The sequence below is a fragment of the Massilia sp. TWR1-2-2 genome (assembly GCF_049897565.1).
Lineage (GTDB): Bacteria > Pseudomonadota > Gammaproteobacteria > Burkholderiales > Burkholderiaceae_D > JAFCUW01.
Map to the genome: position 1 here is coordinate 1 of NZ_JAFCWM010000012.1, position 56,988 is coordinate 56,988.

The 56,988-nt window shown below is 65.1% G+C and carries 49 protein-coding genes (1 of these 49 only partly in view); 28 read left to right on the forward strand and 21 right to left on the reverse strand.

Going from position 1 to position 56,988, the window contains the following annotated elements:
- Nucleotides 1–110 precede the first annotated feature (110 nt).
- On the reverse strand, nt 111–677 hold the full coding sequence (locus ACP7DD_RS12890) for a LysE family translocator (protein ID WP_426175219.1): 567 nt from the start codon (nt 675–677) through the stop codon (nt 111–113).
- 89 nt (nt 678–766) lie between these two features.
- Between ACP7DD_RS12890 and ACP7DD_RS12895 the strand changes: the two genes are divergently transcribed.
- The 5 genes from ACP7DD_RS12895 (at nt 767) to ACP7DD_RS12915 (ending at nt 5,762) form a co-directional block, all read left to right on the forward strand.
- Nucleotides 767–1,720: a helix-turn-helix transcriptional regulator gene (locus tag ACP7DD_RS12895; RefSeq protein WP_426175220.1), complete on the forward strand. Its 954-nt coding sequence runs from the start codon at nt 767–769 to the stop codon at nt 1,718–1,720.
- 18 nt (nt 1,721–1,738) lie between these two features.
- Complete coding sequence (locus ACP7DD_RS12900) at nt 1,739–2,422, forward strand: response regulator transcription factor (RefSeq protein WP_426175221.1); 684 nt, start codon at nt 1,739–1,741, stop codon at nt 2,420–2,422.
- A complete protein-coding gene (locus ACP7DD_RS12905) occupies nt 2,415–3,605 on the forward strand; it encodes a sensor histidine kinase (protein ID WP_426175222.1) in 1,191 nt (396 codons plus the stop codon). Before ACP7DD_RS12900 ends, ACP7DD_RS12905 begins: the two co-directional genes overlap by 8 nt.
- Nucleotides 3,606–3,801: 196 nt before the next feature.
- Entirely contained in the window at nt 3,802–4,641 is an 840-nt protein-coding gene (locus tag ACP7DD_RS12910) for an alpha/beta hydrolase family esterase (RefSeq protein WP_426175223.1), read from the forward strand.
- Between the two features lie 23 nt (nt 4,642–4,664).
- A complete protein-coding gene (locus ACP7DD_RS12915; RefSeq protein WP_426175224.1) occupies nt 4,665–5,762 on the forward strand; it encodes an acyl-CoA dehydrogenase in 1,098 nt (365 codons plus the stop codon).
- Nucleotides 5,763–5,785: 23 nt separating this feature from the next.
- On the opposite strand, the gene ACP7DD_RS12920 is transcribed toward ACP7DD_RS12915, so the two are convergent.
- Nucleotides 5,786–7,600 (reverse strand): PHA/PHB synthase family protein, encoded by a 1,815-nt coding sequence (locus tag ACP7DD_RS12920; protein ID WP_426175225.1) that lies wholly within the window; start codon nt 7,598–7,600, stop codon nt 5,786–5,788.
- Nucleotides 7,601–7,804: 204 nt separating this feature from the next.
- On the opposite strand from ACP7DD_RS12920, the gene ACP7DD_RS12925 reads away from it, so the two are divergent.
- Complete coding sequence (locus tag ACP7DD_RS12925) at nt 7,805–8,692, forward strand: hypothetical protein (RefSeq protein WP_426175226.1); 888 nt, start codon at nt 7,805–7,807, stop codon at nt 8,690–8,692.
- Nucleotides 8,693–8,738: 46 nt separating this feature from the next.
- On the opposite strand, the gene ACP7DD_RS12930 is transcribed toward ACP7DD_RS12925, so the two are convergent.
- Complete coding sequence (locus ACP7DD_RS12930) at nt 8,739–9,731, reverse strand: diguanylate cyclase (protein ID WP_426175227.1); 993 nt, start codon at nt 9,729–9,731, stop codon at nt 8,739–8,741.
- A 111-nt stretch (nt 9,732–9,842) separates the two neighbouring features.
- Nucleotides 9,843–10,778: a sensor histidine kinase gene (locus ACP7DD_RS12935; RefSeq protein ID WP_426175228.1), complete on the reverse strand. Its 936-nt coding sequence runs from the start codon at nt 10,776–10,778 to the stop codon at nt 9,843–9,845.
- Between the two features lie 162 nt (nt 10,779–10,940).
- Between ACP7DD_RS12935 and queE the strand changes: the two genes are divergently transcribed.
- From queE to nadC, 9 genes are all read left to right on the forward strand, one after another.
- Nucleotides 10,941–11,576, forward strand: coding sequence for a 7-carboxy-7-deazaguanine synthase (gene queE, locus ACP7DD_RS12940; RefSeq protein WP_426175229.1), 636 nt, complete (start codon nt 10,941–10,943; stop codon nt 11,574–11,576).
- Between the two features lie 15 nt (nt 11,577–11,591).
- On the forward strand, nt 11,592–12,038 hold the full coding sequence (gene queD, locus ACP7DD_RS12945; protein ID WP_426175230.1) for a 6-carboxytetrahydropterin synthase QueD: 447 nt from the start codon (nt 11,592–11,594) through the stop codon (nt 12,036–12,038).
- On the forward strand, nt 12,031–12,516 hold the full coding sequence (gene tadA / locus ACP7DD_RS12950) for a tRNA adenosine(34) deaminase TadA (protein ID WP_426175231.1): 486 nt from the start codon (nt 12,031–12,033) through the stop codon (nt 12,514–12,516). The genes queD and tadA overlap by 8 nt, the downstream gene beginning before the upstream one ends.
- An 85-nt stretch (nt 12,517–12,601) precedes the next feature.
- Entirely contained in the window at nt 12,602–13,528 is a 927-nt protein-coding gene (locus ACP7DD_RS12955) for an alpha/beta fold hydrolase (protein ID WP_426175232.1), read from the forward strand.
- Complete coding sequence (locus ACP7DD_RS12960; RefSeq protein ID WP_426175233.1) at nt 13,528–14,442, forward strand: LD-carboxypeptidase; 915 nt, start codon at nt 13,528–13,530, stop codon at nt 14,440–14,442. The genes ACP7DD_RS12955 and ACP7DD_RS12960 overlap by 1 nt, the downstream gene beginning before the upstream one ends.
- Entirely contained in the window at nt 14,435–15,712 is a 1,278-nt protein-coding gene (locus tag ACP7DD_RS12965) for an NAD(P)/FAD-dependent oxidoreductase (RefSeq protein ID WP_426175234.1), read from the forward strand. Before ACP7DD_RS12960 ends, ACP7DD_RS12965 begins: the two co-directional genes overlap by 8 nt.
- Before the next feature lie 148 nt (nt 15,713–15,860).
- Nucleotides 15,861–17,459 carry an ABC-F family ATPase gene (locus ACP7DD_RS12970; RefSeq protein WP_426175235.1) on the forward strand — a complete coding sequence of 533 codons (1,599 nt, stop codon included), beginning with the start codon at nt 15,861–15,863 and terminating at the stop codon, nt 17,457–17,459.
- Nucleotides 17,460–17,479: 20 nt separating this feature from the next.
- Nucleotides 17,480–18,628: a quinolinate synthase NadA gene (nadA, locus tag ACP7DD_RS12975; protein WP_426175236.1), complete on the forward strand. Its 1,149-nt coding sequence runs from the start codon at nt 17,480–17,482 to the stop codon at nt 18,626–18,628.
- Complete coding sequence (gene nadC, locus ACP7DD_RS12980; protein ID WP_426175382.1) at nt 18,628–19,494, forward strand: carboxylating nicotinate-nucleotide diphosphorylase; 867 nt, start codon at nt 18,628–18,630, stop codon at nt 19,492–19,494. The genes nadA and nadC overlap by 1 nt, the downstream gene beginning before the upstream one ends.
- Here nadC and ACP7DD_RS12985 read toward each other — a convergent pair.
- Genes ACP7DD_RS12985 through nadB form a run of 3 tightly spaced genes read right to left on the reverse strand, consistent with a single transcriptional unit; the run spans nt 19,491 to nt 22,903 of the window.
- On the reverse strand, nt 19,491–20,324 hold the full coding sequence (locus tag ACP7DD_RS12985) for an NAD-dependent protein deacetylase (RefSeq protein ID WP_426175237.1): 834 nt from the start codon (nt 20,322–20,324) through the stop codon (nt 19,491–19,493). The genes nadC and ACP7DD_RS12985 overlap by 4 nt on opposite strands.
- Nucleotides 20,325–20,335: 11 nt before the next feature.
- Nucleotides 20,336–21,232 (reverse strand): DMT family transporter, encoded by an 897-nt coding sequence (locus ACP7DD_RS12990; protein WP_426175238.1) that lies wholly within the window; start codon nt 21,230–21,232, stop codon nt 20,336–20,338.
- Between the two features lie 54 nt (nt 21,233–21,286).
- Nucleotides 21,287–22,903: an L-aspartate oxidase gene (nadB, locus tag ACP7DD_RS12995; RefSeq protein ID WP_426175239.1), complete on the reverse strand. Its 1,617-nt coding sequence runs from the start codon at nt 22,901–22,903 to the stop codon at nt 21,287–21,289.
- A 140-nt stretch (nt 22,904–23,043) separates the two neighbouring features.
- Here nadB and ACP7DD_RS13000 point away from each other — a divergent pair, with 140 nt between their 5' ends.
- On the forward strand, nt 23,044–23,850 hold the full coding sequence (locus ACP7DD_RS13000) for a hypothetical protein (protein WP_426175240.1): 807 nt from the start codon (nt 23,044–23,046) through the stop codon (nt 23,848–23,850).
- On the opposite strand, the gene ACP7DD_RS13005 is transcribed toward ACP7DD_RS13000, so the two are convergent.
- The 3 genes from ACP7DD_RS13005 to ACP7DD_RS13015 all read right to left on the reverse strand — a co-directional run bounded on the left by ACP7DD_RS13005 (nt 23,847) and on the right by ACP7DD_RS13015 (nt 26,608).
- On the reverse strand, nt 23,847–24,689 hold the full coding sequence (locus ACP7DD_RS13005) for a hypothetical protein (protein ID WP_426175241.1): 843 nt from the start codon (nt 24,687–24,689) through the stop codon (nt 23,847–23,849). The two genes, ACP7DD_RS13000 and ACP7DD_RS13005, sit on opposite strands and share 4 nt — an antisense overlap.
- Before the next feature lie 225 nt (nt 24,690–24,914).
- Nucleotides 24,915–25,985: a tRNA 2-selenouridine(34) synthase MnmH gene (gene mnmH, locus ACP7DD_RS13010; RefSeq protein ID WP_426175242.1), complete on the reverse strand. Its 1,071-nt coding sequence runs from the start codon at nt 25,983–25,985 to the stop codon at nt 24,915–24,917.
- The gene (locus tag ACP7DD_RS13015; protein WP_426175243.1) at nt 25,982–26,608 is read right to left on the reverse strand and encodes an arylesterase; all 627 of its coding nucleotides are present in this window, start codon (nt 26,606–26,608) and stop codon (nt 25,982–25,984) included. Before ACP7DD_RS13015 ends, mnmH begins: the two co-directional genes overlap by 4 nt.
- Between ACP7DD_RS13015 and ACP7DD_RS13020 the strand changes: the two genes are divergently transcribed.
- Nucleotides 26,607–27,323, forward strand: coding sequence for an ABC transporter ATP-binding protein (locus tag ACP7DD_RS13020; protein ID WP_099788569.1), 717 nt, complete (start codon nt 26,607–26,609; stop codon nt 27,321–27,323). The two genes, ACP7DD_RS13015 and ACP7DD_RS13020, sit on opposite strands and share 2 nt — an antisense overlap.
- Here ACP7DD_RS13020 and ACP7DD_RS13025 read toward each other — a convergent pair.
- A complete protein-coding gene (locus ACP7DD_RS13025; protein WP_426175244.1) occupies nt 27,295–28,815 on the reverse strand; it encodes an NAD(P)H-hydrate dehydratase in 1,521 nt (506 codons plus the stop codon). The genes ACP7DD_RS13020 and ACP7DD_RS13025 overlap by 29 nt on opposite strands.
- 117 nt (nt 28,816–28,932) lie before the next feature.
- Between ACP7DD_RS13025 and ACP7DD_RS13030 the strand changes: the two genes are divergently transcribed.
- Nucleotides 28,933–32,529 (forward strand): hydantoinase B/oxoprolinase family protein, encoded by a 3,597-nt coding sequence (locus tag ACP7DD_RS13030; protein WP_426175245.1) that lies wholly within the window; start codon nt 28,933–28,935, stop codon nt 32,527–32,529.
- Between the two features lie 34 nt (nt 32,530–32,563).
- Here ACP7DD_RS13030 and ACP7DD_RS13035 read toward each other — a convergent pair whose 3' ends face one another.
- Nucleotides 32,564–34,192, reverse strand: a complete 1,629-nt coding sequence (locus ACP7DD_RS13035) for a response regulator (RefSeq protein ID WP_426175246.1) — start codon at nt 34,190–34,192, stop codon at nt 32,564–32,566.
- A 276-nt stretch (nt 34,193–34,468) separates the two neighbouring features.
- Here ACP7DD_RS13035 and purL point away from each other — a divergent pair, with 276 nt between their 5' ends.
- The gene (purL, locus tag ACP7DD_RS13040) at nt 34,469–38,494 is read left to right on the forward strand and encodes a phosphoribosylformylglycinamidine synthase (RefSeq protein WP_426175247.1); all 4,026 of its coding nucleotides are present in this window, start codon (nt 34,469–34,471) and stop codon (nt 38,492–38,494) included.
- Nucleotides 38,495–38,670: 176 nt separating this feature from the next.
- Here purL and ACP7DD_RS13045 read toward each other — a convergent pair whose 3' ends face one another.
- From ACP7DD_RS13045 to ACP7DD_RS13070, 6 genes are all read right to left on the reverse strand, one after another.
- Entirely contained in the window at nt 38,671–39,438 is a 768-nt protein-coding gene (locus tag ACP7DD_RS13045) for a peptidylprolyl isomerase (RefSeq protein WP_426175248.1), read from the reverse strand.
- A 69-nt stretch (nt 39,439–39,507) separates the two neighbouring features.
- Nucleotides 39,508–40,287 (reverse strand): peptidylprolyl isomerase, encoded by a 780-nt coding sequence (locus ACP7DD_RS13050; protein ID WP_426175249.1) that lies wholly within the window; start codon nt 40,285–40,287, stop codon nt 39,508–39,510.
- Between the two features lie 108 nt (nt 40,288–40,395).
- A complete protein-coding gene (locus tag ACP7DD_RS13055) occupies nt 40,396–40,671 on the reverse strand; it encodes a BolA family protein (protein WP_426175250.1) in 276 nt (91 codons plus the stop codon).
- Nucleotides 40,668–41,300, reverse strand: coding sequence for a septation protein A (locus ACP7DD_RS13060; RefSeq protein ID WP_426175251.1), 633 nt, complete (start codon nt 41,298–41,300; stop codon nt 40,668–40,670). The genes ACP7DD_RS13055 and ACP7DD_RS13060 overlap by 4 nt, the downstream gene beginning before the upstream one ends.
- Before the next feature lie 9 nt (nt 41,301–41,309).
- Nucleotides 41,310–41,705, reverse strand: coding sequence for a peptide-methionine (R)-S-oxide reductase MsrB (gene msrB, locus ACP7DD_RS13065; protein ID WP_426175252.1), 396 nt, complete (start codon nt 41,703–41,705; stop codon nt 41,310–41,312).
- A 19-nt stretch (nt 41,706–41,724) separates the two neighbouring features.
- Nucleotides 41,725–43,233 (reverse strand): protein adenylyltransferase SelO, encoded by a 1,509-nt coding sequence (locus ACP7DD_RS13070; RefSeq protein ID WP_426175253.1) that lies wholly within the window; start codon nt 43,231–43,233, stop codon nt 41,725–41,727.
- A 181-nt stretch (nt 43,234–43,414) separates the two neighbouring features.
- On the opposite strand from ACP7DD_RS13070, the gene ACP7DD_RS13075 reads away from it, so the two are divergent.
- The 7 genes from ACP7DD_RS13075 to ACP7DD_RS13105 all read left to right on the forward strand — a co-directional run bounded on the left by ACP7DD_RS13075 (nt 43,415) and on the right by ACP7DD_RS13105 (nt 52,342).
- Complete coding sequence (locus ACP7DD_RS13075; RefSeq protein WP_426175254.1) at nt 43,415–45,067, forward strand: 3-(methylthio)propionyl-CoA ligase; 1,653 nt, start codon at nt 43,415–43,417, stop codon at nt 45,065–45,067.
- 59 nt (nt 45,068–45,126) lie between these two features.
- A complete protein-coding gene (locus tag ACP7DD_RS13080) occupies nt 45,127–46,371 on the forward strand; it encodes a branched-chain amino acid ABC transporter substrate-binding protein (protein ID WP_426175255.1) in 1,245 nt (414 codons plus the stop codon).
- Between the two features lie 132 nt (nt 46,372–46,503).
- Nucleotides 46,504–47,448, forward strand: a complete 945-nt coding sequence (locus tag ACP7DD_RS13085; RefSeq protein WP_426175256.1) for a branched-chain amino acid ABC transporter permease — start codon at nt 46,504–46,506, stop codon at nt 47,446–47,448.
- Nucleotides 47,445–48,716, forward strand: a complete 1,272-nt coding sequence (locus ACP7DD_RS13090) for a branched-chain amino acid ABC transporter permease (RefSeq protein ID WP_426175257.1) — start codon at nt 47,445–47,447, stop codon at nt 48,714–48,716. Before ACP7DD_RS13085 ends, ACP7DD_RS13090 begins: the two co-directional genes overlap by 4 nt.
- A complete protein-coding gene (locus ACP7DD_RS13095; protein ID WP_426175258.1) occupies nt 48,713–49,453 on the forward strand; it encodes an ABC transporter ATP-binding protein in 741 nt (246 codons plus the stop codon). Before ACP7DD_RS13090 ends, ACP7DD_RS13095 begins: the two co-directional genes overlap by 4 nt.
- Complete coding sequence (locus ACP7DD_RS13100) at nt 49,450–50,154, forward strand: ABC transporter ATP-binding protein (protein WP_426175259.1); 705 nt, start codon at nt 49,450–49,452, stop codon at nt 50,152–50,154. The genes ACP7DD_RS13095 and ACP7DD_RS13100 overlap by 4 nt, the downstream gene beginning before the upstream one ends.
- A 100-nt stretch (nt 50,155–50,254) precedes the next feature.
- On the forward strand, nt 50,255–52,342 hold the full coding sequence (locus ACP7DD_RS13105) for a 3-hydroxyacyl-CoA dehydrogenase NAD-binding domain-containing protein (RefSeq protein WP_426175260.1): 2,088 nt from the start codon (nt 50,255–50,257) through the stop codon (nt 52,340–52,342).
- A 68-nt stretch (nt 52,343–52,410) separates the two neighbouring features.
- Here ACP7DD_RS13105 and ACP7DD_RS13110 read toward each other — a convergent pair whose 3' ends face one another.
- Nucleotides 52,411–54,051 carry a DUF4394 domain-containing protein gene (locus tag ACP7DD_RS13110; protein WP_426175261.1) on the reverse strand — a complete coding sequence of 547 codons (1,641 nt, stop codon included), beginning with the start codon at nt 54,049–54,051 and terminating at the stop codon, nt 52,411–52,413.
- Between ACP7DD_RS13110 and ACP7DD_RS13115 the strand changes: the two genes are divergently transcribed.
- Nucleotides 54,050–54,211, forward strand: coding sequence for a hypothetical protein (locus tag ACP7DD_RS13115; protein ID WP_426175262.1), 162 nt, complete (start codon nt 54,050–54,052; stop codon nt 54,209–54,211). The genes ACP7DD_RS13110 and ACP7DD_RS13115 overlap by 2 nt on opposite strands.
- A gap of 40 nt (nt 54,212–54,251) precedes the next feature.
- On the opposite strand, the gene ACP7DD_RS13120 is transcribed toward ACP7DD_RS13115, so the two are convergent.
- Nucleotides 54,252–54,596, reverse strand: coding sequence for a four-helix bundle copper-binding protein (locus ACP7DD_RS13120; protein WP_426175263.1), 345 nt, complete (start codon nt 54,594–54,596; stop codon nt 54,252–54,254).
- A 179-nt stretch (nt 54,597–54,775) separates the two neighbouring features.
- Nucleotides 54,776–56,479, reverse strand: a complete 1,704-nt coding sequence (locus ACP7DD_RS13125; protein WP_426175264.1) for an MFS transporter — start codon at nt 56,477–56,479, stop codon at nt 54,776–54,778.
- 255 nt (nt 56,480–56,734) lie between these two features.
- Between ACP7DD_RS13125 and ACP7DD_RS13130 the strand changes: the two genes are divergently transcribed.
- Nucleotides 56,735–56,988 carry the start of an acetyl-CoA C-acyltransferase gene (locus ACP7DD_RS13130; protein ID WP_426175265.1) on the forward strand. The gene runs 925 nt beyond the window's last position, so only the first 254 of its 1,179 coding nucleotides appear in the window; it begins with the start codon at nt 56,735–56,737; its stop codon lies beyond the right edge, outside the window.

A 56,988-nucleotide genomic window follows, 5' to 3' on the forward strand; every position in this document is an offset into this window, starting at 1 on the left:
TGATGTCCCGTTCAATTGGGTAGGGGCGACATCGCCCGCGACATTCCGATTACAGCCAAACAAGTCCAGTGTCGGCAACCCGGAGGCCGCTGTGGCAGTTTGTGAAACATTCAGGCTAGCAGGCTGGCGCCGGGGTGGCCGGCAAGCCAGCGGCTCGACGCGGCCGCGGCCAGCGCCAGGGCGCCATACACGCCGGCCTGGGTCAGCGACGTGATCGCGCCGAGCATGCCGGCCTGGATCCACAGCGGGCCGAGCGAGGGCTGCAAGAATTGCGGGAAGATGGCGAACATGAAAATGTAGGCTTTCGGGTTGAGCAGGCTCGTCACCATAGCGCGGCGAAATGCCTGGCGCGGCGACGACAGCGCGCCGGCGTGGCAGGGCAGGGCGATGCCGCTGCTGCGCAGGAACGCCGCGCCCATCCACGTGATGTAGGCGGCGCCGCCGATCAGCATCATCTGGAACAGCGCCGGCGACCCGCGCAGGATCGCAACGATTCCGAGCCCGGCCATCGCAAGGTGGCACAGCCCGCCGGCGACGATGCCGGCCACCGCGGCCATGCCGGCGCGCCGCCCTCCCAGCAGCGCGGTGGCCATGACGAAGGCCATGTCCATGCCGGGCAGCGCGATGATGCCCAAGACGACGATGACGTAGAGCGACAAGTGTGCGGTGCTGAGCATGATTCGGTTCCTGGGTTGGTGAGGATGCCAGCGCAGCATAAATTGCAATCAGGACAGAATTGGCCCTATTAATCTGTTTTCTTTCGCCCATGTACCATCCGACCACCCGCGTGCTGGCAGTGCTCGAACTGCTGCAGACCCGTGCGCAGCTAAGCGGCGCCGACATCGCGGCGCGGCTCGGCATCGACACGCGCACGGTGCGCCGCTACATCGTCACGTTAGAGGAGATCGGCATCCCGATCACCAGCCAGCGCGGGCGCGACGGCGGCGACGCGCTGATGGCCGGTTTCAAGCTGCCGCCGATGATGTTTACCGACGACGAGGCGCTGGCCCTGTCGGTCGGGCTGCTGGCCGCGCGCGTGGCGCTGGCTGAAGCTGCACCGGCGGCGGCAAGCGCGCAGGCCAAGCTGGAGCGGATCATGCCGGCCGAGCTCAAGCGCAGGGTGCGGGCGGTCAGCCAGACGGTTCGCCTCGATTTTTCGGGGCCGTCGACGGCGCCGTCGGGCAACAAGACGCTGGTCGCGCTCAGTTCGGCGGCACTGGCGCAGCAGCGGGTATTGCTGCATTACCGGGGCCAGGATGGCGCACGCAGCGAACGCGAAGTCGATCCGTACGGCCTGGCGTTGCGCGGCGGCTGCTGGTACCTGGTCGGCCTGTGCCGGCTGCGTGGCGGCATGCGCTCGTTCAGGCTCGGCCGCATCGCCAGCGTCGCGCCGCGGCCGCTGACATTTGCCCGCCCGGCCAGTTTCGATGCGCTCGCTTATCTGCGCGAATCGATCGCCGGCATCGCGCGCGCGCACGCGATCGAAGTGATGCTGAAAACCGACCTGCAATCGGCCAGCGCGCACTTCTTCAATGAAACCGGCTTTTTCGAACCGACCGCCGATGGCGTGCGCCTGCGCGGCCAGGCCGACGACCTCGACTGGTTTGCGCGACAGCTGTGCGCCGCGTCGTTCGACGCCCGCATCGTCGGGCCCGACGCATTGCGCGCCAGTGTTGCCGCGCTGGCCGGCCGGCTGGCGGCGATGGCGCAGCTCGGCTGATCGGCTAGAATCGCGTCCATGAACCGAACTTTGCTAAGCATCTTGCTGGTCGAAGACCATCCGGCCATTGCCCGCCAGGCGGCCGAGTTCCTGGACGGACTGGGCTGGCAGGTCGATCATGCCGGCAACGGCGCGCTGGCGATCGAGCTGGCCACCCGCGAAGCGTACGACGTCGTGCTGCTGGACTTGAACTTGCCCGATATCGACGGCTTGCAGGTGTGCCGCGACATCAAGGCGAAGGCGCCGAGCAACGTGCCGGTGCTGATGCTGACGGCGCGCGACGCGTTCGAGGACAAGGCGCGCGGTTTCCGCGAAGGCGCCGACGACTACCTGACCAAGCCGTTCGACCTGCGCGCACTGGCCCTGCGCTGTGAAGCGCTGGCGCGGCGTCGCCATCTGCATGTGCATCAGCAAATGGTGCTCGGACCGCTGACGCTGTTGCCGAGGGAAATGCGGGTGTTGTACCAGGACGCCCCGGTGGCGCTGACGCAGATCGGCGTCAAGATATTGTTGCTGCTGTGCCAGCAGCACCCGCAAGCGGTGTCGCGCACGCAACTGATCCAGCATGTGTGGGGCGCCAGGGCGCCCGACAGCGACGCGCTGAAGTCGCACGTCTACTCGCTGCGCCGGCAACTTGAACAGGCGAGCGGGCGCAACATGCTGGCGACGATACAACAACTGGGCTACCGCCTCGATGTTTAAGACGATCCGGCAGGGCCTGTTCGCCGCGCTGGCCGGATTCACGGTGCTGATCTGCGTCTGCTACACCGCGCTTGCGGTCGTGATCGCCTATGTTACCGAAGACACGGTGGTCGACCGCCTGCTCGAGCGCGAGGCGGTGGCGGCGGCGACGTATTTCCGCCAGCACGGCAAGGTCGGGCCGGTGGCTAACGACCTGATCCGCGTGTACCGCAGCTTCGGCGAGCTGCCGGCTGTGGTGCGACAGTCGGCCACGCCGGCAGACCGGCGGGCCGAGGTGTTTACGCAGACAGGACAGCATTTCCACCTGAGAGCGCTGGACGTTGCCGGCGGCGTGCGCTTGTACCTGCTGGCCGATGCGGCGCCGCTGCTGGTGGTGTCGCAACTGGTCGCCGACGTCGGTGGCGTGCTGATTGCGGTCGCGCTCGCGCTGCTCGGCCTGGCGTTGCTGCTGGCCTACCTGCTGGCGCGTCGCCTGGTGTTGCCGCTGCAAGTGCTGGCGCAGGAAGCGCGCGCCGTGAAGCTCGACAGCGCGATCGACTTCAGCGCGCGCCACCGGCCAGATGAGATCGGTTTTCTCGCGCAGCGGCTGGCCGGCAGTTTCGGGCAGCTGCAGGATGCGTTGCGGCGCGAACATGCGTTCACACGCGATGTCAGCCATGAACTGCGCACGCCGCTGACGGTGATGAATAACACGCTCGCGCTGGCCGGCTCCCGGCCGCTCGATGTGGCTCAACTGCAAGCCGGGCTGGATGAGGTGCGTGACACCATCGAAGTGTTGTTCGCGCTGGCACGCGCCGAGCACATTCCTGCGGAGACGCTGGACCTGCGCATTTGCATCGCGCAAAGCATGTTGAAGCTGCTGCAGGATGGCCGGTGGGATGACCGGGAACTGGCGATCGAATTGCCCGACCGATTGGCTGTGCGTGGCAATCCGCAACTGGCGGCGCTGCTGATCAACAACTGCCTGAGCAACGCGTTGTTTCATGGCGGGGCTGGGTCGCATCTGCGCCTGGTGTTCGCTGACGGGTGTCTCAGCATTTCCAATACCGTGATGGCGGCGGCGCGCATGCAGGGTTTTGCGCACGGGCAGAATCTGCGGGTTCGGGTTGCCGGCGCAATGGGATGGCAGGTGAGCTTTCATCCGGGCGAAGGTGTGTACCGGGTAGATATTGTGCCGTGCTAACGCATGCATGGCAGGGGTTTTCGCCCGCGTCGGAAGTCCGGTTCGCCAGTGGCCAAGACGACGTGTACAAGACTGTGACAACAATCCGCAGGCATTTCACCGCGATTTCACCGGCGCTTCATTAATCTGCGTTCTCCATCCCCTTCAACGAGAACGCACCATCAAATTCCTGATCCAGCTGCTGCTCCTACTGACAGTGTCCACTGCCGCCGTCGCCCAGGTAAAGACCCAGGTCCACAAAGAAGAAAAGCGCAAGTACATCGTCTACACGCCAGCGTCGTACGCCGCCAATCCCGAGCAGCGCTATCCCGTGGTGTTCAACTTCCACGGCGGCGGCATGACGATGGCCGAACAGATGTTGTACACGCAGATGAACAAGGCGGCCGAGCGCCACCAGTTTATCGTCGTCTACCCGTCGGGCATCAAGCAGGACTGGAATGTCGGCTTCGGCCAGTCGTATCTCGAGGGCACCGACGACATCGGATTCACCGAAGCGCTGCTGGCCAAATTGAAGCAGGACTTCCGGATCGACAGCCAGCGGGTGTATGCCACCGGCCTGTCGCGCGGCGGCTTTTTTGCGCTGCGCGCCGCTGCCGAGTTGCCGCACCTGTTCGCGGCCGTCGCCGCGGTCGGCGCGCCGATGCCCGAACCGGTGGTGCAGCACCACACAAAACCAGGCAAGGTCGGCATGATGCTGATCCAGGGAACGGCGGACAAGGTCGTCGCTTACGGTGGCAAGAGCTCCGGCTACCTGTCGGCCGAAGCGACCTACAGCTACAGGCTCAAGCAAAACGGCATCGCCGCCGCGGCGGTGGCACCACGGCTGATCAACCCGGACGGTGGCGACGGCACCGACGTGTCGCACCAGGAACTAAGCAACGGCGCCCAAAGCGTCGCGTTGATAACGATCCGGAAAGGCGGCCACACGTGGCCCGGCGCCGATTCGTTCAACGTGGGCCTGCCGATCGGCCTGACCAGCCGCGACATCGATGGCAACGAAGTGATCTGGCAATTTCTCGCCAAGCACCGCAAATAGAGATCCCGTGGGAAAATGCTTGAATGTCAAACCAATTCAAGCACTCCCTCATCGAACGCGATCTCAGCCGAATCCTTCGTTACGCGCCGGCCGCCGATGCCGCTCGCTTCCTGCATCCGGTGCAGCAGGCCTTGATTCACCGTCGCGGCTGGCTGCGCATGCTGGCGCCGAAGTCCGCCGGCGGAATCGAGCTGCCGCTGCCGGCAGTCGTCAGGCTCGAGGAAGAAATTGCCGGCGTCGATGGCAGCTTGGGCTGGATCGTCACGCTGTGCGCCGGCGCCGGCTGGTTTGCCGGATTCCTGCCGCCGGCGCTGGCGCGCGCCATTGTCGGCGCCAAGCGCGTGTGCGTCGCCGGCAGCGGCGCGCCGACCGGTTTCGCCGATGTCGATGGCGACGGCTTTCGCATCAGCGGCCGCTGGGACTTTGCCAGCGGCGCGCCGATGGCCACGCACTTCACGCTCAATGCGGTGCTGCGCGAGGACGGCGTGCCGTTACTCGATGATGCCGGCGCCCAGCGCATCCGCGCATTCCTCATGCCGGCGCAAGATGTCGAGCTGTTGCCGACCTGGCGCAGCATCGGCATGCGCGCGACCGCGTCGCACGCCTATCGCATCGACAACCGATGGGTCCATGCGGATCACGGCTTCGTCATCGATCCCGCGCATGCGACCGCGGCTGGCCCACTGTACCGTTTTCCGTTTCTCAGCCTGGCATTCGTGACGCTGGCGGCCAACGTGGCCGGCATGGCGGCGCATTTCGTGCGCCTGGCGAGCGAGGCCATTGCCGGGCGCCGGCATCCGCTGGCGGCGATGGCGCTGGCCGAGTCGCCCGAGGTGGCGCGCCGGCTGGCCGACGCGACCGAAAGCATGGCTGCCGCCCGCGGCCGCTTCTACCAGTTGCTCGACCGCGCCTGGCGGCAGGTCGTCGACGGCGCCACGCTGCCGGAACAGGACTGCGCCGAGCTGCATGCCGCCTCGCTGGCACTGGTCGAGGCGGGGCGCCGGGCGGTCGATGAGCTGTACCCGTGTTGCGGCTTGCGCGCGGCGCATGAAGATAGCGAGATCAATCGCGTCTGGCGCGACTTGCATACGGCCAGCCAGCACGCGTTGCTGCTGCCGTAGACCCGGACATAGGCTTATCTAACCTAACGCTCCAGCGCGTATTGGCCTGGCGCGGCGCCGACGCCGCCGTCGACCGCTCGCGCGTTCACCATGCCGGCGGCCGACATCTGGTCGAGCCACGTCAGCCAGGCCGGCCACCACGAACCGTCGCGCTGTTCGGCCGCGGCCAACCAGGAATCCGGGTCGAGATAATGCGTTCCCTGCGGGCGGTTGGCGATGTAGTAGCTGCGGCCCTTGTGGCCGGGCTCGCTGACGATGCCGGCGTTGTGGCCACCGCTGGTGAGCACGAAGGTGATGTCGCAGTTGGGCACCAGGTGGATCTTGTGCACCGAGCGCCAGGGCGACACATGGTCGCGCATCGTCGCCACGGCGAACAGCGGCTTGCCGATGTCCGACAGCGCAACCGGGTTGCCGTCGAACCGGTAGCGGCCGGAGAACAGGTCGTTGTCGAGGAACAGCTGGCGCAGGTAGTCGCTGTGCATGCGACGCGGCATGCGGGTGGCGTCGGCGTTCCACGCCATCAGGTCCGTCATCGGCGCGCGCCGTCCGAGCAGGTACTGGTTGACCGCGACCGACCATACCAGGTCGTTCGAGCGCAGCAGCTTGAACGCTCCCGCCATCTGCCGGTTGTCGAGGTAGCCCTGTTGCCACATCAGGTCTTCCAGCCAGTCGATCTGGCCCTCGTCGATGAACAGCATCAGTTCGCCAGCTTCGGAGAAGTCGGTCTGGGCCGCCAACAGCGTGAGCGAATTGAGCTGCTCGCGTCCGCTGTCGGCCAGCACAGCTACCGTAATCGCCAGCAGGGTGCCGCCGAGGCAATAGCCAACGGCGTTGATGCGCTGGCCCTGCACGCGCTCGGAGACGGCGTCGATCGCCGCCATCACGCCGTCGCGCACGTAGTCGTCCATGCCAAGTTCGCTGTCGGCAACAGTGGGGTTATGCCACGAAATCATGAACACGGAATGCTCGCGCCCGACCAGGTGGCGCACCAGCGAATTATGCGGCGACAAGTCGAGAATGTAGTACTTCATGATCCAGGCCGGCACGATCAGGATCGGCTCGGCGTGGACGGTGGGAGTGGCGGGGTCGTACTGGATCACTTCGATGAGGTGGTTGCGGAAGATCACCCTGCCAGGCGTGGCAGCGACCTCGTGGCCGGGCCGGAACTGCTCGGCGCCGGCGGGCGGCTGCCCGGTGGCGGCGCGCTGCAGGTCTTCGGCAAAGTTCAGCGCGCCGCGAAGGAAATTGGCGCCGCCTTCGCGCCATGTCGCGGCGCTGACGTCCGGATTGGTGGCGACGAAGTTCAGCGGCGACGCCATGTCGAGCAGCTGGCGGGCGGCGAACGAGACCACTTGTTCGTGGTGGCGGGTGACCCCGTCGACGCCGGTGGTGACGTTGTGCCACCATTGCTGGTTCAGCAGGAAGGCTTGCTGCATCAGGTTGTACGGCCAGACCTGCCACGCCGGGCTGCTGAAGCGCCGGTCTTGCGCCAACGGCTCGATGCAGGCCTGGCATGGCGCGCCGAAGCCGGCCTGGCTGGCATAGCCGAGCCAGCGCAAGTTCTTTCGGTATGCCTTTTGCACCAGCTGCTGCCACTTGGCCGGCGACATCGCCAGGTGCATCAGCCAGTCGGTTGCCGCCAGCGCCAGGCTAGTTGGCGCCACGCCACCGGTGGCATTGGCCATCATGGCGTGGAGCAGGCGGTCGGCCGGTTCCGGCGGCTCGCTCTCGTCGCCGCTCGGCGCGTTCGGATTTTCCCGCTGGTACACGAACGGCGATACTGGCTCGGGCGGGACCAGATACGACATCGCATACGGTGATAGAGATTGCGCTGGCATGGCGTTTCCCTGCGCCTGTCGGCGCGTTTTTCTCAGCTTCGGCCCGGGGCGAAAATCGAGCTTGAGCGCCGTCAATGGTGCGCAGGTCGGCGGCGCTTTGGAGTACTCTGAATCGTCGGTGCGGCTGTGTTTTCCCAAGCGCCGGCAGCCATTGGCGCTAATGCTTGTAACGAGTGGCTCGGAACAATTTTCAAGGAACCCATCATGCAACGCACACTTATTGCAGTCTTCGCTAACCGCAGGGAGGCGCAGGCCGCCATCGATGCGTTGGCGGCAGCCGGCTTTTCGCAGCAGCAGATGAGCCTGAGCGCGGCCGACCCGACCGGCGCGCCGGCACAGGCAAGCTCAACGCACAGCGAAGGCATCGGCGACAGCATCAGCAATTTCCTGGGCAGTATGTTCGGTACCGACGACAGCGACTACGTGCAAAAGTATTCCGACGCAGTCACGCGCGGGCACCACGTCCTGAGCTTGAGCGCGCCCAACGAGGCTGACGTCGAGCGCGCGGCCGATATCGTCGAACGTTTCGGCCCGGCCGACATCGACGAGCAAGCGGCGGCATGGAGTGGCGGCGCGGCGGCCGGCGAAGCGATGCGGATGGGCACGGACGGGCAGCAGCAGTGCGCATCCATGTCGCAGCAAAGCGTGGTCGGCGGGCCGGCTTCGGCGCAAGGCGCATTGGGGTCGGTGCAGGGGCTGCGGGAATCCTTGCACGGCGCTACCGAGCAGCGATCGCAGCAATTTTTCGAAGGCGCCGCCGGCGTCTCGCCTGTGCCCGTGCAGCGCCGCGGCGTGCGCGTGTTCGACCGCATGGCCGATCGATCGGAAGGCGCCGAAGCCCAAACGGCCGAGGAAATTGAAGCCTACTACCGCAGTCACCACGACGCCAGTGCCGCCGGCGCCGACTTCGATGATTACGAGCCGGCCTACCGCTACGGCTCCGAGATGGCGGCCGGCGAAACCTATCGCGGCCGGCCGTGGCGCGACGCCGAGCCGGCGCTGCGCAGCGATTGGGAAAGCCGTCACCCCCACTCGGCCTGGGACGAGATGAAGGCAGCGGTACGCCACGGCTGGGAGAAAATAGCGTCCTGATCAGCGACGCGACAGCGGCTGCCGGCGGCTGGCGCCGGCAGCCCAGTCAGCTCGCTTCGGCGAAGGGCAGGCTGATGCGGTTGCGCCCCATGTGCTTGGCGCGGTACAGGGCGGCGTCGGCGATGCCGACCAGCTGGCTGGGCGTGGCATCGTGCGACGCGATCGCGGTGGCCGCGCCGATGCTGACGGTGACGTGGCCGTCAGCGCCGCCGGCGTTGGCCACTCTGAGCCGCTCGACGCGGCAGCGGATCCGTTCGGCGACGATGGCGGCGCCTTTCAGCGATTCGTTCGGCAGGATCACGGCGAATTCCTCGCCGCCGTAGCGGGCCACCAGGTCGTTGGCGCGCATTTCGCTGGCCACCGCGGTGGCGATGCGCTTCAGGCATTCGTCGCCGCCGAGGTGGCCGTTGGTGTCGTTGTAGGCCTTGAAGTTGTCGACGTCGACCATCAGCAGCGACAGCGGCTGCTTCTGGCGCAGTGCGCGCGCCCATTCGGCGTGCAGCGTTTCGTCGAAGCAGCGGCGGTTGGCCAGGCCGGTCAGGCCGTCGCGTGTGGCCAGTTGCTCCAGCTTGATCTGCGCCATCTTCTCGTCCGTCAGGTCGCGCAGCGTCTGCACCACCGCCACCAGCGCGCCGCCGTCATCGAGGATCGGGCTGGCGTCGGCGGCCAGGTAGCGCCGTTCGCCCACGCGCGGCATCTCGCACCAGCTTTCGGCGCACAGCGCGGTGGCATCGTGCGGCCTGGCCTGGCGCGGATAGATCAGGCGGATTTCATCGGTGCGCTGCTGCATCACCAGGTCGGCGAGGCTGGGCCGGGGCTGGTCGTGGAAACTGCGCCAGTGTTCGGACGTGCCGAGCACTTCGCCGCTGGGTACCCCCGTGAGGCGCTCGCAGGCGCGGTTCCAGAGCATGACTTTGCAGCTGGTGTCGAGCACGAACGCTGGTACGGCCAGCATTTCGAGCAGCTTGTTGCCGAAGCCACGGTCCTGGCTGGGGGCGGCAATGTCGAACGGCTGCGCTCTTGTTGTTGTCATGTGCATCGAAGGTCCTGTAGAAAAACTATCCTGTGGGCAAAAGATTGACTGCCGACAAGGTCCGATTTTGCTACGGCGCGATTGCCAATGCTTGATTTGCAGCAAAAGTTGGTGCGATCAGCCTGATTGAACTGCCGTCGGGCGCAACAGCGGTATCGACAGTGTCAGCGCCGTGCCGGCGCCAGGTTTGCTGTCGATGACGAACTTGCCGCCGGCGGCGGTCACGCGGTCGGCGATGCCGGCCAGGCCGCAGCCGTGGGTGGCGGGGTGGCCGGCCATGCCGATGCCGTTGTCGCGCACGTCCAGGGTCAGCAGGTCGCCGCGGCGCGTCAGCGCAACCTTCACTTCGGTCGCCTCGGCGTGGCGCACCACGTTGGCCAGCGACTCCTGCAAGATGCGAAACAGCATCGCGTCGATGGCGTGGTCGGCGTTGCCTTTCCATGCTTCCGGGTCGGCATCGAGCTCGTGGCGAATCCCATTGACGCGCGAAAATTCGGACAGGTGCCGCTCGATTGCCGCGCGCAGGCCGTTTTCCAGCTCCAGCGGGCGCAGGTCGTTGATGATGCGGCGCAGCGACTGGATCGTCAGGCCGAGCTGGTCGATCAGCGCGCCGATCTTGCGGTGGATCGGCGGATGGATGCCCTGGCTGCTGCCCTGCATCAACGACAGTTCGATCTTCAGCGCCATCAAATGCTGGCCGAGGTCGTCGTGAATATCGCGTGCGATGCGGTTGCGCTCGCTTTCACGCACCTGGTCCTGCTGCTGGATCTTGCGGCACAGCGCAGTGTGGTTTTCTTCCAGCGTTTGCTCGGCGAGGGCGCGGGCGCGGCGTTCGAGTTCGAGTTGAGATTGCACAAACGCGAGCTGATCGTGAAATTGCAGGTGGCGCCGCAGCGCGGCGTGGAAAACCCATCCCAGCAACGCCAGCCACAGCGCGGCGAGCGGCACCAGCGGCTGCGTCGGCGGCCACTTGCCGACCGCCGCGGCGGCGGCCAGGGCGAGGGCGGCCAGCGCGATGGCGCTGCCGGTGAGGTGGCGGGTTGCAATCTTCATCACATCCTTCACGCTTTGGTCGAGTCGTATGGGTAAAGTTACATTGCTGTAGGAACTTGGGCCTTGTCCAAACTCAACAGTATTGGCAAGCTGCCGAATGCCGCTTGCGCGACTGCCATGCGGCGGCGCGTTATAATGGACGGTTGACGATCGAGGCTTACAGTGACATACAGCATCAAAGAAATTTTCTACACGCTGCAGGGCGAGGGCGCCCACGCCGGCCGTCCTGCCGTGTTCTGCCGCTTCTCCGGCTGTAATTTGTGGACCGGCCGCGAGAGTGATCGCGCCAGCGCCGTCTGCACGTTTTGCGACACTGACTTCGTCGGCACCGACGGCGAGCGCGGCGGCAAGTTCCCCGATCCTGCGCTGCTGGCGGCCGACATCGACAGCCTGTGGCCACCCGCCTACCCGGCCAGCAAGTACGTCGTCTTTACCGGCGGCGAACCGCTGCTGCAGCTCGACGGCGCGCTGATCGCGGCGATGCACGCGGTCGGCTTCGAGATCGCCATCGAAACGAACGGCACCTTGCCGGTGCCGGCCGGGGTCGACTGGATCTGCGTCAGCCCGAAGATGGGCTCGACGTTGGTGGTCACGAAAGGCAATGAGATCAAGGTCGTGATTCCGCAATCGGGGCAGAACCTGAGCGCCTACGAGCAGCTCGCGTTCGACAATTTTTTCGTGCAGCCGATGGACGGCCCGCTGGCCGCGCACAACACGCGCTTGGCGATCGACACCTGCAAGCTGCATCCGCAGTGGAAGCTCAGCTTGCAAACCCACAAACTGCTGCAGATACCTTAAGAGATACAAGAAGCAATGCTCACCATTACCCGCAAGCTCGAATTCGACGCCGGACACCGGATTCCTGATCACAAGAGCCAGTGCCGCAACCTGCACGGCCACCGTTACACGCTGGAAATCACGCTGACCGGCGCCGTCATCGACGTCGAAGGCAGCTCCGACAACGGCATGATCATGGATTTTTCCGACATCAAGTCGCTCGCCAAGGAACACCTGGTCGACGTCTGGGACCACGCCTTCATCGTCTACGAGCGCGACGATGCGGTGCGCGAATTTCTCGCCACCTTGCCCGGCCACAAGACGGTCGTCATCGACCGCATCCCGACCGTCGAGAACCTCGCGCGCGTGGCGTTCGACATCCTGAAGGCGGTCTTCCAGGACCGCTTCGGCACCGGCTTGCATCTGCACAAACTGGTGCTGCACGAAACGCCGAACTGCTGGGCCGAGATCACCGATGCCTGATCCCGATTTCATGCAGCTCGCGCTGGCGCAGGCGCAACATGCATGGGCCCTGGGTGAAGTGCCGGTCGGCGCGGTCGTCGTCAAGGATGGCGAACTGGTGTCGGTCGGCTACAACCAGCCGATCGGGCGCCACGATCCGACCGCGCACGCCGAGATCGTCGCCTTGCGCGCGGCCGCCGAAAAGCTCGGCAACTACCGGCTGCCAGGCTGCGAATTGTTCGTCACGCTCGAGCCGTGCGCGATGTGTTCCGGCGCCATCATGCATGCGCGCCTGGCGCGCGTGGTGTACGGCGCCGCCGACCCGAAGACCGGCGCGTGCGGCTCGGTGCTCAACTTGTTCGGCCACGAGCAGCTGAACCACCACACCGAGCTGGTGGGCGGCGTGCTGGCCGATGAAGCGAGCGCGATGCTGCGCGGCTTCTTTGCCGAACGGCGCGCGCTGGCGCGCTCGCCGGTCCCGCTGGGCACGCCCGAGTAGACCCGGCTGGTCCGCTGGCGCGTGCGCGGGTGCATCCAGCGGATCAACAATGGTATGCTGGACGCAGGAGAACCAGCGTTCCATCATGCCCAACCTCACTGCAAACGGCATCAGCATTGCCTACGAAACTGCCGGCGATCCCAAAGGGATGCCGCTGCTGCTCGTGATGGGTGTCGGCATGCAACTGACCGCCTGGCCGGACGACTTCGTCGATGGCCTGGTCGAGCTCGGGTATTACGTCATCCGTTTCGATAACCGCGACTGCGGGCTGTCCACCAAATTCGATACGGCCGGCACGCCCAGGCTGGCGCTGGCGTGGCTGTTGTCGCGGCTGCGGCTGCCGGTACACAGCCCGTACCGCATCGACGACATGGCCGCCGACGCGCTCGGCGTGCTCAATGCACTTGGTGTCGCAAGGGTCCATGTGGTCGGCGTGTCGATGGGCGGCATGATCGGCCAGGTGCTGACCGCGCGCCACCCCGAGCGCGTGCTGACGCTCACGTCCATGATGTCGACCAGCGGCAGGCGCGGCTTGCCCGGTCCTACGCCGGCGGCGCGCGCGGCGCTGACGCGGCGCCCGCCCGACACCAGCGACCCGGAGCAACTGGTCGCCCATGGCACCGCCATTTTCCGCGCCATCGGCAGCCCGGCCTACCCGACGCCCGACAGACTATTGTGCCAGCGGGTGGCGGCAGCGATGCGGCGCAACGTCTGTCCCGCCGGCCTGGCCCGCCAGATGCTGGCGATCATCGCTTCCGGCGACCGGGTCGCGCTGCTGAAGCAGATCGAGCGGCCAACCCTGGTGATCCATGGCGCCGCCGATCCGCTGGTGCCGCTGGCGTGCGGTGTCGACACGGCGCGCCTGGCGCCTGGCGCCCGGCTCGAGGTGATCGAAGGAATGGGACACGACTTGCCGCCGCAACTGATTGAAAGGTTGCTCGCCTTGATCGACCAGCATGCGCGCGGTAAGATGGCGCCAGACAACCTTCCACGCCGCTTCGAAAAACAATAATGACAACACCACCTGGCATTGCCATCATCGCGTTCGCCGGCCGTCCGGCCGACGATAGCGTCATCCCGCGCGGCATCGCGCTGCTGGAACGGCGCGGCTGCGTCGTCCACAACTATTACGATCCGGCGCAGGCGTTCCAGCGCTTCGGCGCCAGCGACGACGGCCGCCTGGCGCAGCTCGAGGCGGCGGTGGCCGACCCCGATGTCCAGGTAGTGGTGGCGCTGCGCGGCCAGTACGGCGTGACGCGTTTGCTGCCGCGCATCGATTTCGACGCGGTGGCCGCCAGCGGCAAGATCTTCGTCGGCTTCTCCGACATGACTGCCTTCCACATGGCGCTGTACAAGAAGACGGGCGCCCTCAGCTACGCCGGGCCGATGTTTGTCGGCGACTTTTGCGCCGCCGAGCCGGTCGATTTCACGCTCGACAATTTTTGGCGATGCCTGGCCGGACCGACCCACGCGATCACCGAAATCGCGGCCGGCAACCCGAGCGTCAATGTGGCAGGCAAGATCTGGGGTGGCAACCTGGCGATGCTGGTGTCGCTGCTTGGCACTGACTACTTTCCGCAGATCGACGGCGGCATCTTGTTCCTCGAAGACATCGGCGAGCACCCGTACCGGGTCGAGCGCATGCTGCTGCAACTGATGCAGGCAGGCGTTCTCGGCCGGCAGCAGGCGCTGGTGCTGGGCGACTTTTCCGGCTACCGGCTCGGCCCGGCCGATCGCGGCTACGACTTCGATGGCATGCTCGCCTACTTGCGCGCGACCTTGCCGCTGCCGGTGCTGACGGGGCTGCAGTTCGGCCATATCGACAAGCGCGTGACGATTCCGTTCGGCGCCGACGCGACGCTGGTAGCGGACAGCGAACGATTTCGCCTGACGATGAGCGGCTACCCCACGCCGGGCGATGCCTGAGCCACCGCCCGGTCAGCATTACTACCGGGCGACAGCGGCTGCGGCCGACTACCCAGCAATCGATGGCAAGGCCGACTATGCGATCTGCATCATCGGCGGCGGCTTTGCCGGCCTGGCGACGGCAATGTCGCTGATGGAACGCGGCCAGCGCGACGTCGTGGTGCTGGAGGCCGACACGGTCGGCTACGGCGCCTCCGGGCGCAACGGCGGCTTCGTGTTTGGCGGTTTCTCGCTCGGCGAACGCGGCCTGGTCGGCGCGGTCGGCCAGGACAACGCCCGCAAGCTGTACGCGCTGACGCTCGACGCCGTCGCGACCATCCGCCGCCGCATCCGTCAATACGACATCGACTGCGAGCTGCGCGAGGAGGGCGTCTACCTGGCCAACTGGTTCGGCGATGAGCGCATCCTCGACGCGCAGCAGCGCCTGTTGGCCGACAGTCTCGGCGTCGAGTGGCAGCGCATCGGCCGCACCGACCTTGCCGGCCGTCTGCTGACCGAGCGTTATTCGGGCGCGCTGTTCGAGCCTGGCGCCTTTCACTTTCATCCCCTCAAGTACGCCCGCGGGCTGGCGCGCGCGCTGGCCGGCGGCGGCATCCGACTCCACGAGCAAAGCCGCGCCACCGGCATTGTGCGCGACGGCGCGCTCTGGCGCGTGCGCACGGCGGCCGGCGAGGTGCGCGCGCGCGACGTCGTCATCTGCTGCGGCGGCTACCTCGAGCGCCTGTCGCCCCGGCTTGCCGGCGCCATGCTGCCGATCGCTACCTACGTGATGGCCACCGAGCCGCTTGGCGAGCGCATGCAGACGGCGCTGCGCACCGGCGCCGCCGTCTACGACACCCGTTTCGCCTTCGACTACTACCGCCCGCTGGCCGACACGCGCCTGCTGTGGGGCGGGCGCATTGCCGTGCGCGAACGCGCGAGCGCCGATGTCGCGCGGCTGCTGTATGCCGACATGCTGCGCGTCTACCCGCAACTGGCCGGCGTAAAAGTCGACTATGCCTGGAGCGGGAAGATGAGCTACGGGCGCCACAAGATGCCGCAACTTGGCCGCCTGCCCGACGGCCAGTGGTACGGCATGGGCTTCGGTGGCCGCGGCGTGGCGCCGACCACCTTGGCCGGCGAAGTGCTGGCGGCGGCCTTGTGCGGCGATGGCGCCGATCTGGCCAGGTTCGCACCGTGGAAGCTGCCGCCGACGGGCGGTCCGGCCGGCCTGTTCGCCGCGCAGCTGACCTACTGGTACCACGAGCTGCGCGACCGCCTGCGTGAATAGCGTACAAACGCGGGTGTCAGGTCTGACATTCGGACATTTTGTCCGAATGTCAGACCTGACACCCGAAAATCGGCGCCGGCCGCAGAAGTAGCGCGCAAAATGGTAAGATAACCGGTTAATAGAAATCTTCGCTTAAAGGCTTTATCCAGTGCTATCTACCGCAAATATCACCATGCAATTCGGCGCCAAGCCGCTGTTCGAAAATATCTCCGTCAAGTTCGGGGACGGCAACCGCTATGGCCTGATCGGCGCGAACGGTTGCGGCAAGTCGACGTTCATGAAAATCCTCGGCGGCGACCTCGAGCCGTCCGCCGGCACCGTCATGCTCGATCCTAACGAGCGCCTCGGCAAGCTGCGCCAGGACCAGTTCGCCTTCGAAGACATGCGCGTGCTCGACGTCGTCATGATGGGCCATACCGAGCTGTGGAACGCCATCTCGGAACGCGATGCGATCTACGCCAACCCGGAAGCGACCGACGACGACTACATGCACGCGGCCGAACTCGAGAGCAAGGTTGCCGAATACGATGGCTACTCGGCCGAAGCGCGCGCCGGCGAACTGCTGCTCGGCGCCGGCGTGTCGATCGACCAGCACCAGGGCCCGATGAGCTCGGTAGCGCCCGGCTGGAAGCTGCGCGTGCTGCTGGCGCAGGCGCTGTTTTCGAATCCGGACATCCTGCTGCTCGACGAGCCGACCAACAACCTCGACATCAACACGATCCGCTGGCTCGAAGACGTGCTCAACGACCGTAACTCGACGATGATCATCATCTCGCACGATCGCCACTTCCTCAACCAGGTCTGCACCCACGTCGCCGACATGGATTACGGCACCCTGAAGGTGTATCCGGGCAATTACGACGAGTACATGTTCGCCTCGACCCAGGCGCGCAACCAGCAACTGGCCAACAACGCCAAGGCCAAGGACAAGGTCGCCGAGCTGCAGGACTTCGTGCGCCGCTTCGCCGCCAACAAGTCGAAAGCGCGCCAGGCAACGTCGCGCGCCAAGCAGATCGAGAAAATCAAGGTCGACGACATCAAGCCGTCGTCGCGCGCCTACCCGTTCGTGCGCTTCGAAGCCGAGAAGAAACTGCACCGCCTGGCGGTGGAAGTGGAAGGCATCTCGAAAAAGTACGACCACCAGCTGTTCAAGAACTTCAGCATCATGGTTGAAGCGGGCGAGCGCGTCGCCATCATCGGCGCCAACGGCGCCGGCAAGACCACCTTGCTGCGCGCCATCGGCGGCGACCTGTGCGGCCTGCAGCCGGACACCGGCCGCGTCAAGTGGGCCGAGAACGCCAACGTCGGCTACATGCCGCAGGATCCGACCGAGGAATTTCCGACCGACGCCGTGCTGACCGACTGGATCGGCCAGTGGACCAAGGAAGGCGACGACGACCAGGCGGTCCGTTCGATCCTTGGCCGGCTGCTGTTTGGCGGCGACGACGTGCGCAAGTCGGTCAAGGTGCTGTCCGGCGGCGAGAAGGGCCGCATGATGTACGGCAAGCTGATGCTTGGCCGCCACAACGTGATGCTGATGGACGAGCCGACCAATCACATGGACATGGAATCGATCGAGTCGCTCAACATTGCACTTGAAAAATACACCGGCACCCTGATTTTCGTGTCGCACGACCGCGAGTTCGTTTCCTCGCTGGCCACGCGCATCCTGGAGATCAAGGAAGACGGCATCGTCGACTACCAGGGCGGCTACGAGGATTATCTGAAGAGCCAGGGCATCGATTAATTCCGACGGGAGATATAGCAATGCAGAGCATCATGCCGATCAAGTCCGTCGAATACGACCATCCGCAAGCGGGCTTGCAAGCCGGCCTCTCATGCACCGCGCAGGCGTGGGCGCGCGCGCCGGAGACGCCGAGCGCCGACCAACGCAGCGAACTGAAAGACAAGATCCGCCGTCTGCTCAAGGAGCGCGAAGCGGTGCTGGTCGCCCACTACTACGTCGACGCCGACCTGCAGGACCTGGCCGAGGAAACCGGCGGCTGCGTCTCCGATTCGCTGGAGATGGCGCGCTTCGGCCGTGACCACCCGGCCAAGACGCTGGTGGTGGCCGGCGTGCGCTTCATGGGCGAGACGGCCAAAATCCTCAGTCCGGAAAAGCGCATCCTGATGCCCGACCTGGACGCGACCTGTTCGCTCGACCTGGGCTGCCCGGCCGACGAATTCGCCGCGTTCTGCGACGCCCACCCCGACCGCACGGTGGTGGTGTATGCCAACACCAGCGCGGCGGTGAAGGCGCGCGCCGACTGGATGGTGACGTCGTCGATCGGCCTCGATATCGTCGCCCACCTGCACGCGCAGGGCAAAAAGATCCTGTGGGCGCCGGACCGCCACCTGGGCGGCTACATCCAGCAGAAAACCGGCGCCGACATGCTGCTGTGGCAGGGCTCCTGCCTCGTGCACGACGAGTTCAAGGGCGTCGAGCTCGATCTGCTCAAGGCCGACTATCCGGACGCGAAGGTGCTGGTCCATCCGGAGTCGCCGGCCAACGTGGTGGCGCTGGCCGACGTGGTCGGCTCGACCACGCAGCTGATCAACGCGGCGCAGACGATGGACGCGACCACCTTCATCGTCGCCACCGACAACGGCATCCTGCACAAGATGCGCATCGCCGCGCCGGGCAAGCACTTTATCGAAGCGCCGACCGCCGGCAACAGCGCCACATGCAAGAGCTGCGCGCACTGCCCGTGGATGGCGATGAACGGCCTGCGCAACCTGGCCGCGGTGCTCGAAAATGGCAACAACGAAGTGTTCGTCGATCCTGAGATCGGCAAACTGGCGGTCCGTTCGATCGACCGCATGCTCGACTTCGCGGCGGCGAAAAAGGCCAGGGCAATGCCTACCGGCGAACTGGCGAAAGAAGCAGCACTGTTTTCAGGAGTTGGGCCGGCATGATGAGTAACTTGCGCAATCCGTATAAGGTGTTCGACGATGCGCTGCAGTCGGCATTCGAATCGAACCTGCTGGCAGCGCTGCTGGAAGACATCGGCAGCGGCGACCTGACCGGCCAGCTGGTGCCGGACGACATCCGCGTGCGCGCGCGCGTGATCGTGCGCGAAGACGCGGTGCTGTGCGGCGCGCCATGGTTCGAGGGCGTGATGACGGCGCTCGACCAGAATACCGAGATCGAATGGCAGTACGCCGAAGGCGACATGATGCGCGCCGGTAGCGTGGTGTGCACCATCGAGGCGGAGCCACGCTCGCTGCTGACGGCCGAACGCGCCGCGCTCAACTTCCTGCAGTTGCTGTCGGGCGTGGCCAGCGCCACGCGCCGCTACGTCGACGCGGTGGCCGGCACCAGGGCGGCCATCCTCGACACGCGCAAGACGCTGCCGGGCCTGCGCCAGGCGCAGAAGTACGCGGTGCGCGTCGGCGGCGGCCAGAACCAGCGCATGGCGCTGTTCGACGGCGTCCTGATCAAGGAGAACCACATCGCCGCGGCCGGTGGCGTTGCCAAGGCGCTGGCTGCCGCGGCCGCACTCAATTCCGGCAAGCCGGTGCAGATCGAAGTCGAAACGCTGGCGCAGCTGGCCGAGGCGCTGGAGAATGGCGCCGTGTCGGTATTGCTGGATAATTTCGAGCTCGACGCGATGCGCGAGGCGGTCGAGCTGAATGCCGGCCGCGCGCTGCTGGAAGCATCCGGCGGCGTCAATTTCGACAGCGTGCGCGCGATCGCCGACACTGGCGTCGACCGCATCTCGATCGGCAGCCTGACGAAGGATGTGCAGGCGACCGACTACTCGCTGCGCATCGTCGACTAGTACAGGCCCTTTAACTGCCCGTGCAATGCGGGCAGCAGCTGTTCGGCCGACGCGTCGAACTTCAGCGTCAACAGGTCGTCGGCGCGCGTGACGCCCAGGTTGATGGCGGCGATCGGCTTGCCGCTTGCCGCCGCCATGCGGCAGAACCGAAACCCGGAAAACACCATCAGCGACGAGCCGACCACCAGCAAGGCGTCGGCTGCTTCGATGCGTGCCAACGCCGCGCGCGTTACGGCCGGCGCTACGCCGTCGCCGAAGAAGACGACATCGGGCTTGAGCGTGCCGCCGCAGTGGACACATTGTGGGACGTGGAAGTGCTCGAGCGCTGCCGGCTCGAGATGGGCGTCGCCATCGGGCGCTGCCGCGGCCACGCTTCCCGTCACGCCGGGGTTCAGCTCTTCGAGCATGCCTTGTACGCAGCTGCGCGCAAAGCCGGCGTGACAATCGAGGCAGACGACATGGTGGATCGTTCCGTGCAGTTCGAGGACGTCGGCGCTGCCGGCGCGCTGGTGCAGGCCGTCGACGTTCTGGGTGACGAGCGCGCCGAGCATGGCGTCAGCCTGCATCTGGGTGATGGCGCGGTGAGCCGCATTCGGCTCGGCGCGCGCCATGGTCGGGTAGCCGATCATGCTGCGCGCCCAGTAGCGTTTGCGCACCACCTCGGCCTTGCGAAACTCCGGCCCTTGGACCGGCGCGCGGCCGCGCCGCACGCCGTCGCGGCCGCGGTAGTCCGGGATGCCGGAGGCCGTGCTGATGCCGGCGCCGGTGAGCACCATCACCTGGCGATGATGCTCGAGGAAGCCGGCAAGTTGGTCGAGCGAGGCTTGCATGGCGCTCTCGGTCAGCGCGACGACCAGGCGATGCCGCCGACGATCAGCGCGAATGCGGCGATGTGGTACAGGTGCGGCAGCTCGCCGAGAAAGGCCGACGACATCAGCGCGGCGAACAGCGGCGTCAGGTTGGTGAAGAAGGCGGCCACCGTCGGCCCGGAACGCTGCACGCCGGCGCCCCAGCAGCCCATGGCGATCACCGCCGGGCCGATCGCGACGAACAGCAGCGCGGCTGCCACCGGCCAGCTCCAGTCGATGTGCACATCGCGCACGGACCACTCGACACCGGCCAGGACGCCCGACCACATGATGCCATACACCACCTGGCCGAGCAGGAACGCGGCCCAGTCGCGGCGGATCTCGGGATTGTCCTTCGGCTGCATCAGCAGCCAGCTGTAGAACGACCAAGAGATCGTCGCCAGGATCATGTAGACGTCGCCGGCCACCAGCCGCAGCGCGGCCAGCTGGCGCCATTCGCCGCGCGAGAGCACCAGCAGCACGCCGGCGATCGACAGCACCGCGCCGACCAGCTGGCTGCGGCGCACCGGCTTGCCGAAGAAGAGCGCGCCGACCAGCAGCATCCATACCGGCATGCCGGCTGCGACCAGCGTGACGTTGATCGGCGTCGACGTCTGCAGCGCCAGGTACTGCATCGAGTTGTACAGGCCGACGCTGAGCAGCCCGAGCATGCTGTAGCGGCGCCAGTCCTTCAACAGACCACTGCCGGGGCGCAGGATCGCGTGGCCGATCGGCACCAGGATCAGCGCCGCGATGGCCCAGCGCAGCAGGTTCAAGGTCATCGGCGGCACGGCGTCGCGCACCAGGCGGCCGACGATGGCGTTACCAGCCCACAGCAGCGGCGGAATCGTCAGCAGGAGGGCGGTGGAGGCGGTCAGTTTGCGGTTCATGAGCTGGGAATGAAAAAACCCGCCGTCAGCGGGTCATTGTAATGGCGCTTGCGGTCAGCGCCGCGGCGGCGTCAGGACGCTTGGCAGCGCCTTCGGCAAAGTGGCAGGATAGTCGCGGCTGAAGTGCAGGCCGCGGCTTTCCTGGCGCGACAGCGCGCTTTGCACAATCAGGCCGGCGACGTCGACCAGGTTGCGCAGTTCGAGCAGGTCGTGGGTGATGCGGAAGTTGCGGTAGTACTCGTCGATTTCTTCCTTCAGCATGACGATGCGGTGCTGCGCGCGTTCGAGCCGCTTGGTGGTGCGCACGATGCCGACGTAATTCCACATGAAGCGGCGCAGCTCGTCCCAGTTGTGCGAGATGACCACTTCCTCGTCGGCGTTGGTGACGCGGCTCTCGTCCCATTGCGGCAGCGCCGGCAGCTCGAACTTCGGCTGGGCGGCGACGAACTGCGCGCAGGCGCGGCCGATGACCAGGCACTCGAGCAGAGAATTGCTGGCCAGCCGGTTGGCGCCGTGCAGGCCGGTGCAGGCGGTTTCGCCGACCGCGTACAGGCCCTGCAAATCGGTGCGCCCGGCCAGGTCGGTGACGATGCCCCCGCACGTGAAGTGCACGGCCGGCACCACCGGAATCGGCTGCTTCGTGATGTCGATGCCCAGCTCCAGGCAGCGCGCGTAGATGGTCGGGAAGTGCTCCTTCAAGAACTCGGGCGGCTGGTGGCTGATGTCGAGGTTGACGTAGTCGATGCCGCGCTTTTTCATTTCGAAGTCGATGGCGCGGGCAACGACGTCGCGCGGGGCCAGTTCGCCGCGCTCGTCGTGCATCGGCATGAAGCGCGTGCCGGCGGCGGCGCCGGCTTCCGGCGGCAGCAGCAGGCGCCCGCCTTCACCGCGGATCGCTTCGGTGATCAGGAACGACTTGGCGAACGGGTGGTACAGGCAGGTGGGGTGGAACTGGATGAACTCCATGTTCGACACGCGGCAGCCCGCGCGCCAGGCCATCGCGATGCCGTCGCCGGTGGCGGTGTCGGGATTGGTGGTGTACAGGTAGGTCTTGCCGGCGCCGCCGGTGCACAGCACCGTGTGCTCGGCCTCGAACGTCAGTACGTTGCCGGTTTTTTCATCCTGCACGTACAGGCCAAGGCAGCGCGGCGTGACCGCTTGCGCGTGCGCGGAGCGGGCGCCAATCTTGTCGGAACTGATGACGTCGATCGCGCAGTGCTGCTCGAACAGCGTGATGTTCGGGTGCGCCCGCACTTTCTGTTCGAGCGTGAGCTGCACCGCGTGGCCGGTGGCGTCGGCGGCATGGATGATACGGCGCTGGCTGTGGCCACCTTCGCGCGTCAGGTGAAAACCCATTTCGGCGGCGGCGTCGCGGGTGAACGGCACGCCTTGTTCGATCAGCCATTCGATCGCTTCGCGGCCATGCTCGACGATGTAGCGGGTGGCCGGCTCGTCGCACAGGCCGGCGCCGGCGACGAGGGTGTCGTTGATGTGCTCTTCGTGGCTGTCGCCGGAGTCGAGCACGGCGGCGATGCCGCCCTGGGCCCAGTTGCTGGCGCCGTCGAGCAGCGCGCGCTTGGAGATGATGGCAACCGTGCGCGTCTGCGCCAAATGCAGGGCGACCGACAGGCCGGCCAGTCCGCTGCCGACAATAGCGACGTCAAATTTCATGGGAATTCGCGGTGATGTGTACAGAGCATCACTATAGACGATTTGCCGGAGCCGTGCCGGACGGTCGTTTCCAACGGGCTTGCTTGTCCCGAATCAATGCCTCTTGAGCAATACTGCGCCATCATCGTAGGGGCGGCAGCATGCTCACGCGCGGCCGCTACGTGCCGGGAGGAGCCGTGATACGGATCTTTAATCACTACGTTTCCAAGATGGCGTTCATATTGCTGGTGCTCGAACTGGCAATGCTGCTGGCGTCGGCCAGCCTGGCGTTGGCGCTGTGGTTTTCCGACGTGCGCGACCAGTTCCGCGCCGATAACCTGTACCTGTCGTCGCTGACGTTCGCGCTGGTGATCATCTTCAGCATGAGCGCCCTGGGCATGTACCAGCACAGCGCGCGCGAAGGCATCCGCACCACCTTGATCCGCATCATGCCGTCGTTCGCGCTCGGCTTCGCGCTGCTGTCGGCGCTGATCGCGGTGCGTCCCGAGATCTACTTCGGGCGCGGCATCAGCAGCGTGATCTTCGCGCTCGGCGCCAGCGGCGTGCTGCTCACCCGGCTGGTGGTGTTCAAGTCGGCCGAGTCGGCGCTGCTGGAGGCGCGCCTGATGTTTGTCGGCAGTGGCCCGCTGGCGCGCGAGTGCATGGAGCTGGCGGCCAGCAAATTCGGCTTTCACCAGTTTAACGTGGTCGGCTGCGTGCCCGTGCCGGGAGAGCCGAACTGCATCGGCGAAGCGAGCCTGCTGCCGATGGGCGACTCGCTGCTGGAAATGGCGCGCCGCTACGAGGCGAGCGAGATTGTCGTCACCGTCACCAACCGGCGCGGCAGCGCCTTCCCGATCCGCCAGCTGCTCGCCTGCGCGCTCGGCGGGGTCAAGGTGATCGACGCGGCCACCTTTTTCGAGCGCGAGGCGTGCCAGATCCGCATCGACTCGCTGCAGCCAAGCTAGAGAAATTCGCGCTTGACCTTGAGGATCTCGATCATTTCGAGCACGCCGCGGCTGGCCGCATATACGGCGCCTGACCAGGACCATGCGCGCGGATCGCCTTCGTCGCCGTACTCGGCCACCTTGGACAGGTCGACCGATCCGACCAGGTCGGCCAGGTCGGCCGTGGTGGGGTCGTGCGGCGCATAGGTGCCGATGCCGCTGCGGCCGGCTTCCGAGATGAAGAAGCGTTCGACCGGCATTTGCATGAAGTCGCCGCTGAACTGGTCTTCCAGGCGGGCACGGCAATGCGGGCACAGTTCGCCGGCGATGTCGATGCCGTAGGTGTTGCGGCAGCTGGCGCGCATGCTGTGCGGTACCAGGTGCAGCGGCGACTCGTGCACCGGGCATCCGGCGATCGCGTACTGCGCGCCTTCTTCGGTGTAGCTGTATTCTTCCAGCCCGCGCTTGAGCAGGATGACGAGGGTGGACTTGCCGCCGGACGGCGGACCGAGCAGCAGCAGCAGGCGCCGGCCCACTTCCGAGCCGGCGGCCGCGGCCTTGAAGTAGTCGATCACCCGGTCGATCGCTTCGTCGATGCCGAACAGCTCGTCCTCGAACAGCTTGCAGTGGTCTTTACCGTCGGCATCGTTGACGAAGCTGGTGCGGATCATGTCCCAGATGTATTGGTGGGAACTGCGCGCGACCCGTTCGGGCGCCGGTGCGAGAACCTCGTGCATGAATGCGGAAAATGGGCCCGACCAGTAACCGGCCCGGTGCTGCTGGGTAAACAGGCTGAGGCTTTCGATGAAGCTGTCCTGGTCCGACGGACGGGGATGAAGATCATCGCCTTGTAAGGTCACGTTTCCTCCAGCTCAGGTGGGCGCGGACCGGTGAGGGTGCCCCGCCTAACCCAGTATCTGCCCGGTGACCTTTTCACCAATGAGGGGCGTCAACGCGTTGGGGTGAACCTGTTGGGGGTTTGGTGGACTAAGGCTGCACGCCGTCGGCCCTGCCATTGGCAGCGCCGACTCCTCGCGCACGCAAGAAATCCATTCGTATGAATGACGGTGCATATTTCCAAGGGCCTATTCGGCGACGGGGTTTGCCGCGTGCAGGAAGTGCGCGGCGGCGAGGAAATCGTCGTTGCCGATGTCGGGCAACTCGAGCACCTCGGCATCGCCGAACAGCGTGAAGTTGCGGTCGATCGACCTGGTATAGGCCGGATCGTAGTGGTTCAACAGCAGTTCATCGACCAGTTGCGGCATGCGGCCGTCGTTGGCCATGTCGTGCCAGGCCGTGATCTGGTCACGCCCGTGCAGCTTGACCAGGCACTCGAGCTGCGTGTTCAGCAACGCCGGGTCGGTCGTGAAGTGGCGATAGTCCTCCATCAGCAGGCGTACCCGGTTCGGCCGCGACAAGGCCAGCGAAATGCACGGCGACAGGCGCATCTGCTCCATCAGTGCGTCGGGCACGCGCAGGTTGCCGACCTTTTTGCTTTCGGACTCGACGAACACGGGCCGCGACGAACCGAAATGGCGCAGCTTTTCCCACACCACCGTTTCGAACATTTTCTGCGACGGCTGCGGCTGGCTCGGAAGGTTGCCCAATACCGAGCCGCGGTGCGCGGCCAGCTGCTCGAGGTCGAGCACCTGGGCGCCGATCGAGTCGAGCACCTCGAGCAGGCGGCTCTTGCCGCTGCCGGTGGTGCCGCAGATGACCTTGAAGGCGAGCCGCGGCGGCACCGCCAGATCCTCGCTGACGTGGGCGCGGTAGGCCTTGTAGCCGCCGTCGAGCTGGATGGCAGGCCAGCCGATGCGGGCCAGCACGTGCGCCATGGCGCCGCTGCGGTTGCCGCCGCGCCAGCAGTAGATCAGCGGTTTCCAGTCGCGCCGCTTGCCGATCCACAGTTCTTCGATGTGGCGGGCGATGTTGCGCGAGACGAGGGCGGCGCCGACTTTCTTCGCTTCGAACGAATTGACCTGTGCATACATGGTGCCGACGCGGATGCGCTCGTCGTCGTTGAGCACCGGGCAATTGATGGCGCCGGGAATATGGTCGAGCGCGAACTCGGATTCGCTGCGCACGTCGATGATGGCGTCGAACTCGCCCAGCACCGGCAGGACGTCGGCGAAACTCTGGATGGCCGGGTACTTCATCGGGATTTGACCAGCGGCAGGATCTTCGGCCAGATGTTGGCAAGGATGACCGGATGGGCCTGGGCGGTCGGGTGCAGGCGGTCGGCCTGGAACAGCGCCGGCTTTTCGGCCACGCCTTCGAGCATGAACGGCACCAGCGGCGCCTTCATCTGCGTCGAGATGGTGTTGTACATACTAAAGAAGCGTTCGGTGTAATCGCGGCCGTAATTGGGCGGCATGCGCATGCCCACCAGCAGCACCTGCGCGTCGTTCTTGCGCGCCATGTCGACCATCGCGCGCAGGTTGGCGTCGGCGGCGGCGACCGGCAGGCCGCGCAGGCCGTCGTTGGCGCCAAGCTCGATGACCACCAGCGCCGGCTTGTGCTGGGTCAGCAGTGCCGGCAGGCGGGTGCGCCCGCCGCTGGTCGTTTCGCCGCTGATGCTGACGTTGACGATGCGGGCGTCGACCTTCTCGGCCCTGAGTTTTTGTTCGAGCAGCGCGACCCACCCGCTGCCGCGGGTCAGGCCATATTCGGCCGACAGGCTGTCGCCGAGCACAAGCACCGTTTTTGGTGCAGAATGGGCGAGCGCCGCGGACAGCAACAGCACCGCGCCGAGCATCCATCTAGTGAGAAAAGCAAGCATGCGTGACATCCAGGAAGCATCCAAAAGTTATGTTAACGAACAAGCCGGCAAGCCGGCGGCGATCGAAGTTCGCCAGCTATCGAAGAAGGTAGCCGACGCCAGCGGCGAACTGACCATCTTGCACAGCGTCGATTTTACAGTGCAACCGGCTGAGACGCTCGCGATCGTGGGTGCGTCCGGTTCCGGCAAGTCGACCTTGCTCGGCCTGCTGGCCGGACTCGACAACCCATCGACCGGCACCGTGATCCTCGACGGCGTCGACATTTTCGCGCTAGACGAGGATGGCCGGGCACGGCTGCGGATGGCCAAGCTGGGCTTCGTGTTCCAATCGTTCCAACTGCTGGCGCACCTGAACGCGCTGGAAAACGTCATGCTGCCGCTCGAATTGCGCGGCGAGGCGGACGCGCGCGCCAAGGCCACCGCGATGCTGGGCCGTGTCGGCCTCGACAGCCGGCTCAAGCATTATCCTAAATTCTTATCGGGCGGCGAGCAGCAGCGGGTGGCGCTGGCGCGCGCCTTCGTCACCGAGCCGCCGCTGCTGTTTGCCGACGAGCCAACCGGCAGCCTCGATGCGGCCACCGGCGAAGCGGTCATCCAGCTGATGTTCGAACTCAATCGCGAACGCGGCTCGACCCTGGTGCTGGTCACGCACGACACGTCGATCGCGGCGCGCTGCGGGCGCACCATCACGATTGCGGCCGGCCGTTTGGTCTGACCGCGCTTGCAGCGACCAGTTCATTGAGCACCGCGCGCGCCGCCGCGGGCAGTTCGCCGGCGACCATGCCGATCGGGCCGATACCCTGTTCGACCAGGCGGTCGGCAGCGGCGCCATGGATCCACACGGCGCCCAGCGCCGCCTCGCGCGCCGGCCATCCTTGCGCCAGCAGGCTGCCGCAGATCCCGGCCAGCACGTCGCCGGTGCCGGCCGTGGCCAGGCCCGGGTTGCCGGTGGCGTTGACGACCGTCGCGACGTCAAAGGCGGCGATGACGCTGCCGGCGCCCTTGAGCACGACGATCGCCTGAAGGCTGGCCGCCAGCGCGCGGGCGCAGCCGAGCCGGTCGCGCTGGACTTCGGCCACCGTCACGCCGAGCAGGCGCGCAGCTTCCAGCGGATGCGGCGTGAGCACGGTGGGCGCCGAGCGCGCGGATACGCGCTCGCGCAGGTCGACGCTGGCGGCGATCAGGTTCAGCGCATCGGCGTCGATGACCAGTGCGGCGTCGCCGGCCAGGGCCTTGGCCAGCAGCTCCATCGCGCGCGCCGAGCCGCCCATGCCGGGACCGATCACCAGCGTGCCTTCGCCGACGGGAAAGTCGGCGGCGTCGCGGAACATGATTTCTGGCTGCACGCTGTCGAAGGCGGGGCCGGGGTCGAGCGCGGCCACCAGCACGCGGCCGGCGCCGGCAAACAGTGCGCCGCGCGCCGACAGCATCGGCGCTCCGGCCATGCCGTGCGCGCCGCCGACGATGGCAACGTCGCCAAAGCTGCCCTTGTGCGAACTGCGGAGGCGCCGTTTGAGGCAGCGCGCGAACAGCGCCGGTTCGTTCAGTTGCGCGTGCGCGGGCGGGAAGTGGACGTCGCCGATCGCCAGCGCATCGACCTGCACGGCGCCGGCATGGTCGCTGCCCTCGAAGGTATGCAGGCCTGGCTTGTCGCCGATGAAGGTGAGGGTGCGGGCGGCGTGGATGGCCACGCCGTCCGGGCCGACGACGGCGCCGCTGTCGGCATCGAGCCCGCTTGGCACATCGAGCGACAGCACGCGCCAGCCCAGCGCGTTGACAGCTTCCACGAGCGCGCGGGCGGGGCCGTCGAGCGCACGCGCCAGGCCAATGCCGAACAGGCCGTCGATGACCAGGCCCGGCTCGAGGTCGGGCAGCGCGCCGAGAAAGCGCACCTGGGTTTCGGCGGCGTGGGCGAGGGCGGCCGCGGTTTCCGGCGACGCCGCTTGCGCGCCCGGCAGGTGGATCACCGCGACATCGACGCCGGCGCTGGCATGGGCCAGGTTGGCGGCAGCCTCCAGCGCGTCGCCGCCGTTGTTGCCGGGGCCGGCCAGCAGCAGCACGCTGCGGTTGGCCAGGCCCGCCAGCAGCGCCAGCGCGACATTGGCGGCGGCGTGGCCGGCGCGCTGCATCAGCGCGGCCGGTTCGAGCGTGGCGGAGACGGCGTGTTCGATCGCGCGAATCTGCGCCACCGTATATAAAGTCTTCATCGAGTCTCCCGGGTTGACCGGAGCATTTTTGCGCCGGTGACTGTGCATTTTCGCTAATTTTTGCCTCGGGGGCGAATACAATACGTCAGGGAGCATAAAAAAGAGCGAGGAGCGGGCATGGACTGGCAGTTCTGGATTGATCGCGGCGGCACATTTACCGACATCGTCGCGCGCCGGCCGGACGGCCTGCTTGCCACCCACAAGCTGCTGTCGGACGATCCGGAGCGCTACCGCGACGCCGCGGTGGCCGGCATCCGCCACCTGCTGGGCCTCGGCGCCGATGCGGCGATCCCGGTGGCGCGCATCGAGGCGGTGAAGATGGGCACCACCGTGGCCACCAACGCGCTGCTCGAGCGCAAGGGCGAGGCGACCGCGCTGGCCATCACGCGCGGCTTTCGCGACGCCTTGCGCATCGCCTACCAGAACCGCCCGCGCCTGTTCGACCGCCACATCGTGCTGCCCGAGCTGCTGTATTCAGATGTGATTGAAGTCGACGAGCGCGTGGGCGCCCATGGCGACGTGCTGCGCCGGCTCGACGAAGCGGCCACGCGCGCCGCGCTGCAGGCGCTGTACGACCAGGGCCTGCGCTCGCTCGCCATCGTCTTCATGCACGGCTACCGCTACACCGAGCACGAGGCGGCAGCGGCGCGCATCGCCGCCGACATCGGCTTCACGCAGATATCGGTATCGCACCGGGTCAGCCCGATGATGAAGCTGGTCGCGCGCGGCGACACCACCGTGGTAGACGCTTACCTGTCGCCGATCCTGCGCCGCTACGTCGACCAGGTGGCCAGCCAGATGCCGGGCGTGAACCTGCAGTTCATGCAGTCGAACGGCGGCCTGACCGATGCGCGCGCGTTCCAGGGCAAGGACAGCATCCTGTCGGGACCTGCCGGCGGCATCGTCGGCATGGTGCGGGCCAGCCAGCTGGCCGGTTTCGACCGCGTGATCGGCTTCGACATGGGCGGCACCTCGACCGACGTATCGCATTTTTCGGGCGAATTCGAACGCGTGTTCGAGACGCAGGTGGCAGGTGTGCGCATGCGCGCGCCGATGATGAGCATCCATACGGTTGCCGCCGGCGGCGGCTCGATCCTGCACTTCGATGGCAGCCGGTATCGGGTGGGGCCCGACAGCGCCGGCGCCAATCCCGGGCCGGCCAGCTATCGTCGAGGCGGGCCGCTGGCGGTCACCGACTGCAATCTGATGCTGGGAAAAATCCAGCCGGCGTATTTTCCGCACCTGTTCGGCGCGGACGGCCGGCAGGCGCTCGACCGCGACATCGTCGCTGCCAGGTTCGCCGAGATGGCGCGCGACATCGGCGCGGCGACCGGCGCCACGCCGGCGCCCGAGCAGGTGGCTGAAGGCTTCATCCGAATCGCAGTCGGCAACATGGCAAATGCGATCAAGCAGATTTCGGTGCAGCGTGGGCACGACGTCACCGACTACACGCTGACCAGCTTCGGCGGCGCCGGCGGCCAGCACGCCTGCCTGGTGGCCGACGCGCTGGGCATGAAGACGGTGTTCGTGCATACGCTGGCCGGCGTCATGTCGGCCTACGGCATGGGCCTGGCCGACCAGGCGGCAATGCGCGAAGCGGCGGTGGAACTGAAACTGGCCGACGCCGGAGCGCAATTGCTGGCGCAGCGGCTCGACGAACTCGGCGACGGCGTGCGCGACGAACTGCTCGCGCAAGGCGTCGGCGCGCAGCGCATCGCGCTGGTACGGCGGGTGCATCTGCGCTATGAAGGCACCGACTCGGCCATCATCGTGCTGTTCGACGAACCGGACGGCATGACGCGCCAGTTCGAGGCGGCCTACAAGAAGCGCTTCTCGTTTCTGATGCCGGCCAAGGCGCTGGTGGTGGAGGCGGTCTCGGTGGAGGCGATCGGCGCTTCCGGCGCGCCGCAGGAAGCCATGCCCGCGCAGGCCCCGCGCAATGGCGCTCTGGCGCCGGTCGACACGGTGCGCATGTTCGGCGGCGACGCGTGGCAAGCCACCGCGCTGTACCGGCGCGCCGACCTGCGCATCGGCGACGTGATCGGCGGACCGGCCATCATCGCCGAGGACAATGCGACGACGGTGGTGGAACCTGGCTGGCAGGCCGAGGTTACGCCGTACAACCACCTGGTGATGCGGCGGGTCGAGGCGCTGCCGCAACGGCGCGCGATCGGCACCAGCGCCGACCCGGTGATGCTGGAGATCTTCAACAACCTGTTCATGTCGATCGCCGAGCAGATGGGGCTGCGGCTGCAAAACACCGCCTGTTCGGTCAACATCAAGGAGCGGCTCGACTTCAGCTGCGCGCTGTTCGACGCCGACGGCAACCTGATCGCCAACGCGCCGCACATGCCGGTGCACCTGGGCTCGACGGGCGAGAGCATCAAGACGGTGATGCGCGAGAATGCCGGCGCGATGCGATCGGGCGACGTCTTCATGCTCAACGATCCGTACAACGGCGGCACGCACCTGCCCGACGTCACGGTCATTTCGCCGGTATTCGACGAAGCAGGCGAGACCATCCTGTTCTATGTCGGCTCGCGCGGGCACCATGCCGATATCGGTGGCACCACGCCCGGATCGATGCCGCCCGATTCCGAATCCATCGAGCAGGAAGGCGTCTTGATCAATAACTTCAAGCTGGTCGACGGGGTCGACGGCCTGCTGCGCGACAGCGAGGCGCGCGCCTTGCTGGCCGGCGCGCGCTATCCGGCGCGCAACCCCGACCAGAACATGGCGGACCTGCGCGCGCAGGTGGCGGCCAACCAGAAGGGCGTCGAAGAACTGCGCAAGATGGTGGCCCATTTCGGTCTCGACGTGGTGCGCGCGTACATGGGGCACGTGCAGGACAACGCCGAGGAAGCGGTGCGGCGCGTGATCACCGCGCTCAAGGACGGCCACTTCCGACTCGAGCTCGACAACGGCGCGCGCATCGAGGTGGCGATCCGGGTCGACCAGGCCACGCGCAGCGCGGAAATCGACTTTACCGGCACCTCGGCGCAACTGCCGAACAACTTCAACGCGCCGTCGGCGGTGTGCATGGCGGCGGTTCTGTACGTGTTTCGCACGCTGGTCGACGACGAGATCCCGCTCAACGCCGGCTGCCTCAAGCCGCTGCGGGTGATCATTGCGCCCGGTTCGATGCTCAAGCCGCGCTATCCGGCCTCGGTTGTGTCGGGCAATGTCGAGACGTCGACATGCATCACCAATGCGCTGTACGGGGCACTTGGCGTGATGGCCGCGGCGCAGGGGACGATGAACAACTTCACCTTCGGGAACGCCAGGTGCCAGTATTACGAGACCATTTCGGGTGGCTCGGGCGCCGGCGAAGGCTTCGACGGCACCGATGTGGTGCAGACCAACATGACCAATTCGCGCCTGACCGATCCCGAGATCCTCGAATTCCGCTTCCCGGTGCGGCTCGAGTCGTACGAGATCCGGCACGGCTCGGGCGGGGCGGGGCGCTGGCACGGCGGCAACGGCGGGGTGCGCAAGGTGCGCTTCCTGGAGCCGATGACGGCGGCGATCCTGTCGAACAACCGGATCCATGCGCCGTTCGGGATGGCCGGCGGCAGTCCTGGCGCGCTGGGCAAGAACCGCGTCGAGCGCGCCGACGGCAGCGCCTTGACGCTGGCGCATATCGGCAAAGTGGAGATGGGCGCCGGCGACGTGTTCGTCATCGAGACGCCCGGAGGCGGCGGCTACGGTCGCTAGCGCGTCGAGCCATGCCCCAGGCTGCGTTTTACTGTCAGGCAGAGATACCGTACTTGCGCTTGGCGTTGATGTAGTCGTCATTGAGCGGCAGCAGCGACCCATGGGCGGCGTCAAGCGTGCGGATAGTGTCGATAACGCCGGCGAATTGTTCGGCCAGCGCGTGGTCCCATCCCAATTGGCCGAGCTGGCGCAGCATCCCTTTGGCCGCCGCGACCATCACCGCCAGGTTCCCCGGCGCCATGCGGCGCGCCTCGAGCAACGTCTGCACCGCTCCCTTGAAGTCGCCCATGCCGGTCTTTTCGTCGGCAATGTTGAGCAATTCCTGCGCTTGCGCCTTCAGGTGGGCGCCGATGCCGTCGGCCAGGTCGGGCCGGCCGGCCTTGACGAACACGCTGATCGCCTGCTGCATCGAGACGCCGCTGGCGCCGTCGTTCATCGCCGACAGCATCACTTCCGACGCTTCCTTGTCCATCCTGTTGGTCAGGCAGCTGCGCGCCAGGCCGATGCGCAGGTTGGCCGACAACGCCGGGCTGGTTCGCATCGCCACCACCGCGGCATTGAGTTGGTCCGCCGCACCGGCGCTGTTGCCGGCCGATTCGTGCAGCAGTGCCGTCGATATCGCCTTGCACGCGTCGAGGTTCGGATTGCCGCGCAAGGACTTTTCGAGGTCGCGGATCACGCCACCGGCCTGCACCGCGTCGCCCTTCTTGATCAGCGCCTTGACCAGGTTGACATGGTCTTCGGGGTCGCGGAACTCGGAGTACCTGGCCTTGGCAACGACCTGTTTGAACGATTTTTCGGCAGCGGCGGCGTCGCCTGCTTCGAGCGCGACTTCGCCCAGTTTGCGCAGGCGGCGCACCATGTGCGGCGAAATGGCGACCGCGTCCTCGAGGATGCGCTGGGCGCTGACGGGCGAGCCATTGTGCACGTGGCAGCGCGCCAGCAAGTCGTAGGCCGCCATCTGCTTCGGGTTGTCGGACACCAGCCTGACCAGCAGCGATTCGGCTTCAGCCACGCGCTCCTGGGCAAACAGCGTGCGCGCCAGGCCAAGTCCGGCCCAGCCGATCGGCTTGACCGCCAGCACTTCCGAATACAGCGTCTCGGCCTGTGCCAGCTCGTTCAGGCTCACGTGCAGCTCGGCGCGCAGGCGCGCGAAGTCCAGCGCGTATGGCGGATGTTCGGCGCCGGCAGCCACGCAGGCCTTGATCGCTTCGCGCAGGTTGCCCTGGCCGATCAGCTGGTAAGCGGGCAGGAAGGCGCGGCGGCGCTCGATGGCGCGCATGATGCGGGCACTGAGCATGTCGACCGTGAACGGCTTGAGGATGTAGCCGGTCGGCGTCAGTTCGGCCGCGCTGACCACTTTGCTGTAGACGCCTTCCGAGGTGATCATGATGAAGATGGTCAGCAGGCCAATCAGCTTGTGGTGGCGCAGGTCTTCGAGCAGCTGCTGGCCGTCCTGGCCGTCGTCCGAGGCGCTGCCAAGGTCGTACTCGCACAGGATGATGTCGTACGATTTCTTGGCCAGCTGCTTGATGGCCGTGCCGGAGCTGACCACGTAATCGATCTTGCTGATGCCTGCCTGGTTCAACATGTTTTGCAGGCTGCCCCGCATCCCGGGGTTGGGATCGACGACCAGCACTGTCAGATTGCTATTTTCTTGCATCGGGCTTTACTCTGGTGTGCCGGCCGGGCCGGGGTGGTTTGTCTCGTCGCTTTGCGTGCTTGCCCTACTATTTACGGCGGATGCCGGAAAGTCTTGAAACCGGACGATACGCTATTGTTCATCTACCACGCAATAGCGATGAGCAGCTGGCGCGGTCGGCCCGCCCTCATGGTGCAACGCGGTATAATAGCGGCCTGGTAAACATGCCTCACTCATCACCTTTGCCGCCTCTACCTTTAACCCGCAGCCACGCTGCATCAACCTTATATCCCAACCATGTTGATTCTGCCGGGTTCAAACGCCCTGTCCGCATTTCGTAGCCAACGCCTGCTGGGCCAACTGCAGTCAGCCGCCCCGCACGTGGCCGCGGTCCAGGCGCGCTTCGTCCACTTCATCGATTCGAGCGCGCCGCTGTCGGCCGACGACACCAATCGCATCGAGGCGATGCTCACCTACGGCGAGCCGGCGCAGGTCGCCGCGGCCGGCGCCGCCGTGGAGGAGTTCTTCGTCATCCCGCGCTTCGGCACCATTTCGCCGTGGGCCTCGAAGGCAACCGACATCGCCCACAACTGTGGCATGGCGCATGTGCACCGCATCGAGCGCGGCATCGCCTACGCCATCGGGCTCAAAGGCGGGATCCTCGGCACCGGCATCGGCGCGGCGAAGAAGCTGACCGCCAGTGAACTGCAGGCGGTAGCGGCGCTGCTGCACGACCGCATGACCGAGTCGGTGCTGCGCAACGCCGATCAGGCCGCGCAGCTGTTCCAGGAGCTCGACGCCAAGCCGCTCGAATCGGTCGACCTGCTGGGCGAAGGCAGGGCGGCGCTGGAGTTTGCCAACAGCGATCTTGGACTGGCCTTGTCCGACGACGAGATCGACTACCTGCTCGAAGCGTTTACGCGCGCCAGGCGCAATCCGACCGACGTCGAACTGATGATGTTCGCGCAGGCGAACAGTGAACATTGCCGCCACAAGATCTTCAACGCCGACTGGGTCATCGACGGCGAGACGCAGGGCAAGTCGCTGTTCCAGATGATCAAGAACACCCACCAGCTGCAGCCCAAGGGAACGATTGTCGCCTACAGCGACAATTCGTCGATCATGGAAGGGGCCGCCGTGATGCGCTTCTATCCGCGCGGCGCCGGCCACGAATACGCCGCCTCGACCGAACTGACGCACACGCTGATGAAGGTCGAGACGCACAATCACCCGACCGCGATTTCGCCGTTCCAGGGTGCCTCGACCGGCGCCGGCGGCGAGATCCGCGACGAGGGAGCGACCGGCCGCGGCGCCAAGCCGAAGGCTGGCCTGACCGGTTTCACCGTGTCGAACCTGATGATTCCGGGCTTTGAGCGCGCTTGGGAAAACGCCGCCAGCGTCACCGCGCCGTTCGCCCAGCGGCTGCCTTCCGGCGCCTACGGCAAGCCGGAGCGCATCGCCTCGCCGCTGCAGATCATGATCGACGGCCCGTTAGGCGGCGCCGCGTTTTCGAACGAATTCGGCCGTCCTGTACTGGGCGGCTACTTCCGCACGTATGAACAGAATATCGGCGACACCGTGTTCGGCTACCACAAGCCGATCATGATCGCCGGCGGCATCGGCAGCATCGCCGACCAGCACACGCACAAGAACGACATCCCGGTCGGCAGCCTGCTGATCCAGCTGGGCGGTCCCGGCATGCGCATCGGCATGGGCGGCAGCGCCGCCTCGTCGATGGCGACCGGCGCCAACACCGCCGACCTGGACTTCGACTCGGTCCAGCGCGGCAATCCGGAGATGGAGCGGCGCGCGCAGGAAGTGATCAACGCGTGCTGGCAGATGGGTGCGGACAATCCGATCATCTCGATCCACGACGTCGGCGCCGGCGGCCTGTCGAACGCGTTCCCGGAAATCGTCAACGACGCCAAGCGCGGCGCGATCTTCGACCTGCGCCGTGTGCCGCTGGAAGAGAGCGGCCTGGCGCCGAAGGAAATCTGGAGCAACGAGTCGCAGGAGCGCTATGTACTGGCGATCGCGCCGCAGGACCTGCCGCTGTTCGCCGCCCTGTGCGAGCGCGAACGCTGCCTGTACGCGCCGGTCGGTGTCGCCACCGAGGAGCGCCAGCTCAAGCTGGTCGATCCGCAGGGCGGCAACAACCCGGTCGACATGCCGATGGACGTCCTGCTCGGCAAACCGCCCAAAATGCAGCGCGACGTGCATCACGTGCAGCAGGCTTTCCCTGCGGTCGAGCTGACCGGCCTCGAACTGACTGACGTCGCTTGCCGCGTGCTGCTGCTGCCGGCGGTCGCCGACAAGTCGTTCCTGATCACGATCGGCGACCGCAGCGTCGGCGGCATGACCATGCGCGACCAGATGGTCGGTCCGTGGCAGGTGCCGGTGGCCGATGTCGCCGTCACCGCGATGAGCTTCGAAGGCTACCTCGGCGAAGCGATGGCGATGGGCGAGCGCACGCCGCTGGCGGTGATCAACGCCGCGGCGTCGGGCCGGATGGCCGTGGGCGAGGCGATCACCAACATCGCCGCCGCCGCCATCAAGGACATCTCGGACATCAAGCTGTCGGCCAACTGGATGGCCGCCTGCGGCCAGCCAGGCCAGGACGCGGCGCTGTTCGACACCGTCAAGGCGGTCGGCATGGAGCTGTGCCCGGCGCTGGGCATCAGCATCCCGGTCGGCAAGGATTCGCTGTCGATGCGCACGACATGGAATGACGGCGAGGCCGGCAAGGCGGTGGTGTCGCCAGTGTCGCTGATCGTCTCGGCGTTCGCGCCGGTGGCCGACGTGCGCCGCACGCTGACGCCGCAGCTGCGCGCCGACGCGGGCGAATCCGTGATGATCCTGGTCGACCTCGGACGCGGCAAGAACCGCCTCGGCGCCTCGGCGCTGGCGCAGGTGACGCAGCAGCTGGGTAACGAGGTGCCGGACGTCGACAGCGCGGACGATCTGAAAGGCTTGTTCGCCGCGATCCAGCAGTTGAACGCCGACGGCAAGCTGCTGGCCTACCACGACCGCTCCGATGGCGGCCTGTACGCGACCTTGTGCGAGATGGCGTTTGCCGGGCGCACCGGCGTCACCGTCAACCTCGACATCCTGGCGATGGAAGGGGAGCACGCCGCCGACTGGGGTGACGCCAAGAACTGGGCCGGCCAGGTGGCCGAGCGCCGCAATGAACTGACCTTGCGCGCGCTGTTCGCCGAAGAACTGGGCGCCGTGATCCAGGTGCGCGCCGACGACAAGAGCGCCGTGATGAACGTGCTGCGCCAGTACCAGCTGGGCGCGTGCAGCCATATCATCGGCAAACTCAATGAGCGCGGCGTGATCGAGTTCACGCGCGACGCCAGGACCATCTACAGCGAGCAGCGCAGCGCGTTGCACCGCCTGTGGAGCGAGACCAGCTGGCGCATCGCGCGCCTGCGCGACAACCCGGCCTGCGCCGACGCCGAATACGACCGCCTGCTCGACGTCACCGATCCCGGCATCTCGCCGGTGCTGACGTTCGATCCGAACGAGAACGTGGCGGCGCCTTTCATCGGCACTGGTGCGCGGCCGCGCGTGGCGATCCTGCGCGAGCAGGGCGTCAATTCGCACATCGAGACGGCGTACGTAATGCACCAGGCCGGCTTTGCCGCGGTCGACGTGCACATGAGCGACCTGATCGCCGGGCGCGTCAAGCTCGACGACTTCCGGGGCGTGATCGCGGTCGGCGGCTTCTCGTACGGTGACGTGCTCGGCGCCGGCGAGGGCTGGGCCAAGACGATCCTGTTCAACAACCTGCTGGCAGAGCAGTTCGCGCGCTTCTTCAACCGCGCCGACACGTTCGGCCTGGGCGTGTGCAACGGCTGCCAGATGATGAGCAACCTGAAGTCGATCATCCCGGGCGCGCATGCGTGGCCGAAGTTCACGCGCAATAAATCGGAGCAGTTCGAAGCGCGTTTCGGCATGGTCGAGGTGCTCGATTCGCCGTCGATCTTCTTCGCCGGGATGGCCGGTACCAAGACGGCCATCGCGATCGCCCACGGCGAAGGTTACGCCGACTTCTCGCAGACCGGCGACAGCGCCGAGGTGATTCGTTCGCTGCGCTTCGTCGACAACCGCGGGGAGGCGACCGAGGCGTATCCGTTCAACCCGAACGGTTCGCCGCAGGGACTGACCGCTGTGACGACCGCCGACGGGCGCTTCTCGGTGATGATGCCGCACGCCGAGCGCGTATTCCGCTCGGTGCAGCAGTCTTGGCACCCGCAGGCGTGGGGCGAGGATTCGCCTTGGATGCGCATGTTCCGCAATGCGCGCAAGTTCGTGGGGTAAGCTGACCGCAAACGTGATTGGCCGCCTGGCGGCTGGTCACTTCGACGTCGTTTGATGCTCCTGATTGCGCGGCCGTGAGACGTGTCGGTCAGGGATATTGCGAGTGGAGGACGACGGTCCAGGCGTAAAAAAAGCGCTTCGAAACCGAAGCGCTTTTCCTTGTGGCAGGGTCCGGCTTACTGGACCTTGGCCTTCTTCATCAGTTCTTCGCGGTACGCCTGCAGCTTGCGCTGCTGCAGCGATTCGGAAACCTGCGCCTTGACTTCGTCGAGCGGCGGAATCTTTGCCGCGCGGGTGTCTTCCAGCTTGATGACGTGGTAGCCGAACTGGGTCTTGACCGGGGTCTCGGTGATCTGGCCCTTGTTCAGTGCGACCATCGCCTTCGAGAACTCAGGCACGTAGGAAGCAGCGCTTGCCCAGTCCAGGTCGCCGCCATTGGCAGCCGAACCGTCTTTCGACTGCTTGGCCAGCTCTTCGAACTTGCCGCCGGCTTTCAGCTTGGCGATGATGGCCTTCGCTTCATCTTCGGTGGCAACCAGGATATGGCGTGCGTGGTATTCCTTGTCGCCGACCTGCGACTTGTACTTGTCGTACTCGGCCTTGATTTCGGTGTCCTTGACCGGGTTCTTCTTGACGTAGTCGGCCAGCATCGCGTTGATGATGATGCTCTGGCGCGCGTTCTCGAGCTGGGTCTTGACTTCAGGACGGGTACCGTAACCCTGCTTGTCGGCTTCCTGGATCAGCACCTCGCGGCTGATCAGGTCTTTCTTGATCGCTTCGCGCAGTTGCGGCGAATCGGTCTGCTTGCCTTGGGCAACGACTTGCTTGACGATCTGGTCGACCTTGGCCGATGGGATGGCTTTGCCGTTGACGGTGGCGACGTTCTGCGCAAACACCGGCGCGGCAACGAAGGTCATGGCTAACAACAGGCTGGCTGGTTTCATGCGTTTCCTCTAAAAATTCGCGTCTCACGACGGCGATGCCGGCGCCCGCAGGCGCCGGTGGTGCTGGGTTTACTTGACGGTGGCTTTCTTGAGCATCGCTTCCTGGTACGCCTGCAGCTTCTTCTGCGCCAGCGCTTCTTCGATCTGGCCTTTTACTTCTTCCATGGCCGGGATCTTGGCAGGACGGGTGTCGTCGAGCTTGATGATGTGGAAGCCGTTCGGGGTTTGCACGGCGGTCTCGGTGACCGCACCTTTTTGCAGGCCGACAAACGCGTCGCTGAACACTTTCGGGAACGAATTAGGCGATGCCCAGTCGAGGTCGCCGCCGTTGGCCGCGGTGCCGGTGTCTTTCGACGTCTTGGCCAGCTCTTCGAACTTGGCGCCGCCTTTGAGCTTGGCGATGACTGCTTTCGCTTCGGCATCGGTGCCGACCAGGATGTGGCGGACATGGTATTCCTTGTCGCCGGCCTGCGCCTTGTAGCGATCGTATTCGGCCTTGATGTCGGCATCCTTGATCGGGTTCTTGGTCATGTAGTCACGCACCAGCGCGTTGATGACGATGGTCTGGTGGGCGTTTTCCATTTGCGACTTGACGGTCGCATCTTTCTCGAAGCCAGCCTTGAGCGCTTCCTGCATCATCACTTCGCGCACGATCAGGTCTTTCTTGACCGCTTCGCGCAGCTGCGGCGAGTCCGGCTGCTGGCCCTGGGCGACAACTTGCTTGACGACAGCGTCGGCGCGCGAAGACGGGATGGCCTTACCATTTACAACGGCGAGGTTTTGCGCGTAGGCCGGGATAGCGGCAACGGCAAGGAGTGCTAACAGCAAGCGGGCTGGCTTAAAGGTCATTATTAATTCCTGTTGGAAAGTTGCTTGGACAGATAGATCGATTTTTTACTATGCGCTAACGCATTGTCAAACAGATTTCTTAAGAATCGCTGAAACATGCGCCTGTTTTCACAGTTCTGACGGCGCCAAAGCAGTGATGGCAAGGGCATGGATTTCAGTGTGCATCATATCGTGCACGGAATCATACACGAGTCGATGTCGCATGACGAGCCTCAGACCTTCGAACTGTCGAGCGACGATCCTCAGGCGGTAGTGGCCGCCGCCGGAGGCCGCGCCGGCGTGGCCGGCATGCAGATGCGACTCGTCGGTCAGCTCGAGCACGCTCGGCTGCAATGCCGCTTCCAGCAGCGCGCGGATCCGCTCCGGACGGCCGTGGGCGCTCATGCCTTTTCCTCGTCGATGTACTTCGACAGCATGACGCCCTGGCCGAGGATGAAGACGAAGAACAGGGCGGTAAAGCCGAACAGCTTGAAGCTGACCCAGGCGCTGGTGTTGTCCTTGTAGACGACGAAGGCGACGAACAGGTTCAGCACGCCCATGGCGAAGAAGAATGCGGCCCAGGCCAGGCCGAGCTTGTCCCACACATGGTCAGGCAGCTTGATGTTCTCTTCCATCAGCTTGCGCATCAGGTTCTTGCGCATGAACAGCTGGCTCACCAGCAGCGCCGCGGCAAAGGCCCAGTACAGGATGGTCGGCTTCCACTTGATGAAATTGTCGTCGTGGAAGTAGATGGTGGCGCCGCCCATCACGACGATCACCCCCAGCGACATCCACAGCATGCCGTCGACCTTGCGCCCGCGCGCCAGCAGGTAGCCGATCTGCAGCACCGTGGCGATGATGCCGACCACGGTAGCCAGAATGATCGGCGCCTGGCTGGCCAGCACCGCGCCGCCGGCGATCAGGCCGCTGAGGTACTGCGTCGCCAGCGCGTGCGCCGTTCCCTGGTTCGCTTCGCCCCACTTGAAGACGGCGAAAAACAGGATGACGGGAAACAGGTCGAACAGAAATTTCATGGTGGCCGATTAAAGTGGGTCGAAGCGCAGGGACGCCGAGTTGATGCAATAGCGCAGGCCGGTCGGCGGCGGGCCATCGGGAAACACATGTCCGAGGTGGGCGTCGCAGACTGCACAGATGATCTCGGTGCGCAGCATACCATGCGTGCGGTCGGTCTTTTCAATCACATTGGCCGGGTCGAGCGCCTTGAAGTAGCTCGGCCAGCCGCAGCCGGAATCGAACTTGGCGTCCGACTCGAACAGCGCCGTGTTGCAGCACACGCAGGTGTAGATGCCCTTTTCGTGGTGATCCCAGAACTTGCCGGTAAAGGCGCGTTCGGTGGCGGCGTGGCGCGTGACCTGGTACTCCATCGGGTCGAGCATGTCGCGCCATTCGGCGTCCGTCTTGGTTACTTTGTCGGTCATGGTGTCTTTCAAGCGTTGTTTATGATGAGCAGCTTACTTCGAGGTGGCTGGCCCAGTCGGGCGGCAGCGCGGCGTACGATTGGTTGTCGGGCTGTTCGTCGAAAGGGCGCTCGAGCACGGCGAGCAGGCGGGCGATCTCGGTATAGTCTTTTTGCTGCGCCTTGTCGATGGCGACCTGCGCCAGGTAGTTGCGCAGCACGTACTTGGGGTTGACGGCGTCCATCGCGGCCTTGCGTTCGGCGTCGACGCTGTTCTCGGCGCGCAGGCGAAGGCGGTATTGCGCGGCCCAGTCGTCGAACGACTCGCGGTCGATGAACATGTCGCGCAATTCGGTCGCCGGCGCGTCGGAATCGGCCGCGAGGTTGGCGAGGGCGCGGAAAAACCGGGTGAAGTCGACGTGGTCGGCCGCCATCACCGCGAACATGCCGTCGAACAGCGCGCGGTCGTCGTCGCGGCCGGTCGCCAGGCCGAGCTTGGCGTGCAGGTGGTAATCGAGCGCGCGAGCGAATTCGGGCTCGTAGACGGCCAGCGCCTGCTGGGCGTCGTCGACGTCGCCGATCAGCGGCAGCAGCGCCTGGCCGAGCGCGTAGCAATTCCAGTGCCCCACCTGCGGCTGATTGGCGTACGAGTAGCGGCCCTGCTGGTCGGTGTGGTTGCAGATGTGGTTCGGGTCGAACGCTTCCATGAAGCCGAACGGGCCGTAATCGAGCGTCAGGCCGAGGATCGACATGTTGTCGGTGTTCATCACGCCATGCATGAAGCCGACTGCCTGCCAGTGCGCGATCATGCGCGCGGTGCGGCGCGACACTTCGGCCAGCAGCGCGGTGTACGGGTTCGGCTCGGCGGTCAGTTCCGGGTAGAACGTGTGGAGGACGTAGTCGGCCAGCGCCTTCAGTTCTTCCGGCTTGTCGCGGTAAAACCAGTGTTCGAACGAGCCGAAGCGCACGAAGCTGGGCGCCATGCGCGTGACCACCGCCGACGTTTCGACCGTTTCGCGCATCACGCCCTGTTCCGAGCCGATGAGGGCCAGCGCGCGGGTGGTCGGGATGCCGAGCGCGGCCATCGCTTCGGAGCACAGGTATTCGCGGATCGACGAGCGCAGCACGGCGCGCCCGTCGCCCATGCGCGAATATGGCGTCAGGCCGGCGCCCTTGAGCTGCAGCTCCATCGGTCCGGCGCTGCCGTTCAGTTCGCCGATGAGGATGGCGCGGCCGTCGCCGAGCTGGCCGGCCCAGACGCCGAACTGGTGGCCGGAATACACCGCCGACAGCGGCTGCGAACTGGCGGCGACGCGGTTGCCCGACAGCAGCTCGACGTAGTCATGGCTGGCGAGCATGGCCGGGTCGAGCCCGACCAGCGCGGCCGCCTTGGCGCTAGCGGCGACAAAGTACGGCGCCGGCAATGGCGTCGGCATCAGACGCGTATAGAACGCGGGGGGCAGGGCGGCGAAAGAGTTGCCCAGCGGCAGGTCGTCAGCGGAAATGGCAGTGTCCAGTCGAAGTTGTGGTGGCGAAGGCGATGATGTCATTTTAACGTGGCCGTCCAGTTTATGCATGCCCGCACGCCCGACATATTAGGTAACCGGCTGTAACGGTCCTAAACGCTGTTGCGGGGTCGCTTGGTGCGTTGCACAATCGAAAAGTATTGACCGGTTTAGCACGGTCGTGCGAATCTGAGGTTCCATTGCCGCGATGTACACAGGAGAGTAGATGACGTCCTACCCACACAGTCCCGTCATGGGGCAAATGATGAGCCAGCCGTTGCTCGTTTCCAGCATCATCGAGTTCGCCGCACGCCACTATGGCCATGTGGAAATCGTTTCGCGCCGCATCGAAGGCGACCTTCACCGCTACACCTACCGCGACTGCCACCAGCGCGCCCGCCGCATGGCGCACGCGCTCAAGGGCCTCGGCGTGCAGATGGGCGACCGCGTCGCCACCCTGGCCTGGAACGGCTATCGCCACATGGAAGTGTATTACGCCGTATCGGGCTCAGGCGCGGTGCTGCATACAGTCAATCCGCGCCTGCATCCCGAGCAGATCGCCTACATCGCCAACCACGCCGAAGACCAGTACCTGTTCTTCGACCTGACGTTCCTGCCGCTGATCGAGGCGGTCGCCGCCCATTGCAAGACGGTCAAGGCGTTCGTGCTGATGGCCGACCGCGACCGCATGCCGCAGGAAACGAAGATCGCCAACCTGCTGTGCTACGAAGACCTGATCGCCAGCAATTCGGACGACTACGAGTGGCCGGTGTTCGACGAGAACTCGGCCGCGTCGCTGTGCTACACGTCGGGCACCACCGGCAACCCGAAAGGCGCGCTGTATTCGCACCGCTCGACCGTACTGCACGCGTACGGCTCGGCGATGCCGAACGCGCTGAACGTGTCGGCCGCCGACACCGTGCTGCCCGTGGTGCCGATGTTCCACGTCAACGCGTGGGGTCTGCCGTACTCGGTGCTGCTGTCCGGCGCCAAGATGGTGTTTCCCGGCGCGGCGCTCGACGGCAAGTCGCTGTATGACCTGTTCGAAACCGAAGGGGTGACGTTCTCGGCGGGCGTGCCGACCGTGTGGCTCGGCCTGATCAACCACGTCCTGCAGAACAATCTCGAGTTCTCGACTTTCAAGCGCACCGTCATCGGCGGCTCGGCTTGCCCGCCGGCGATGATGGACACACTGATCGACAAGCTCGGCGTGCAGGTGATCCACGCCTGGGGCATGACCGAGATGTCGCCGCTCGGCACCGCCGGCGGCTTGCAGGCCAAGCACCTGGCGCTGCCGAAGGACGAGCAGCGCAAGATACTGCAGAAGCAGGGCCACGCGATCTACGGCGTCGACATGAAGATCGTCAACGACGACGGCGTCGAACTGCCGTGGGACGGCGCCATATACGGCCACCTGCTGGTGAAGGGGCCGTGGATCATCTCGAGCTACTTCAAGAACGAAGGCGGCGACGTGCTGCTGGACGGCTGGTTCCCGACCGGCGACGTGGCCACTATCGATGGCGACGGCTACATGCAGATCACCGACCGCAGCAAGGACGTCATCAAGTCCGGCGGCGAGTGGATCGGCACCATCGACCTGGAGAACATCGCGATGGCGCACCCGGCCGTGCTGCAGGCGGCCTGCATCGGCATCGCCCATCCGAAATGGGACGAGCGCCCGCTGCTGCTGGTGATCAAGCGTGCGGGCATGGACGTCACGCGCGAAGAACTGCTGGCATTTTTCGAAGGAAAGATCGCGAAGTTCTGGATGCCCGACGACGTCGCTTTCATCGAGGCGCTGCCGATGGGCGCCACCGGAAAGATCCAGAAGAACAAGCTGCGCGAACAGTTCAAGGAGTACAAGCTGCCCACCGCTTAAGCCTTTTGTTGCACCCGACGTACCCACACCACTAAAACTACAATGAAGGATGGAGACACATGAGCATGCACATTCGCCCCCTGGCCGCCGCAGTTTCGTTCGCCTTGCTTGCCGCGCCGTTCGCGGCGCATGCCGACACCGTCAGGATCGCTTTCATTGACCCGCTGTCGGGCCCGTTCGCGCCGGTCGGGACGAACCAGTTGCATAGTTTCCAGTCGATTGCAGAGATCGCTAACAAGGAAAAGTGGGCCGGCGAGCACAAGATTGAAGTGGTCGGCTTCGACAACAAGGCCAGCCCGCAGGAATCGCTGACCCAACTCAAGGCGGCGATCGACCAGGGCTACCGCTACATCACGCAGGGCAACGGATCGGGCGTCGGCCTGGCGCTGCTCGATGCCGTCAACAAGCACAACGAACGCAATCCGGGCAAGGAAGTGGTGTTCCTCAATTACGCCGCCATCGATCCGGACATGACCAACAGCAAGTGCAGCTTCTGGCACTTCCGCTTCGACGCCAACTCGGACATGAAGATGGAAGCGCTGACGAGCTACATGGCGCCGAACAAGGACATCAAGAGCGTCTACATCATCGGCCAGAACTACGCCTTCGGCCATGCCGTCTCGCGCGCGGCAAAGGAATACCTCAAGCGCAAGCGCCCGGATATCAAGATTGCCGGCGACGACCTGCACCCGATCGCGCAAGTGAAAGACTTCTCGCCGTACATTGCCAAGATCAAGGCCTCCGGCGCCGACACCGTCATCACCGGCAACTGGGGCGCCGACCTGGCGCTGCTGATCCGCGCCGCCAAGGATGCCGACCTGAAAGCCAATTTCTACACTTACTATGGCGTGACGACCGGCGTGCCGACGGCGATGGGCGCGGCCGGCGCCGACCGCGTCAAGGTCGTCGGCAACTGGCTGATCAACAACGAAACATTCAAGGGCAAGGAAATCGTCGACGGCTTCAAGAAGAAGTACAACGACGACTACTACGCCGCGCAGACGCACAGCGGCATCGGCATGCTGGCGCAGGCGATCAAGCTGGCCAAGTCGCCCGATCCGGTGAAAGTGGCGTTCGCGATGGAAGGGGCCAAGTTCAACAGCCTGAACGGTGAAGTGACGATGAACAAGGCCGACCACCAGCTGCAGCAGGCGCTGTACATCGGCACCTGGGCCAAGGTCGACGGAAAAACCGTCAGGTACGACCAGGAGAACACGGGCTACGGCTGGAAGATGGACAAGAAGATCGATGCCTACATGGCCGGGCAGCCGACGTCGTGCCAGATGAAGCGGCCAGGGGCGTAAGCCGCTCGAACGGTCTACCTCGTTTTATTTCAAGTTGGCCGTCAAACCGTCATCCCCGCCACTGGCGGAAAATGACGGCGCTACGGCTAACGGGACAGGCATGTCCTCCCTCATTTATCGCACAAAGAGCCCATGGAATTTACGCTGTTCACCCTGCTGAATGGCGTCAGTTACGGACTGCTGCTGTTCATGCTCTCGTCCGGCCTGACGCTGATCTTCAGCATGATGGGCGTGCTCAATTTTGCGCACGCCAGTTTCTACATGCTGGGGGCGTATATCGCCTACACCATCAGCACCCAGCTCGGCTTCTGGCCGGCCCTGGTGCTAGCGCCCCTGGTCGTCGGCCTGGCCGGCGCGATAGTCGAGCGCTACGGCCTGCGCCCGCTGCACAAATACGGCCACATTCCCGAACTGCTGTTTACCTTCGGCCTGTCCTACCTGATGGTCGAACTGGTACAGCTGGTCTGGGGCCGCGCCGCGGTGCCGTATCCGATCCCGCAAGAACTCGACCGGCCCCTCTTCACGCTGTTTGCCACCAGCTTCCCGATGTACCGCGGCTTCATGATGCTGGTCGCGTTGTCGATGCTGGCCGCGATCTGGCTGGTGCTCACGCGCACCCGCATCGGCCTGGTCATCCAGGCGGCGCTGACTCATCCTGACGCTGCCGAAGCGCTCGGCCACAACGTGCCGCGCATCTTCATGTGGGTGTTCGGCGGCGGCTGCGCGCTGGCAGGCCTGGCCGGTGTGATCGGCGGCAACGCCTTCGTCACTGAGCCGGGCATGGCCGCCACCGTCGGCTCGATCATTTTCGTCGTCGTCGTCGTCGGCGGCATGGGCTCGCTCGCCGGCGCCTTCGTCGCCTCGATCCTGATCGGCGTACTGCAGACGTTCGCCGTCGCGCTCGACTATTCGTTCATGAGCTTGCTCAACTGGGCCGGCGCCAGCATCGGACCGGACACGCCGGGCTACAGCGTGCTGAAGGTCACCATCGCGCAAAGCGCGGCGATCCTGCCGTTCCTGCTGCTGGTGCTGATCCTCATTTTCCGGCCGAAAGGGCTGATGGGAACGCGCGAATGATGCTCACTTTCAAACCCGTCAACCTGGCCCGCTGGCTCGTCTGGACCTGCTTCGCGCTGATCTTGCTGGTCGCGCCGATGATCTTCGCCAAGGGCGCGTCGCTGTCGATCCTGTCGCAGATCGGCACCATCATGATCTTCGGCCTGTCGTACAACATGCTGCTCGGGCAGGGCGGCATGCTGTCGTTCGGCCACGCGGTGTATTCGGGCCTGGGCGCGTTTTTCGCCATCCACACGATGAACCAGACCGGCCTGCACGTACCGACCACGTTGATTCCACTGGTCGGCGGCATGGCCGGAATGGCCTTCGGCGTGCTGTTCGGCTACGTCACCACCAAGAAGTCCGGCACCACCTTCGCCATGATTACGCTTGGTCTGGTTGAACTGGTGTTTGCCAGCTCGCTGATGTTCCCCGGCTTTTTCGGCGGCGAAGGCGGCGTGACGACCAACCGGGTCAGCGGCCAGGCCTTCATGGGCGTCACCTACGGCCCGCAGATCCAGGTGTACTACCTGATCGCATTGTGGCTGTTCATCAGCACCATCGCCATGTTCGCCTTCACGCAGACGCCGCTCGGGCGCATGCTCAACGCGGTGCGCGACAACCCGGAACGAGTCGAGTTCATCGGCTACGACACGCAATGGGTGCGTTACCTGACCTTGATCCTGTCGGCATTCTTTGCCGGCATTTCGGGCGCGCTGTCGGCAATCAACTTCGAGATCGTCACCGCCGAAAACGTCAGCGCCATCCGCTCCGGCGCGATCTTGCTGTTTGTCTTCATCGGCGGCATCGGCTTCTTCTTCGGGCCATTGCTGGGCGCGATCGTCGGCATCTTCTTCTCGGTAATGCTGTCGGATTTTACTGCCGCCTGGCAGCTGTACCTTGGCTTGTTCTTCGTCGCACTGGTGCGCTTCGCCCCGGCCGGGCTGTCGAGCCTGCTGATGCTGCTGCTGCGGGTGGCCAAGTTCGGCAAGTTTGGCCGCATCTGGAAGCCGCTGCTGGCGGTATCCGCCGTGACCCTGGTCGGCCTGTTCGGCCTGGTCATCGCCATCGAGCTGCTGTATCACATGACCCTGGGCTCGGCCAACGGCAGCGTCACCAAGTTGTTCGGCGTGCAGGTCGACACCCGTTCGGCGCTGCCGTGGCTGATGGCGGCGGCCCTGATGGCGCTGTCGTGGTTCGGCTATCGGCAGACGCAGCCTGCGTACGGCGCGGTGTGGAACGACGTCAACGCCGAAATTGTCGCCAAGATCAAGGGAGGCGGCGCATGAACGCACTCGAACTGCAAGACGTCCGCAAGAGTTTCGGCAAATCGGAAATCATTCGCGGCACCACCTTGACCGTGGCGAAGGGCGAGCGCTGCGCCATTATCGGGCCCAACGGCGCCGGCAAGTCGACGCTGTTCAACCTGGTGTCGGGCCGCTTCGGCATCACCAGCGGCGACATTTTGCTGCACGGACGCAGCGTGGCCGGCTTGCGCCCGTTCGAGATCAACCGGCTCGGACTGGCGCGCAGTTTTCAGATCAGCAATCTGTTCGAAAAACTGTCGGTCTACGAAAACCTGCGCTGCGCCGCGTTGTGGTCGCTCGGCTACAAATATTCGTTCTGGCAGCGCCTCGGCAGCCTGCGCGATGCCCACGCGCGCGCCCAGCAGGTGCTGGAAGAAATCGGACTGCAGCGCCAGCGCGACGTGCCCGCCGGCGTGCTGACGTATGCCGAGCAGCGCGCGCTCGAGATCGGCATCACCATCGCCGGCGGCGCCGATGTCATCCTGCTCGACGAACCGACGGCCGGCATGAGCCGCTCGGAATCGGACGCCGCGGTCGAGCTGATCCGCAAGGTAACGGTCGGCAAGACGCTGCTGATGGTCGAGCACGACATGAGCGTGGTGTTCGGGCTGGCCGACAAGATCGCGGTGCTGGTGTACGGCGAGATGATCGCCTTCGACACGCCCGCCAACATCCGCGCCAACGCCGATGTGCAGGCAGCCTACCTGGGACACGCATGACCGACATTCTTCAAATCAGCAAACTGCAGGCGTTTTACGGCAAGAGCCACATCCTGCACGGGGTTGACCTGCGCGTGGGCGAAGGCGAGATCGTCAGCTTGCTGGGCCGCAATGGCGTCGGCCGCTCGACCCTGGTCAAGGCAGTGATGGGGCAGGTCAGCGCCGCCGGCTCGGTGCGCTTCCGGGGCGCCGAGCTGCTGGGGCTGAAAGCGTTCCAGATCGCGCACAAGGGCGTCGCCTACGTGCCGGAAAATCGCGATATATTTCCTACCCTGACGGTCGAACAGAACCTGGTGCTCGGCCAGAAGAAGGCCGGCGGCGGCGGGCGCTGGTCGCTGGCCGACATGTACCGCATGTTTCCGCGGCTCGAAGAGCGGCGTGCGGTGGCGGCCGGCGTGCTGTCCGGCGGCGAGCAGCAGATGCTGACCTTGTGCCGCAGCCTGATGGGCGACCCGGACCTGATCATGATCGACGAGCCGACCGAGGGACTGGCGCCGAAGATCGTCGCGCTGGTGGCCGAGTACCTCTTGGCGCTGAAGGAGAAGGGCGTGTCGGTGCTGCTGGTGGAACAGAAGCTGGCGATCGCGCTCGATATTTCGGCGCGCGTGTATGTGATGGGGCACGGCGCGATCGTGTTCGAGGGCACGCCAGAGCAGCTGCGCGGCAATGCCAACGTACGCAAGGAGTGGCTCGAGGTCTGAGCCGCAAATTCGTCGTTCGGCAAACGGCAGAAAAATAAAACGACCGTACTATTATGGGATATAGTAGAGAATTGCTGGTCTAACTAACAAAGGAATCAACATGAGCGCCGATTACGTGGTCAAGGGCAGTGTCGCCGTCATTACATTGAACAATCCGCCGGTCAATGGACTCGGACTTGCCACGCGCACCGCGGCTGTGGAAGGGCTGCGCAAAGCCCAGGCCGACGACGCCGTCAAGGCCATCGTCATCACCGGCGCAGGCAAGGCGTTTTCGGGCGGCGCCGACATCAAGGAATTCAACTCGCCGAAGGCGCTGACCGAGCCGACGCTGCACACGCTCATCAACGTCATCGAAAACTCGGCCAAGCCGGTCGTTGCCGCGATCCATTCCGTCTGCATGGGCGGCGGGCTGGAACTCGCGCTCGGCTGCAACTACCGCGTGGCACTGCCAGGCGCGCAAATCGCGCTGCCGGAAGTCAAGCTCGGCCTGCTGCCTGGCGCCGGCGGCACGCAGCGCCTGCCGCGCATGATCGGGCTCGAAAAGGCGATCAACATGATCGTCTCCGGCACCCCGATCCTGTCGGAAAAACTGGCCGACACGGCGCTGTTCGATGAAGTGTTCGCCACCGGCTCGGACCTGCTGTCGTCGGCAATCGCCTTTGCCAACCATGTGGCCGATGTGCGTCCGCTGCCGAAAGTGCGCGACCGCAAGGTTCACTATCCAAACCACGAAGCCTTCCTGCAATTTACCCGCAACACTGTCAAAGCGATGTCAGGCGCGTTTCCGGCGCCGATCGAGTGCGTTGAAACGGTGGCGGCATCGGTGACCCACAAGTTTGAAGACGGCATCAAGTTCGAGCGTGAGCGTTTCCTGCACCTGATCCAGACGCCGGAATCGAAGGCGCTGCGCCATGCGTTTTTTGCCGAGCGCGTCGCCAGCAAGATGCCTGACGTACCGGCCGACACGCCAACGCGCGAGATCCGCCAGGCCGCCGTCATTGGCGCCGGCACGATGGGCGGCGGCATCGCAATGAACTTCGTCAACGCCGGCATCCCGGTGATCCTGCTCGAAACCAAGCAGGAAGCGCTCGACAAAGGCATCGCGACGATCCGCAAGAATTACGAAAACACGATGAAGAAGGGCAAGCTGACGCAGCAGAAGTTCGACCAGCGCGTTGGCCTGATCAGCGGCACCTTGTCGTACGCCGACATCGCGCAGGCCGACATCGTCGTCGAGGCTGTATTCGAGGACATGGGCGTGAAAGAAACGGTCTTCCGGCAGCTCGACGCGGTGATGAAGCCGGGCGCGATCCTGGCGTCGAACACGTCGACGCTCGATGTCGACCAGATCGCCGGTTTCACCAAGCGGCCGCAGGACGTCATCGGCACCCACTTCTTCAGCCCGGCCAATGTCATGAAGCTGCTGGAAATCGTGCGCGGCAAGGCCACCGGCAAGGATGTGCTGGCCACCACTCTGGCGCTGTCGAAGAAGCTGAAGAAAACTGGCGTCGTGTCGGGCGTGTGCGACGGCTTCATCGGCAACCGCATGATCGAGCAGTACAGCCGCCAGGCCGGCTTCCTGCTGGAAGAAGGCTGCCTGCCCGAGCAGGTCGACAAGGCGGTGGAAAAGTTCGGCTTTGCGATGGGTCCGTTCCGCATGGGCGACCTGGCCGGCAACGACATCGGCTGGTACATCCGCAAGCGGCGCTACGTCGAGAAGCCGGAAGTCGTTTATTCGAAGACGGCTGATTTGCTGTGTGAGATGGGGCGCTTCGGCCAGAAGACCGGTGCCGGCTGGTACGACTACAAGGCGGGCGATCGCAAGGCGTACGCCAACCAGGCCGTCAACGACATGATCGCCAAGCATTCGGCCGACATTGGCGTCGAGCGGCGCAAGATTTCCGACCAGGAGATCGTCGAGCGGCTGGTGTATTCGCTGGTCAATGAAGGCGCCCGCATTCTCGAAGAAGGCATTGCCATGCGCGCTTCCGACATCGACATGGTGTACCTGACCGGCTACGGCTTCCCGGTGTACCGCGGCGGCCCGATGTTCTACGCCGACACGGTTGGCCTGTTCAACGTGTTGATTGCGATGGAGAAGTACGCGAAGGGCCGCCATGGCGACGCCTGGACGCCGGCGCCGCTGCTGGTCAAGCTCGCTGCCGAAGGCAAGGGCTTCAACAGCTGATCGGTCCGATCGCGAACGAAAAAAATGCCGCTGAATTCAGCGGCATATTTTATGCGACAGCGGTTTGTTTAGCGGATCAGAATGGCGATATCGCGCAAGCCGAGGCCGGTGCCGACGAGCGATGTAGCAGGCGTGGCGGCGCCGTTGACGAGGGTGGCGGCGCCGGTCACCAGGTCGATGCGGTACAGCGAGCTTGGACCGCCGGCGGTGGAACGCAGCGCCGCCAGTGCCAGGCCGTTGGTGCCGCCGGCAATATCGAAGGCGACGTCGCCAGTGACATCGACGCCGAGTGCCCCGACGTTGCTGAGCGTGCCGTCGTTAGGCGGGTTCTGAAGCGCGAGGGTGTCAGCAGCGGTATCGATGTCGAACAGGCTCGTCGTGGTGGTGCCGGCAAAGCTGTTGGTGTACGCCGCGCCCGTGACGATCGGCAACGCGCCGGCCGCGTTGATGGTGCCGTCGGTCGTCGTGGCGCCCGTGTCGGCGTTGATGCGCAGGCTCTGGCCGGTGTTGCTGATGACGCGCAGACGGTCGGCGACCGGGTTGAAGTCGACTGCGAACGCGGTGCCGCTGATGCCGGCGAACGGGTTGGTGGTGTCGGCGGCCTCCGCGGCCAACGTTGCCTTGACCGTGGCAGCGCCAGTTGCCGGGTCGACCGTGTAGATCTTGCCGGTCGACGACAGCGCGTACAGCAGGCGGTCTTTCGGACGGAAGTCGATGCCGAGCACCGTTTCGCCGGCGGCCAGGCCGGTGATTGCCGTTGCCGTCACCGTGTTTGGCGTCAAGGCGGCGAAACTGACCAGGCGACCATCATCGGCCAGGCCGTACACGACTGCTGTGCGGGCGCCGCGCACCGCGAGGCCGCGGATGTCTTCGGTCACGCCGACGGCGCCGATGACGGTGGCCGCGTTGCTGGTTGCCGTCAGGTTGACGCTGTAGAAGTTGCGCACGCCGCCGACAGTGAACACGGCGTAGCCGGTATTGGTGACAGCATCGATATCGAAGCCGCTGACGCTGCTGGCGGTGATGCCCAGTGACACCGGCAAGCTCAGGGTGCCGTTGTTTGGCGGATTTTGCGTAAACAAGGTGCTGTTGGCAGAATCGATGGCGAACAGGACCGTGTTGGCGGTGCCGGCGAACGAGTTGGTGTAGGCCGACGCAGTCACCGCGGCGTTGGCCGCGCCACCGTTGATGGCGCCGTCGGTGGTCACCGCGCCGGTGTCGACGTTGATGCGCAAGTTCTGGCCGGTGTCGCTGACAACGCGCAGGCGGTCCGCCGCCGGGTTGAAGTCGACGCCGAACTGGGCGCCGGACAAGCTCGCATACGGCAAGGTGGTGTCGGTTGCATCCGCGGTGAGGGTCGACTTCAGCGTTGCCGCGGCGGTGGTGGTGTCGATCGTGTAGAGGCGGCCGGTACTGCCGACGCCATACAGCAGGCCGTCTGCCGGGCGGAAGTCGATGCCGACCAGGCTCTCGCCGGCGGCCAGGCCGGTAATGGCGACGTTGGTGCGGATGGTCGCCGCGCTATCGCGATTGAACGACGCCAGCTTGTTGCTTGCGGTCAGCACGAAGACGTCACCCGGCACGGCTGGCGGCGGTGGCGGCGCCGGCGGTGCCTCGGGCACGTTGTTGTCGTTATCGCTGCCGCATCCTGCGAGGGCGAGGGCGACGGCAGTGGCGAGAGTGAGTTTGGCAAAAAAAGGGTTGTTCATGGCTTCGGCTCCTGAATTATCGATGAGTGCAACGCTGCAACTGGTCACGGCGAACCAACAAAAATTGATCGCGGGGACGAAAGTTGACGCTTGTACTACACCTCAGCAGCGCAAATGGATGCACCAGATGCAAAAAAAAACCGCGGTCAGACCCGTTTGATATTCGAAGTTTTCGCCAGACGCCAAACATCAACGGGCGGTCAGATGTGGCGTTCCTTGACGTGCTTGACGCATTCGGAGGCGCACTTTTCGCACGCAATCTGGCAGGCGGCGTAGTGGGCGTGGATTTCGGCATGCACGGAGCAGGCGGTCGCGCAGGCGCGGCACACGTGCGCGCACACGGCCGCAAAGTCGCCATGGTGGAGCGAGTTGCGCGCCATCGCGTTCATCGTCGCCGTGCAGATGTCGGAACAGTCGAGGTTGATCAGCGCGCACAGCGACGTGCCGGCGCGGATGTCTTCGGCCGCGCACGTTTGGCACGCGCGGATCGCTTCCTGGCAGGCGGCGATACAGTTCTGCAGGTTGTGCATTTCGCTGTCGAGCATGATGATCCTCTTCAAGTTAAGTCCAGGCGACGTGCCTGCCTGCAAATGATACTCTCCTGCATAGTAAGCCTAACGCGCGATACGTGGCGCCAAGATTTTTTTCCGAGCAGGAAGGTCGCGCAAGGCGAAAAAAATGCCGCTGTCGCTAGCGGCATTTTTCATTCAGCAACGATGCTGTGTTAATCGGCAGCGTATATATCGTTGTCCTTGGTTTCCTTGACGAACAGCGCACCGATCACGAACGTGATCATGGCGATGATAATCGGATACCACAGACCGTAGTAGATATCGCCCTTGTACGCCACCAGGGCGAACGCGGTGGTTGGCAGCAAGCCGCCGAACCAGCCATTACCGATGTGGTACGGCAAGGACATCGACGTATAGCGGATGCGGGTCGGGAACATTTCAACGAGCATCGCCGCGATCGGGCCGTACACCATGGTGACATAGAGCACAAGAATGAACAGCAGCAAGACAACCATCGGCTTGTTGATCTGCGTCGGGTCGGCCTTGGCAGGGTAGCCGGCAGCCTTGATGGCGCCGCCGACTTCCGTCTTCATTGCCGCTTCCTTGGCTTTGCTGGCGGCGTCGAAGTTCAGGTTGGCTGCATCCATGCTGGCGTTAAACGACGTATATTCCTTGTCGCCGACTTTGACGCTTGCAACGGTGCCAGGCGCGGCGTCAACCTTGGTGTAGCTCACCGATGCCGCCGTCAGCATGCCGGTGGCGATATCGCACGACGATGGGAATTTTTTCTGGCCAGTCGGGTTGAACTGGAAGTGGCAGGTTGCCGGATCGGCCACCACCACCACTGGCGAATTCTTCAGAGCTGCTTCCAGCGTCGGATTGGCGTAGTGCGTCAGCGCGCCGAAGATCGGGAAGTAGGTCAGCGCGGCGATCAGGCAGCCGCCGAGGATGATCCACTTGCGGCCAATCTTGTCCGACAGCGTGCCGAAGATAACGAAGAATGGCGTGGCCAGGAACAGCGAAATGGCGATCAGGATATTGGCCAGCGCGCCGTCGACCTTCAGCGTTTTCTCAAGGAAGAACAGGGCGTAGAACTGGCCCGTGTACCACACCACGGCCTGGCCCATCGTCAGGCCGATCAGTGCCAGCAGCACGATCTTGGCATTGCTGCCTTTCAGGAAAGCTTCGGTCAGCGGCGCCTTCGACGTCTTGCCTTCCGCTTTCATTTTTGCAAACGCCGGCGACTCGTGCATCGACAAGCGAATCCAGACCGACACGGCCAGCAGCAGCACCGAAACGAGGAACGGAATGCGCCAGCCCCACGCGAGGAACTGCTCTTCGCCCATCGCGGTACGGGTGCCGAGAATGACCATCAGCGACAGGAACAGGCCCATCGTTGCGGTGGTCTGAATCCACGACGTGAAGTAGCCGCGCCGGCCTTCCGGTGCGTGCTCGGCCACGTAGGTCGCCGCGCCGCCGTATTCGCCGCCCAGCGCCAGGCCTTGCAGGATACGCAGCGTGACGAGGATGATCGGCGCCGCAATGCCGATCGACGCGTAGCTTGGCAGTAAGCCGACCAGGAAAGTCGACGCGCCCATCAGCAAGATCGTGATCAGGAAGGTGTACTTGCGACCGATCATGTCGCCGAGCCGGCCAAACACCAGCGCGCCGAATGGACGCACGATGAAGCCGGCCGCGAACGCGAGCAGCGCGAAGATGAACTTGGTGGTGGCGTCGCCAATAAAGAACTGGGTACCGATAATGGTCGCCAGGGCGCCGTACAGGTAGAAATCGTACCATTCGAAAACGGTACCGAGGGACGAGGCGAAGATGACCTTGCGCTCTTCCTTGGTGAGGCCCGTGTTCGCTGGGACTGCCTTGCGGCCGTCCGCGGTCATGCCGGGGGTAATTGCCATGTGTGTCTCCGTGTATTTAATTATGTAGATTTCATCGGATAGCCGGTACTTCAGCTGTATGGCAGTGTGACCTGTCAAACTTACGGCAGGCTTGCTGCAAACTTACATCAAGCTGACAAAAAGAATATTCAAATCGCTAACGCAAGTGTCGCTTTTGAGCGGCGATAATTTTGCGAACGACCGTACTAAATTGTGCTATTCTCGTACGCAACGACACCGTGTCGACAGACACATTTACCAACTCAGGAGATCTCCATGTTAGATGCAGTCATCGTATCGACCGCCCGTACCGCCTTGGCCAAATCGTGGAAGGGCGCGTTCAACATGACGCACGGCGCCACCCTGGGCGGCCACGCGCTGCAGGCGGCGATTGCGCGCGCCGGCATCGAAGCTGGCGAGGTCGAGGATGTCATCATCGGCTGCGCCAATCCGGAAGGGGCCACCGGCGCCAATATCGCGCGCCAGATCGCGCTGCGCGCCGGCTGCCCGGTCACGACCGGCGGCATGAC

Excerpts from the sequence above, each read along its gene's own strand:
- ACP7DD_RS12890 (WP_426175219.1), bottom strand. The coding sequence starts at position 677 with ATGCTCAGCACCGCACACTTGTCGCTCTACGTCATCGTCGTCTTGGGC.
- ACP7DD_RS12895 (WP_426175220.1), top strand. The coding sequence starts at position 767 with ATGTACCATCCGACCACCCGCGTGCTGGCAGTGCTCGAACTGCTGCAG.
- ACP7DD_RS12900 (WP_426175221.1), top strand. The coding sequence starts at position 1,739 with ATGAACCGAACTTTGCTAAGCATCTTGCTGGTCGAAGACCATCCGGCC.
- ACP7DD_RS12905 (WP_426175222.1), top strand. The coding sequence starts at position 2,415 with ATGTTTAAGACGATCCGGCAGGGCCTGTTCGCCGCGCTGGCCGGATTC.
- ACP7DD_RS12915 (WP_426175224.1), top strand. The coding sequence starts at position 4,665 with ATGTCAAACCAATTCAAGCACTCCCTCATCGAACGCGATCTCAGCCGA.
- ACP7DD_RS12920 (WP_426175225.1), bottom strand. The coding sequence starts at position 7,600 with ATGCCAGCGCAATCTCTATCACCGTATGCGATGTCGTATCTGGTCCCG.
- ACP7DD_RS12925 (WP_426175226.1), top strand. The coding sequence starts at position 7,805 with ATGCAACGCACACTTATTGCAGTCTTCGCTAACCGCAGGGAGGCGCAG.
- ACP7DD_RS12930 (WP_426175227.1), bottom strand. The coding sequence starts at position 9,731 with ATGCACATGACAACAACAAGAGCGCAGCCGTTCGACATTGCCGCCCCC.
- ACP7DD_RS12935 (WP_426175228.1), bottom strand. The coding sequence starts at position 10,778 with ATGAAGATTGCAACCCGCCACCTCACCGGCAGCGCCATCGCGCTGGCC.
- queD (WP_426175230.1), top strand. The coding sequence starts at position 11,592 with ATGCTCACCATTACCCGCAAGCTCGAATTCGACGCCGGACACCGGATT.
- tadA (WP_426175231.1), top strand. The coding sequence starts at position 12,031 with ATGCCTGATCCCGATTTCATGCAGCTCGCGCTGGCGCAGGCGCAACAT.
- ACP7DD_RS12955 (WP_426175232.1), top strand. The coding sequence starts at position 12,602 with ATGCCCAACCTCACTGCAAACGGCATCAGCATTGCCTACGAAACTGCC.
- ACP7DD_RS12960 (WP_426175233.1), top strand. The coding sequence starts at position 13,528 with ATGACAACACCACCTGGCATTGCCATCATCGCGTTCGCCGGCCGTCCG.
- ACP7DD_RS12965 (WP_426175234.1), top strand. The coding sequence starts at position 14,435 with ATGCCTGAGCCACCGCCCGGTCAGCATTACTACCGGGCGACAGCGGCT.
- nadA (WP_426175236.1), top strand. The coding sequence starts at position 17,480 with ATGCAGAGCATCATGCCGATCAAGTCCGTCGAATACGACCATCCGCAA.
- nadC (WP_426175382.1), top strand. The coding sequence starts at position 18,628 with ATGAGTAACTTGCGCAATCCGTATAAGGTGTTCGACGATGCGCTGCAG.
- ACP7DD_RS12985 (WP_426175237.1), bottom strand. The coding sequence starts at position 20,324 with ATGCAAGCCTCGCTCGACCAACTTGCCGGCTTCCTCGAGCATCATCGC.
- ACP7DD_RS12990 (WP_426175238.1), bottom strand. The coding sequence starts at position 21,232 with ATGAACCGCAAACTGACCGCCTCCACCGCCCTCCTGCTGACGATTCCG.
- nadB (WP_426175239.1), bottom strand. The coding sequence starts at position 22,903 with ATGAAATTTGACGTCGCTATTGTCGGCAGCGGACTGGCCGGCCTGTCG.
- ACP7DD_RS13000 (WP_426175240.1), top strand. The coding sequence starts at position 23,044 with ATGCTCACGCGCGGCCGCTACGTGCCGGGAGGAGCCGTGATACGGATC.
- mnmH (WP_426175242.1), bottom strand. The coding sequence starts at position 25,985 with ATGAAGTACCCGGCCATCCAGAGTTTCGCCGACGTCCTGCCGGTGCTG.
- ACP7DD_RS13020 (WP_099788569.1), top strand. The coding sequence starts at position 26,607 with ATGCGTGACATCCAGGAAGCATCCAAAAGTTATGTTAACGAACAAGCC.
- ACP7DD_RS13015 (WP_426175243.1), bottom strand. The coding sequence starts at position 26,608 with ATGCTTGCTTTTCTCACTAGATGGATGCTCGGCGCGGTGCTGTTGCTG.
- ACP7DD_RS13025 (WP_426175244.1), bottom strand. The coding sequence starts at position 28,815 with ATGAAGACTTTATATACGGTGGCGCAGATTCGCGCGATCGAACACGCC.
- ACP7DD_RS13030 (WP_426175245.1), top strand. The coding sequence starts at position 28,933 with ATGGACTGGCAGTTCTGGATTGATCGCGGCGGCACATTTACCGACATC.
- ACP7DD_RS13035 (WP_426175246.1), bottom strand. The coding sequence starts at position 34,192 with ATGCAAGAAAATAGCAATCTGACAGTGCTGGTCGTCGATCCCAACCCC.
- purL (WP_426175247.1), top strand. The coding sequence starts at position 34,469 with ATGTTGATTCTGCCGGGTTCAAACGCCCTGTCCGCATTTCGTAGCCAA.
- ACP7DD_RS13045 (WP_426175248.1), bottom strand. The coding sequence starts at position 39,438 with ATGAAACCAGCCAGCCTGTTGTTAGCCATGACCTTCGTTGCCGCGCCG.
- ACP7DD_RS13050 (WP_426175249.1), bottom strand. The coding sequence starts at position 40,287 with ATGACCTTTAAGCCAGCCCGCTTGCTGTTAGCACTCCTTGCCGTTGCC.
- ACP7DD_RS13055 (WP_426175250.1), bottom strand. The coding sequence starts at position 40,671 with ATGAGCGCCCACGGCCGTCCGGAGCGGATCCGCGCGCTGCTGGAAGCG.
- ACP7DD_RS13060 (WP_426175251.1), bottom strand. The coding sequence starts at position 41,300 with ATGAAATTTCTGTTCGACCTGTTTCCCGTCATCCTGTTTTTCGCCGTC.
- msrB (WP_426175252.1), bottom strand. The coding sequence starts at position 41,705 with ATGACCGACAAAGTAACCAAGACGGACGCCGAATGGCGCGACATGCTC.
- ACP7DD_RS13070 (WP_426175253.1), bottom strand. The coding sequence starts at position 43,233 with ATGACATCATCGCCTTCGCCACCACAACTTCGACTGGACACTGCCATT.
- ACP7DD_RS13075 (WP_426175254.1), top strand. The coding sequence starts at position 43,415 with ATGACGTCCTACCCACACAGTCCCGTCATGGGGCAAATGATGAGCCAG.
- ACP7DD_RS13080 (WP_426175255.1), top strand. The coding sequence starts at position 45,127 with ATGAGCATGCACATTCGCCCCCTGGCCGCCGCAGTTTCGTTCGCCTTG.
- ACP7DD_RS13085 (WP_426175256.1), top strand. The coding sequence starts at position 46,504 with ATGGAATTTACGCTGTTCACCCTGCTGAATGGCGTCAGTTACGGACTG.
- ACP7DD_RS13090 (WP_426175257.1), top strand. The coding sequence starts at position 47,445 with ATGATGCTCACTTTCAAACCCGTCAACCTGGCCCGCTGGCTCGTCTGG.
- ACP7DD_RS13095 (WP_426175258.1), top strand. The coding sequence starts at position 48,713 with ATGAACGCACTCGAACTGCAAGACGTCCGCAAGAGTTTCGGCAAATCG.
- ACP7DD_RS13100 (WP_426175259.1), top strand. The coding sequence starts at position 49,450 with ATGACCGACATTCTTCAAATCAGCAAACTGCAGGCGTTTTACGGCAAG.
- ACP7DD_RS13105 (WP_426175260.1), top strand. The coding sequence starts at position 50,255 with ATGAGCGCCGATTACGTGGTCAAGGGCAGTGTCGCCGTCATTACATTG.
- ACP7DD_RS13115 (WP_426175262.1), top strand. The coding sequence starts at position 54,050 with ATGGCTTCGGCTCCTGAATTATCGATGAGTGCAACGCTGCAACTGGTC.
- ACP7DD_RS13110 (WP_426175261.1), bottom strand. The coding sequence starts at position 54,051 with ATGAACAACCCTTTTTTTGCCAAACTCACTCTCGCCACTGCCGTCGCC.
- ACP7DD_RS13120 (WP_426175263.1), bottom strand. The coding sequence starts at position 54,596 with ATGCTCGACAGCGAAATGCACAACCTGCAGAACTGTATCGCCGCCTGC.
- ACP7DD_RS13125 (WP_426175264.1), bottom strand. The coding sequence starts at position 56,479 with ATGGCAATTACCCCCGGCATGACCGCGGACGGCCGCAAGGCAGTCCCA.